Annotated in this window: 49 protein-coding genes, 1 tRNA gene and 1 pseudogene (1 of these 51 cut by a window edge); 37 read left to right on the plus strand and 14 right to left on the minus strand. The window is 69.1% G+C overall.

Annotated elements, in window-relative coordinates; translation table 11 throughout:
- Both ACK4SC_RS07775 and ACK4SC_RS07780 read right to left on the minus strand, forming a co-directional pair.
- Positions 1-269, minus strand: the 5' portion of a protein-coding gene (locus ACK4SC_RS07775; protein WP_409616830.1) for a sigma-70 family RNA polymerase sigma factor. The gene continues 250 nt to the left of window position 1, outside the view; 269 of the gene's 519 nt are visible here — the first part of the coding sequence; it begins with the start codon at positions 267-269; its stop codon lies off the left edge, out of view.
- Between the two features lie 134 nt (positions 270-403).
- Positions 404-2329 carry a phosphoenolpyruvate carboxykinase (GTP) gene (locus ACK4SC_RS07780; protein ID WP_409616832.1) on the minus strand — a complete coding sequence of 642 codons (1926 nt, stop codon included), beginning with the start codon at positions 2327-2329 and terminating at the stop codon, positions 404-406.
- A gap of 119 nt (positions 2330-2448) precedes the next feature.
- Here ACK4SC_RS07780 and ACK4SC_RS07785 point away from each other — a divergent pair, with 119 nt between their 5' ends.
- Positions 2449-3882 carry a helix-turn-helix domain-containing protein gene (locus tag ACK4SC_RS07785; protein ID WP_409616834.1) on the plus strand — a complete coding sequence of 478 codons (1434 nt, stop codon included), beginning with the start codon at positions 2449-2451 and terminating at the stop codon, positions 3880-3882.
- Between the two features lie 15 nt (positions 3883-3897).
- Here the strand turns inward: ACK4SC_RS07785 and ACK4SC_RS07790 are convergent, their stop codons facing one another.
- A complete protein-coding gene (locus ACK4SC_RS07790; RefSeq protein WP_409616836.1) occupies positions 3898-5085 on the minus strand; it encodes a RimK family alpha-L-glutamate ligase in 1188 nt (395 codons plus the stop codon).
- A 25-nt stretch (positions 5086-5110) separates the two neighbouring features.
- Here ACK4SC_RS07790 and ACK4SC_RS07795 point away from each other — a divergent pair, with 25 nt between their 5' ends.
- The gene (locus ACK4SC_RS07795) at positions 5111-5587 is read left to right on the plus strand and encodes an ATP-dependent zinc protease (RefSeq protein WP_409616838.1); all 477 of its coding nucleotides are present in this window, start codon (positions 5111-5113) and stop codon (positions 5585-5587) included.
- 1 nt (position 5588) lies between these two features.
- Here ACK4SC_RS07795 and ACK4SC_RS07800 read toward each other — a convergent pair.
- A tRNA-Arg gene (locus ACK4SC_RS07800) sits at positions 5589-5664 on the minus strand.
- A gap of 44 nt (positions 5665-5708) precedes the next feature.
- The gene (locus ACK4SC_RS07805) at positions 5709-6413 is read right to left on the minus strand and encodes a hypothetical protein (RefSeq protein ID WP_409616840.1); all 705 of its coding nucleotides are present in this window, start codon (positions 6411-6413) and stop codon (positions 5709-5711) included.
- A 64-nt stretch (positions 6414-6477) separates the two neighbouring features.
- Between ACK4SC_RS07805 and ACK4SC_RS07810 the strand changes: the two genes are divergently transcribed.
- Both ACK4SC_RS07810 and ACK4SC_RS07815 read left to right on the plus strand, forming a co-directional pair.
- Positions 6478-8142: an arginine--tRNA ligase gene (locus ACK4SC_RS07810; RefSeq protein WP_409616938.1), complete on the plus strand. Its 1665-nt coding sequence runs from the start codon at positions 6478-6480 to the stop codon at positions 8140-8142.
- A gap of 4 nt (positions 8143-8146) precedes the next feature.
- On the plus strand, positions 8147-8911 hold the full coding sequence (locus ACK4SC_RS07815) for a DUF2993 domain-containing protein (RefSeq protein ID WP_409616842.1): 765 nt from the start codon (positions 8147-8149) through the stop codon (positions 8909-8911).
- On the opposite strand, the gene ACK4SC_RS07820 is transcribed toward ACK4SC_RS07815, so the two are convergent.
- Positions 8908-10269, minus strand: coding sequence for an MBL fold metallo-hydrolase (locus tag ACK4SC_RS07820; protein ID WP_409616844.1), 1362 nt, complete (start codon positions 10267-10269; stop codon positions 8908-8910). The genes ACK4SC_RS07815 and ACK4SC_RS07820 overlap by 4 nt on opposite strands.
- A gap of 178 nt (positions 10270-10447) precedes the next feature.
- Between ACK4SC_RS07820 and lysA the strand changes: the two genes are divergently transcribed.
- The 7 genes from lysA (at position 10448) to prmC (ending at position 19338) form a co-directional block, all read left to right on the plus strand.
- Positions 10448-11893 (plus strand): diaminopimelate decarboxylase, encoded by a 1446-nt coding sequence (gene lysA / locus ACK4SC_RS07825; RefSeq protein WP_409616846.1) that lies wholly within the window; start codon positions 10448-10450, stop codon positions 11891-11893.
- Positions 11890-13209, plus strand: coding sequence for a homoserine dehydrogenase (locus ACK4SC_RS07830; protein WP_409616848.1), 1320 nt, complete (start codon positions 11890-11892; stop codon positions 13207-13209). The genes lysA and ACK4SC_RS07830 overlap by 4 nt, the downstream gene beginning before the upstream one ends.
- 4 nt (positions 13210-13213) lie before the next feature.
- The gene (gene thrC / locus ACK4SC_RS07835; protein ID WP_409616850.1) at positions 13214-14296 is read left to right on the plus strand and encodes a threonine synthase; all 1083 of its coding nucleotides are present in this window, start codon (positions 13214-13216) and stop codon (positions 14294-14296) included.
- A complete protein-coding gene (gene thrB, locus ACK4SC_RS07840; RefSeq protein WP_409616851.1) occupies positions 14293-15234 on the plus strand; it encodes a homoserine kinase in 942 nt (313 codons plus the stop codon). The genes thrC and thrB overlap by 4 nt, the downstream gene beginning before the upstream one ends.
- A 170-nt stretch (positions 15235-15404) precedes the next feature.
- A complete protein-coding gene (rho, locus tag ACK4SC_RS07845) occupies positions 15405-17360 on the plus strand; it encodes a transcription termination factor Rho (RefSeq protein WP_409616853.1) in 1956 nt (651 codons plus the stop codon).
- 5 nt (positions 17361-17365) lie between these two features.
- Entirely contained in the window at positions 17366-18445 is a 1080-nt protein-coding gene (gene prfA, locus ACK4SC_RS07850) for a peptide chain release factor 1 (RefSeq protein ID WP_409616940.1), read from the plus strand.
- Between the two features lie 44 nt (positions 18446-18489).
- Positions 18490-19338 carry a peptide chain release factor N(5)-glutamine methyltransferase gene (gene prmC, locus ACK4SC_RS07855; protein WP_409616942.1) on the plus strand — a complete coding sequence of 283 codons (849 nt, stop codon included), beginning with the start codon at positions 18490-18492 and terminating at the stop codon, positions 19336-19338.
- Positions 19339-19342: 4 nt separating this feature from the next.
- Here prmC and ACK4SC_RS07860 read toward each other — a convergent pair whose 3' ends face one another.
- Positions 19343-19957: an HAD-IA family hydrolase gene (locus ACK4SC_RS07860; RefSeq protein ID WP_409616854.1), complete on the minus strand. Its 615-nt coding sequence runs from the start codon at positions 19955-19957 to the stop codon at positions 19343-19345.
- An 83-nt stretch (positions 19958-20040) separates the two neighbouring features.
- Between ACK4SC_RS07860 and ACK4SC_RS07865 the strand changes: the two genes are divergently transcribed.
- The 13 genes from ACK4SC_RS07865 to ACK4SC_RS07925 all read left to right on the plus strand — a co-directional run bounded on the left by ACK4SC_RS07865 (position 20041) and on the right by ACK4SC_RS07925 (position 30628).
- Positions 20041-20718, plus strand: coding sequence for an L-threonylcarbamoyladenylate synthase (locus ACK4SC_RS07865; RefSeq protein ID WP_409616856.1), 678 nt, complete (start codon positions 20041-20043; stop codon positions 20716-20718).
- The gene (locus ACK4SC_RS07870) at positions 20715-21959 is read left to right on the plus strand and encodes an MraY family glycosyltransferase (protein ID WP_409616858.1); all 1245 of its coding nucleotides are present in this window, start codon (positions 20715-20717) and stop codon (positions 21957-21959) included. The genes ACK4SC_RS07865 and ACK4SC_RS07870 overlap by 4 nt, the downstream gene beginning before the upstream one ends.
- Entirely contained in the window at positions 21956-22414 is a 459-nt protein-coding gene (locus ACK4SC_RS07875) for a hypothetical protein (RefSeq protein WP_409616860.1), read from the plus strand. Before ACK4SC_RS07870 ends, ACK4SC_RS07875 begins: the two co-directional genes overlap by 4 nt.
- Before the next feature lie 63 nt (positions 22415-22477).
- Positions 22478-23317: a F0F1 ATP synthase subunit A gene (gene atpB, locus ACK4SC_RS07880; RefSeq protein ID WP_409616862.1), complete on the plus strand. Its 840-nt coding sequence runs from the start codon at positions 22478-22480 to the stop codon at positions 23315-23317.
- Positions 23318-23370: 53 nt separating this feature from the next.
- Positions 23371-23601, plus strand: a complete 231-nt coding sequence (gene atpE / locus ACK4SC_RS07885; protein WP_100823046.1) for an ATP synthase F0 subunit C — start codon at positions 23371-23373, stop codon at positions 23599-23601.
- 9 nt (positions 23602-23610) lie between these two features.
- On the plus strand, positions 23611-24156 hold the full coding sequence (locus tag ACK4SC_RS07890) for a F0F1 ATP synthase subunit B (protein ID WP_409616864.1): 546 nt from the start codon (positions 23611-23613) through the stop codon (positions 24154-24156).
- Positions 24157-24942, plus strand: a complete 786-nt coding sequence (locus tag ACK4SC_RS07895; RefSeq protein ID WP_409616866.1) for a F0F1 ATP synthase subunit delta — start codon at positions 24157-24159, stop codon at positions 24940-24942.
- Between the two features lie 55 nt (positions 24943-24997).
- On the plus strand, positions 24998-26632 hold the full coding sequence (gene atpA, locus ACK4SC_RS07900; RefSeq protein ID WP_409616867.1) for a F0F1 ATP synthase subunit alpha: 1635 nt from the start codon (positions 24998-25000) through the stop codon (positions 26630-26632).
- 44 nt (positions 26633-26676) lie between these two features.
- Positions 26677-27579 carry a F0F1 ATP synthase subunit gamma gene (locus tag ACK4SC_RS07905; RefSeq protein ID WP_409616868.1) on the plus strand — a complete coding sequence of 301 codons (903 nt, stop codon included), beginning with the start codon at positions 26677-26679 and terminating at the stop codon, positions 27577-27579.
- A 24-nt stretch (positions 27580-27603) separates the two neighbouring features.
- On the plus strand, positions 27604-29067 hold the full coding sequence (atpD, locus tag ACK4SC_RS07910; RefSeq protein WP_409616869.1) for a F0F1 ATP synthase subunit beta: 1464 nt from the start codon (positions 27604-27606) through the stop codon (positions 29065-29067).
- Positions 29068-29069: 2 nt separating this feature from the next.
- On the plus strand, positions 29070-29330 hold the full coding sequence (locus ACK4SC_RS07915; RefSeq protein ID WP_096422053.1) for a F0F1 ATP synthase subunit epsilon: 261 nt from the start codon (positions 29070-29072) through the stop codon (positions 29328-29330).
- A gap of 6 nt (positions 29331-29336) precedes the next feature.
- Complete coding sequence (locus tag ACK4SC_RS07920) at positions 29337-29858, plus strand: AAA family ATPase (RefSeq protein WP_409616870.1); 522 nt, start codon at positions 29337-29339, stop codon at positions 29856-29858.
- Positions 29855-30628, plus strand: a complete 774-nt coding sequence (locus ACK4SC_RS07925) for a YaaA family protein (protein ID WP_409616871.1) — start codon at positions 29855-29857, stop codon at positions 30626-30628. The genes ACK4SC_RS07920 and ACK4SC_RS07925 overlap by 4 nt, the downstream gene beginning before the upstream one ends.
- A gap of 12 nt (positions 30629-30640) precedes the next feature.
- On the opposite strand, the gene ACK4SC_RS07930 is transcribed toward ACK4SC_RS07925, so the two are convergent.
- Positions 30641-31264, minus strand: coding sequence for a DNA-3-methyladenine glycosylase I (locus ACK4SC_RS07930; protein WP_409616872.1), 624 nt, complete (start codon positions 31262-31264; stop codon positions 30641-30643).
- 95 nt (positions 31265-31359) lie between these two features.
- On the opposite strand from ACK4SC_RS07930, the gene ACK4SC_RS07935 reads away from it, so the two are divergent.
- Entirely contained in the window at positions 31360-32325 is a 966-nt protein-coding gene (locus ACK4SC_RS07935; protein ID WP_409616873.1) for an aldo/keto reductase, read from the plus strand.
- Here the strand turns inward: ACK4SC_RS07935 and ACK4SC_RS07940 are convergent.
- The 5 genes from ACK4SC_RS07940 to ACK4SC_RS07960 form a co-directional block, all read right to left on the minus strand.
- Positions 32322-33377 carry a hypothetical protein gene (locus ACK4SC_RS07940; protein ID WP_409616874.1) on the minus strand — a complete coding sequence of 352 codons (1056 nt, stop codon included), beginning with the start codon at positions 33375-33377 and terminating at the stop codon, positions 32322-32324. The two genes, ACK4SC_RS07935 and ACK4SC_RS07940, sit on opposite strands and share 4 nt — an antisense overlap.
- A gap of 27 nt (positions 33378-33404) precedes the next feature.
- On the minus strand, positions 33405-33962 hold the full coding sequence (locus tag ACK4SC_RS07945; protein ID WP_409616875.1) for a TspO/MBR family protein: 558 nt from the start codon (positions 33960-33962) through the stop codon (positions 33405-33407).
- A 98-nt stretch (positions 33963-34060) separates the two neighbouring features.
- Positions 34061-34612 carry a TspO/MBR family protein gene (locus tag ACK4SC_RS07950; RefSeq protein ID WP_409616876.1) on the minus strand — a complete coding sequence of 184 codons (552 nt, stop codon included), beginning with the start codon at positions 34610-34612 and terminating at the stop codon, positions 34061-34063.
- 96 nt (positions 34613-34708) lie between these two features.
- Entirely contained in the window at positions 34709-36199 is a 1491-nt protein-coding gene (locus ACK4SC_RS07955) for an aspartate aminotransferase family protein (RefSeq protein ID WP_409616877.1), read from the minus strand.
- A complete protein-coding gene (locus ACK4SC_RS07960; protein ID WP_409616878.1) occupies positions 36196-36663 on the minus strand; it encodes an Lrp/AsnC family transcriptional regulator in 468 nt (155 codons plus the stop codon). Before ACK4SC_RS07960 ends, ACK4SC_RS07955 begins: the two co-directional genes overlap by 4 nt.
- 124 nt (positions 36664-36787) lie before the next feature.
- Here ACK4SC_RS07960 and ACK4SC_RS07965 point away from each other — a divergent pair, with 124 nt between their 5' ends.
- The 11 genes and pseudogenes from ACK4SC_RS07965 (at position 36788) to ACK4SC_RS08015 (ending at position 55072) form a co-directional block, all read left to right on the plus strand.
- Positions 36788-38227: a gamma-aminobutyraldehyde dehydrogenase gene (locus ACK4SC_RS07965; RefSeq protein WP_409616879.1), complete on the plus strand. Its 1440-nt coding sequence runs from the start codon at positions 36788-36790 to the stop codon at positions 38225-38227.
- A 20-nt stretch (positions 38228-38247) separates the two neighbouring features.
- Complete coding sequence (locus tag ACK4SC_RS07970; protein ID WP_409616880.1) at positions 38248-38817, plus strand: FHA domain-containing protein; 570 nt, start codon at positions 38248-38250, stop codon at positions 38815-38817.
- Complete coding sequence (locus ACK4SC_RS07975) at positions 38814-39605, plus strand: PP2C family protein-serine/threonine phosphatase (RefSeq protein WP_409616881.1); 792 nt, start codon at positions 38814-38816, stop codon at positions 39603-39605. The genes ACK4SC_RS07970 and ACK4SC_RS07975 overlap by 4 nt, the downstream gene beginning before the upstream one ends.
- Before the next feature lie 45 nt (positions 39606-39650).
- A complete protein-coding gene (locus tag ACK4SC_RS07980; protein ID WP_409616882.1) occupies positions 39651-41060 on the plus strand; it encodes a serine/threonine-protein kinase in 1410 nt (469 codons plus the stop codon).
- Positions 41061-41111: 51 nt separating this feature from the next.
- Positions 41112-46994, plus strand: a complete 5883-nt coding sequence (locus tag ACK4SC_RS07985; RefSeq protein WP_409616883.1) for an Ig-like domain-containing protein — start codon at positions 41112-41114, stop codon at positions 46992-46994.
- Positions 46995-47028: 34 nt separating this feature from the next.
- Entirely contained in the window at positions 47029-47997 is a 969-nt protein-coding gene (locus ACK4SC_RS07990; RefSeq protein WP_409616884.1) for an AAA family ATPase, read from the plus strand.
- Complete coding sequence (locus tag ACK4SC_RS07995; protein WP_409616885.1) at positions 47994-49373, plus strand: DUF58 domain-containing protein; 1380 nt, start codon at positions 47994-47996, stop codon at positions 49371-49373. The genes ACK4SC_RS07990 and ACK4SC_RS07995 overlap by 4 nt, the downstream gene beginning before the upstream one ends.
- Positions 49370-51691 (plus strand): transglutaminaseTgpA domain-containing protein, encoded by a 2322-nt coding sequence (locus tag ACK4SC_RS08000; protein WP_409616886.1) that lies wholly within the window; start codon positions 49370-49372, stop codon positions 51689-51691. The genes ACK4SC_RS07995 and ACK4SC_RS08000 overlap by 4 nt, the downstream gene beginning before the upstream one ends.
- Positions 51688-51846 (plus strand): annotated as a pseudogene (locus ACK4SC_RS08005) (double zinc ribbon domain-containing protein); the annotation flags it as partial. The gene ACK4SC_RS08000 and the pseudogene ACK4SC_RS08005, both read left to right, overlap by 4 nt.
- Positions 51847-51906: 60 nt before the next feature.
- Complete coding sequence (locus tag ACK4SC_RS08010; RefSeq protein WP_409616944.1) at positions 51907-52401, plus strand: FHA domain-containing protein; 495 nt, start codon at positions 51907-51909, stop codon at positions 52399-52401.
- Positions 52402-52492: 91 nt separating this feature from the next.
- A complete protein-coding gene (locus tag ACK4SC_RS08015) occupies positions 52493-55072 on the plus strand; it encodes an FtsK/SpoIIIE domain-containing protein (RefSeq protein WP_409616887.1) in 2580 nt (859 codons plus the stop codon).
- On the opposite strand, the gene ald is transcribed toward ACK4SC_RS08015, so the two are convergent.
- Positions 55069-56184 carry an alanine dehydrogenase gene (gene ald / locus ACK4SC_RS08020; RefSeq protein WP_409616888.1) on the minus strand — a complete coding sequence of 372 codons (1116 nt, stop codon included), beginning with the start codon at positions 56182-56184 and terminating at the stop codon, positions 55069-55071. The genes ACK4SC_RS08015 and ald overlap by 4 nt on opposite strands.
- 263 nt (positions 56185-56447) lie before the next feature.
- Between ald and ACK4SC_RS08025 the strand changes: the two genes are divergently transcribed.
- A complete protein-coding gene (locus ACK4SC_RS08025) occupies positions 56448-57653 on the plus strand; it encodes a spermidine/putrescine ABC transporter substrate-binding protein (protein ID WP_409616889.1) in 1206 nt (401 codons plus the stop codon).
- Positions 57654-57671: the final 18 nt, after the last annotated feature.

The following is a 57671-nucleotide window of genomic DNA, read 5'->3' on the forward strand; positions in this document are numbered from 1 at the left end:
ACCAGCAGGTGCGCTCGCTGTCGAAACCGGGTCGCCTTGCGCCCGGCGTCGACGTACGCGCTCGCGATCGCCTTGCGCACGTAGCTTTCCGCCGTCTCGACGTCGAAGCCGTTGCGCAGCCGGCCGAAGGTTTTCTCCAGCGCGGTCTGCACGAGGTCGGCCGCGTCGTCACGATTGCCGCACAGCATGACGGCATAGCGCGTGAGCGCGTCGCCCCGCAGGGCAACGAGCTCGGTGAGAACGGCCTCCCAGCCCGCCGTGCGCGCCACTCGCCTCCCTCCACCGTGCGTGTCGCGTGAGTGTTGCTCTCACCGTGTCAGACGAACGGCAGATCGGAAACGTTGGGGGCGGCCCGCCGCAATGTTCGCGGCGGGCCGCCCCGCATGTTCCGTGTCTCGGTCGACTACGCCGTGGTCGACTCCGTTTCGCGCTTCGCACGGATGCGCGAACGCAGGTGGCTCAGCTGGTGCCGCAGCTCGGCGGGCAGCTTGTCGCCGAAGGTGGCGAAGAAGCGCTCCACGTCGTCGGCCTCCGCCTCGAGTTCGTCGGTGTCCATGTGGAACAGCTCGGCGAGGTCCTCCTCGGGCAGGTCGAGCCCCGCGACGTTCAGCTCTCCGGGGCGGGGGATGCCGCCGAGCGGGGTCTCGTCGACGCACGCTTCGCTCTCGAGGCGGGCGACCATCCACTCGATGACGCGACCGTTCTCGCCGAATCCTGGCCACAGGAACTTTCCGTCGGCGTTCTTGCGGAACCAGTTGACCTGGAACACGCGCGGCACGCGGGCCGAGCGGCGCAGACGCTTGCCAAAGTCGAGCCAGTGGGCGAAGTAGTCGGCCATGTTGTAGCCGGCGAACGGCAGCATCGCGAACGGGTCGCGGCGCAGCTGCCCGACAGTGCCCTCGGCGGCCGCCGTCTGCTCAGACGAGATCGTGGCGCCCATGAAGACACCGTGATCCCAGTCGCGCGCCTCTACCACCAAGGGCGCGAGAGCACGTCGGCGGCCGCCGAAGATAATGGCGTCGATGACGACGCCCTCCGGGTCGTCCCAGGTGTCCGCGATGGACGGCGCCTGGTGAGCGGCCACGGTGAAACGAGAGTTGGGGTGCGCGGCGGGGCGGCCCGAATCGGGTGTCCACTCTTCTCCACGCCAGTCGATGAGACGCGCCGGGGGCGTGTCGGTCAGCCCCTCCCACCAGACGTCGCCGTCCTCGCGAAGCGCCACGTTCGTGAAGATCGTGTTGCCCCACAGCGTGTCGACGGCCGTGCGGTTGGTTGACAGGCCGGTGCCGGGGGCGACGCCGAAGAAGCCCGCCTCGGGGTTGATGGCGCGCAGACGACCGTCTTTCCCGATGTGCAGCCAGGCGATGTCGTCGCCGATCGTCTCGACCGTCCACCCGGGGGTGGTGGGGGTGAGCATCGCGAGGTTGGTCTTGCCGCACGCGCTCGGGAAGGCGGCGGCCATGTGGTAAACCTTGCCGGCCGGTGAGGTCACCTTAATGAGCAGCATGTGCTCGGCCAGCCAGCCCTCGTCGCGCGCCATCGCCGAGGCGATGCGGAGGGCGAAGGCCTTCTTCGCGAGGATGGCGTTGCCGCCGTAAGCCGAGCCGTACGACCAGATTTCGCGTTCTTGCGGGAAGTGCGCGATGTACTTCGTCTCGTTGCACGGCCACGGCACGTCTTGTTGACCCGACTCGAGCGGCGCGCCGACCGAGTGCACGGCGGGAACCCACGAGGCGCCGCGCGCGATCTGCGCGAGGGCGGCCGACCCCATGCGGGTCATGGTGCCCATCGAGACGACGACGTAGGGCGAGTCGGTCAGCTGCACGCCGTAGCGGGTCATCGTCGAGCCGATCGGGCCCATCGCGAACGGCACAACGTAGAGCGTGCGGCCGCGCATGCTGCCCGTGAACAGCGGCTCCAGCTCGGCGCGCATCTGCTCGGGCGCCATCCAGTTGTTCGTGGGGCCGGCGTCCTCTTCGCGCTCGGAGCAGATGAAGGTGCGCTCCTCAACCCGTGCCACGTCGCGCTCGTCAGAGCGGGCGAGGAACGAGTACGGGCGGATGTCGGGGTTCAGCTGCGTGAGGGTGCCGGCGGCGACGAGTTGCTGCAGCAGGGCGTGGCGCTCGCGGGTGCTGCCGTCGACCCAGTGAATCTGGTCGGGCGTCGTGAGGCGAGCGATGCGCTCGACGAAGGCGACGACGTCGGCGGGCCGCTCGGCCTCGAGCAGGGCCGGCGCACTGGATGGAGTAGCTGCGCCGGTGGGCGCCTCCGGGCGAGCGTCGGGGGTCCGGTGCGGGGCCGTCGTGCGCGGGCGGTCGAGCAGCGTCATGAGAACGTCTCCTTCGGTGCGACTGATTCGTGTCGTGTTTCCACTTTCACGGAGGGATGACCACGGTTCGAGCCATATCGCGTGGAAAGAATCCACAATCTTTCGCTAAGGTGAAGCGCATGGGTGATCTTGTGACGCTGGGTCAGCGCATCCGGCACTTCCGGCAGGAGGCCGGCCTCACGCTCGATCAGGTCGGCGAGCAGGTGGGCACCGCGGCCAGTCAGCTCTCGCTCATCGAGAACGGGCGGCGCGAGCCCCGCGTGACCCTGCTCGGCGACATTGCGAAGGCGCTCGGGGTGACAGTTCCCGACCTCCTCGACGAGACGCCGCCGTCGCCGCGCGCGGCGCTCGAGATCGAACTCGATCGCCTGCAGCGCTCGGCGCTCTACGCCCGGCTGGGCCTGCCCGCCGTCCGGCCCGGCAGAACGCTCGGAGACGACGTGCTCGAGGCGCTCGTCGGCCTGCATCGCGAGCTGGTCGACCGCGAGAGGCGCAGCATCGCCACGCCCGAAGAAGCGCGGCGGGCGAACACCGAACTGCGGCACCGCATGCGCGAGAAGAACAACTACCTGCCCGAGCTCGAGGAGCTTGCGGAAGACCTCGTGCGCTCATCCGGCCACGTGAGCGGCGCGATCACGCACCGCGAGGTGGGGCTGATGGCCAAGCGCCTCGGCTTTGAGCTGGTCTACGTCAACGACCTCCCGCGCTCGGCGCGCAGCGTGACCGACCTCGAGAACGGCCGCATTTACCTGCCGCCGGCCTCCATTCCGGGGGGCCACGGGCTGCGGTCGATGGCCCTGCAGGCCATGGCACACCGCATGCTCGGCCACGAGGTGCCCGAGACCTACGCGGACTTCTTGCACCAGCGGCTCGAGATCAACTACTTCGCGGCGGCCTGCCTGATGCCGCTCACGCAGTCGGTCGCCTTCCTGCAGCAGGCGAAAAACGACCGCAACATCGCGGTCGAAGACTTCCGTGACGCGTTCGGTGTCACCCACGAGGCCGCGGCGCTGCGCTTCACGAACCTCGCCACCAGTCACCTCGATTTGCAGTTGCACTTCCTGCGCGTCGGCGACGACGGCGCCGTGTACAAGGCGTACGAGAACGACGGGCTCCGCCTTCCCGTCGACGTGACCGGCTCGACGGAGGGCCAGCCGGTGTGCCGCAAGTGGAGTGCGCGCGTCGCGTTCACCCGCACCAACCGCACCACCGAGTTCTACCAGTACACCGACACCCCCGAGGGCACCTTCTGGGAGTCGACGCAGACCGGCACGGGCACGGGCAGCGAGTTCTCGATCACGGTCGGGGTGCCGTTTGCTCAGGCGAAGTGGTTCCGCGGCCGCGAGACCACCCAGCGTCAGGCGTCGACGTGTCCCGACCCCGCGTGCTGCACGCTGCCCGACAACGAGCTCACCGGCCGCTGGGGCGGAAAGGTGTGGACGAGTGCCCGGCTGCACGCGCACATCCTGTCGCCGCTTCCCAGCGGCACGTTCCCGGGGGTTGACGACCAGGAGGTCTACCGCTTCCTCGAGCAGCACGCGAGCGACGCGTAGGGCGCTGCCGCGCGGTTACGCCTCCAGGCGCGCCTGCTTGGGCAGGCGGCGAACCTTCGCCCGGCGCCGGCGCGTGGGGATCATCGAGCGCATCTCCTCCATCTTGCCGAAGCACAGCAGGCGGTCCTCGGCCTCGAGCACCTGCCCCCGCTTCGGGTTCGGGATCACGCTCGTGCCGCGGTTGATCGTCAAGACGGTGATGTCGCGCTCGAGCAGGCCCGAGTCGCCGAGGCTCTTGCCGACGATGTCGGCGCCCGCGTGCACGTGCAGCTCGGCCACGCCGTAGCCGGTCGACACGCTCAGCCGCTGACGCACGTCGATGTCGGGGAAGGCGACCTCGCCCGAGATGTAGTCGATGATGGCGCCCGCGACATCCAGCTTCGTCGCCGCTTCGATGCCCTGAAGACCGGGGGAGGAGTTGACCTCCATCACGAGAGGGCCCTCGTTGCCCTCGAGCATGTCGACGCCCGCCACCCGAAGGCCCATGATCTGCGCGCTGCGCACGGCGGCGCGCTCGTACTCGGGGCTCAGCTCGACCGCCTCGACGCTGCCGCCGCGGTGCACGTTCGAGCGGAACTCGTCGCCCGCCGCGGTGCGCCGCATGGCCGCGACCACCCGGTCGCCGACGACCAGGGCGCGGATGTCGCGCCCGCGGCTTTCCGAGATGAAGCTCTGAATGAGCACGTTCTGGTTCGTCGAGTGCAACGTCTCGATGATCGCCTCGGCGACCTTCACCTGCGGGGCGAGGATCACCCCGATGCCCTGCGTGCCCTCGAGGAGCTTGATCACGACGGGGGCGCCACCGACGCGCTCGATGGCGGGGCGCACGTCCGCGCGGTTGCGCACAAACGCGGTCGCGGGCATCCCGATGTTGTGGCGCGAGAGAATCTGCGTCGCCCGCAGCTTGTCGCGGGCGTTCATGATGCCGTTGGCCGTGTTCGGCGTGTAGACGTCCATCTGCTCGAACTGCCGCACGACGGCCGTGCCGAAGTAGGTAATCGAGCTGCCGATGCGGGGCAACACCGCGTCGTAGCTTGACAGCGGCTTGCCGCGGAACTGCAGGTCAGGCTCGTCGCTGGACAGGTCGATCGCGAACTTCAGAGTGTTCAGAACCTTCACCTGATGACCGCGATCGAGCGCGGCGGCGCGCAGTCGCTGCGTCGAGTAGGCGTGCGGCGCACGGGAGAGGATGGCGAGTTTCACGATTCCGTCCTGACATGATGGCGAGGTGGCCAGAGCGACCCATTCAAGCATCCCGGCGGGGTGGCGCGAGTGGGTTTCCCTGCCCGACGTGCCCGTGCCGTGGATCAAGGCGAAGCTCGACACCGGCGCCCGCAGCTCGTCGCTGCACGTGTTCGACTGCGAAGAGTTCACGCGAGACGGCGTCGACTGGGTGCGCTTCGATGTGCACCCGTGGCAGGAATCGCGCGACGACGCGGTAACGGTCGAGCTTCCCGTGCACGATCGTCGGCGCGTTCGTTCGTCATCGGGGCACGCCGAAGAGCGCATCGTGGTGCTCATGACCGTCCGGATGCTCGAGCGCACGTTCACCGCGGAGGTCACGCTCACGAACCGCGACGCGATGGGCTTCCGCATGCTGATCGGCCGCCAGGCCCTGCGCCAAGGCTTCGTCGTCGACTCGGCCCGCTCGTACCTCGGCGGCAAAGCACCGAAGCCGGTGCGCCGCGCCAATCGCGGCAAGTAACTGGCGCCCCCGACAGGATTCGAACCTGCGACCCTCAGTACCGGAAACTGATGCTCTATCCCCTGAGCTACGGAGGCGAGAGTCAGCCTAGCGGGTCGCGGGCTCGCCGAGCGCCACGGCGCTACGGCAGGTTGCGCCGGATCGCCTCGAGCAGCGGCGCCACGTCGGCGGGTTCGAGGAACGCGCTCGATTCGGCCGTGATCCAGTAGGGCCCGGTGAAGGCGTCGACGACGCCGAGTCCCGCCTCGGTGCGGTAGTACCCCTCCATGCCGAGGCCGCGCGTCGTCCCGCCGGCGGAGGCCGCGGCCGATTTCACGCGCTGGAGGTTCGCCTGGTCGAAGCGCGCCACGCCGATCGAGTAGGTCTGGGTGCTGGTTTGGTTGAGCCAGCCGCAGGCCGTGCCTGAAAGCTCGATGGCGCGGGCCGGCCCGCTGCCCGCGCGCGCCCGGTATCCGGGGTCGGCGCCGACGTTGGGGTTGTAGTCGTAGACGTCTTGCGGCGTGAGCAGTCGATCGCAGGCGATCGAGAAGCGAATTCCGGTGAGCGCGGCCGGTGTCGCCGTCGCTGAGGGGCGCGGGGTCGCGCCACTCGTGGGGCTGGCGCTCGGCGTCGGCGAGGCGCTCGGGCCGCTGTCTCCCTGATCGGGGGAGGCGCTCGGCGCGGCGCTCCCTCCGGGGGTGGCGCTGGGGCTTGTGCCGGGGCTCGTCGGTGTCGGGATGCTCGCCGACGGTTCCGGCACAGCGCCCGGCCCGCTGGCAGCGCACCCCGCGATGAGCGCGACCGTGAGTGCGACCGCAGCCGCGTGCATCCCCCTGACCCCCGTCATGCCGTCCATTCTGGCGGTGGCGACGGCGCTGGGGGCCGAGGCGCGCCCGATAGGATCGACCACCGTGGAAGCCGCTCAGCTCGCCGAATCCCTGCTCGCCGTCGTCACCTCGGCGATTGAGCGACGCGGAGTGGACGCGGCGGGTGTGACGCTCGACGACATCGCCCTGGAGCGCCCCCGCAATCGCGACCACGGCGACTGGGCAACGAGCGTCGCACTCAAGCTCGCGAAGCGCGTCGGGGTGCCCCCGCGGGAGCTCGCGGCCGACCTGCAGGCCGGTCTTGCCGGCGTCGAGGGTGTCGCGTCGGTCGACATCGCCGGCCCGGGCTTTCTGAACATCCGTCTCGACGCCGCCGCGGCGGGTTCGCTCGTCGTGACGATCCTCGAGCAGGGCGAGCGGTACGGCACCAGCGCGACGCTTGCCGGCCAGTCGATCAACCTCGAGTTCGTGTCGGCCAACCCGACCGGGCCGCTACACATCGGTCACACCCGCTGGGCCGCACTGGGCGACTCGCTCGCCCGAGTGCTGTCGGCCGCGGGCGCGACGGTGACGAGCGAGTTTTACATCAACGACGCCGGAGCCCAGCTCGACGTGTTCGGCGCCTCGGTGCTCGCGGCGGCCCTCGGCGAGCCCGCGCCCGAGAACGCCTACCCCGGGCAGTACATCGCCGACTTCGGCGCCCGCGCCCTGGCGGAGCGCCCCGACCTGGCAACGCTTCCGCGTGACGAGGCGGTCTTGGTCGCACGCGAGCTCGCGTACGCCTGGCAGCTCGGCGAAATTGAATCGTCACTCGCCCAGTTCAACGTGCACTTCGACGTGTGGTTCAGCGAGCGCACCCTTCACGCGGCGGGCCCCGGCGGGGAAGCGAGCCCCATCGATTCGGCCGTCGACCGCCTCCGCGCTCAGGGTCACGTCTTCGACGAGGATGGCGCCGTCTGGGTGCGCACGACCGACTTCGGTGATGACAAAGACCGTGTGATTCGCCGCGCCAACGGTGTGTACACCTATTTCGCCGCCGACGCCGCGTACTACCTGTCGAAGAAGGACCGCGGCTTCGGTCTCACCATCTACCTGCTGGGCGCTGACCATCACGGCTACGTGCACCGTCTGAAGGCGCTCGCGGGAGCCGCGGGCGACAACCCCGACACCGACATCGAGGTGCTCATCGGGCAGCTCGTGTCGATCAACGGCGCGCGCCTGTCGAAGCGGGCCGGCAACATTATCGAGCTTGACGACCTGCGTGCCTGGCTCGGCACCGACGCGCTGCGGTACTCGCTCGCGCGGTATCCCGCAGACTCGCCGCTGACGCTCGACCCCGAGCTGCTGAAAAAGCGCAGCAATGACAACCCGGTGTTCTACGTCCAGTACGCCCACGCCCGAACCCACCAGGTGGCCCGCAATGCCGCCCAGTCCGGGGTCGAGCGGGTCGACTTCGACGCCGCGACGCTCACCGACGAGACCGAGAGCGTGCTGCTCGGGGTGCTCGCCGAGTTTCCGCGCGTGGTCGCGCAGGCGGCCGAGCTGCGTGAGCCGCACCGCGTCGCCCGCTACCTCGAGCAGCTCGCTGCGGCGTATCACAAGTGGTACGACACCTGTCGCGTCGCGCCGCAGGGCGACGAGCCGGTCGATGCCGTGCACCGCGCGCGCCTGCACCTGAGCGACGCTGCCGGCCAGGTGCTGCGTACTGGCCTCGCGCTGATCGGAGTCTCCGCCCCCGAGCGGATGTAGGCGTATGACGCGGCGCTCGCGAGCCCTCATCGTCGGCCTGGTTGCCCTCGTCGTGGTGGGCGTGCTGCTCATCGCCGCCGAACTCGTGGCCCGCTCGATCGTGGCCGACCGGGTCGACGCTGAGCTCCGACACGCGTTCGCTCTCGACGCCGAGCACCCTCTCACCTCCTCGGTCGATGGGCCGCTCGTCGTGCTGCAGCTCGCCCAGGGTCGCCTCGACCGCGTGCGCGCTGAGATTCCCGGGGTTGAGGCGGGCAGCATCCGCGCCGACGTTCGGGTGGTTGCCGAGGGTGTCGCCCTCGACGCGCGGCAGCCGAGCGAGCGCGTCGAGGCGACGGTCCGCATCGCCGAAAGCGACGTGTCCCGCCTGCTCGGTGCGGTGGGGCAAGCCGTCGTACGCGACATCCAGTTGGTCGACAGCGAGGTGGTGCTCGTGACCGGCTTCGACGTCTTCGGCCTCGGATTTGAGCTGGCGGCCGGTGTCGTGCCGTCGATTGAGGGGGGAGTCGTGTCCCTCGAGCCGTCCAGCCTCTCCCTCAACGGTGCCCGCGTCGAGCTCGCCGACCTGCGCGGCCAGTTCGGCGGCGTCATCGACCCCATCGTCGACCCCCTGCTTGCTCCGCGCGACGTGTGCATCGCCGAAGCCCTCCCGGTCGGACTCGACGAGCAGCGCGTCGACGTGCTCGAGCGCGAACTCGTCGTGATCGTCTCGGGCGAGAACGTCGCGCTCGGCGGCGACGACCTCGGTGAGCGAGGCACCTGCCCCTAGAGGGTGATGCCTCCGGCCTGCTCGGCCACGCTCGCGGTAATGCCGAGTTCTCGGCGAATCCGCCCGCGCAGAATGTCGGCGGCGTCCGGTTCGGCGTGCACAACGTGCGCCTGGCCGATGCTGGCCCCGCGCATCCAATCGAGGAGGCCATCGGCGTCGGCGTGGGCCGACATGCTCGACAGCGTGATGACCTGCGCGCGGATGGGGTGCTCGCGACCAAACATGCGCAGGGTGCGCTCGCCGCGTTGCAGCGCCGCCCCGCGCGTGCCACCCGCCTGATACCCGGCGAGGATGATCGCATTGCGTGGATCATCGCCGTACGCCGCGAGATGGTGCAGCACCCGCCCACCGGTGAGCATGCCGCTCGCCGCGACGATGATCATGGGCCCGCCGCGCAGGTTCAGAAGCTTCGAATCATCGACGTCGCGAACCAGGCGTACGTCGCGGTACATGCCCGCCAACTCGGTGCCGTCAATCCGGTGCTCATCCGGGCGGTTTCGGTACAGGATGCTCGCATCGACCGCCATCGGCGAGTTCAGGAACACCGGAACGGCGGGGATCCGCCCGTCGCGCGTCAGGCGATACAGGTGCAGCAGAATCGCCTGGGCGCGCCCGACCGCGAACGCGGGGATGACGACGACGCCTCCGCGCTCGACGATCGGGGAGACCGCCTCCGCCAGCTCCCGGGCGGGGTCCGTGTCGGGGTGCGCGCGGTTGCCGTAGGTGCCCTCCACGAGCAGGTGATCGATCGGACCGAGTTCCGCCAGCGGCGTGGGCGAGCGCATGAGCGCATCGTCAGTGCGACCGATGTCGCCCGACACGTGCAGGGTGCGCCCGTCAACGGCGATCGACAGTTGTGCGGCTCCGAGGATGTGCCCCGCCGGCACGAAGCGCGTGAGGGTGCCCGGCACGACCTCGAGCTCTGAGCCCAGCGGATGCGCGACCAGCCTCGTCAGCGCGCGCTCAGCATCCGCCGCGGTGTAGAGCGGCGCCGGTCGCGCGTGTCGCGAGTACCCCTTTGCCGCGGCGAAGCGCGCCTCCTCCTCCTGGAGGTGAGCAGAGTCGGGGAGTAACAGTCCAAGCAGCTCAGCCGTGCCCTCTGTGACGTGCACGGGCCCCCGAAAGCCGTCGCGAACGAGCGCCGGGAGGTATCCGCTGTGGTCGAGGTGCGCGTGCGTGAGAATGACGGCATCAATCGATTCTGGTGCGACGGGGAAGGCGAGCCGGTTGCGCTCGCGCAACACCTTGTAGCCCTGAAACAGTCCGCAGTCGATCAGCACCCGCCCGCCGTCGGCGTCGAGCACGAAACGCGACCCGGTGACCGTCCCGGCGGCCCCCCAGAATGTCAGCGTCGCCATCCGTGGCCTCCTTGCGTCGGCGGTTCCGGCGGTGGTGTCTCCTCCAGTGTGCTCCGGGGCAGCGGCCGTGGCCAGGGACCTATGGCCCGACCTGGCATACGAGGCTCGGTAGACTCAACGCGGGCCCGGCGATCCCGGTGAGCCCTCACACGCTCCGCATCGACCCCTGAGGTTCTCTGTGTCCGCCCACCCGCTCGCCCCTGACTGGCTGGAGCGCCCCGTCGACGGCAATGCACTCGCGCCGCAGCTGTGGCCCGCGAGTGCGCGCCGCGGCGGCGAGCGCGGCGAGCTCGAGATCGGGGGCGTTCGGGCCAGCCGGTTGGCCGCCGACTACGGCACCCCCCTCTACGTGGTCGACGAGGCGGATGCGCGTGCTCGCGCCCGACGCATCCGCACCGCTCTCGAGGCGGCCACCGCCCGCGTCGGTGCCACGGGCCTCGTCTACTACGCCGGCAAAGCGTTCCTGTCGACCGCGGTTGCGCAGTGGATGGCGGCGGAGGGCCTCAATATCGACACCGCGAGCGGCGGCGAGCTTGCCGTGGCGCTCGCGGCGGGCGTTGACCCGGCACGCATCGGACTGCACGGCAACAACAAGTCTGACCGTGAACTCGACCAGGCGGTGCGCGCCGGCGTCGGAGCGATTGTGCTCGACGCGCTCGAGGAGATTGACCGCGTGGCCGAGGCGGCGAGGAGGCACGGCCGCGTGCAAGCCGTGCGCCTGCGCATCAACTCTGGGGTGCACGCCCATACCCACGAGTACCTCGCCACGGCGCGGGAAGACCAGAAGTTCGGGGTGCCCCTGGCGCAGGCCGAGGCGGCCGTGGCCCGCATCCGCGAGCACGTCGGCGTGCTCGATTTTCTGGGCCTGCACTCCCACATCGGCTCGCAGATTCTCGTCGCCGACGGGTTCCTCGAGGCGGCGCGGCGCTTGCTTGCCGTGCACGCGCGGCTTCTCGCGGGCGGCGCGGTTCCGCAACTCAACCTGGGTGGAGGCTTCGGCATCGCCTACACGGCGGCCGATGAGCCCGCTGACATCGAGGTCCTGCTGGGTCAGCTGGTCGATACGATCGCCGAGGTCTGCGCCGAGCTGCGCATTCCGGTGCCGGCGATCGCGATCGAGCCGGGTCGCAGCATCATTGGCCCTGCCGGAGTCACGCTCTACGAGGTCGGCACGATCAAGGACGTCGAGGTGCAGACCGACACCGGCGAGCTGGCCGTGCGCCGCTACGTCAGCGTTGACGGCGGCATGAGCGACAACGCGCGACCCGCGCTCTACGGCGCCGACTACGCGGTTCGGCTCGCCTCGCGCAGCTCCGACGCTTCCCCCGTGCTCGTGCGAATCGCCGGAAAACACTGCGAGAGCGGCGACATCGTCGTGAACGCCGACTACCTTCCCGGTGACGTGCACCGCGGCGACCTGGTCGCCGTTCCCGCCACCGGTGCGTACTGCTTTTCGCTGTCCAGCAGTTACAACTACTTGACCCGGCCGGCCGTCGTTGCCGTCGCCCGAGGCGAGGCGCGCCTCATCGTGCGGGCCGAATCCGTTGCCGACCTCTTGCGCCGTGATGTCGGCGCCACCGAAGCCACCGAAGTTCTTCGACCGGAAGGATCCCGATACTCGTGATCTCGTACCGCAACCTTCGCGTCGCCGTTCTCGGAGCCGGCAGTGTCGGCTCCCAGGTCGCCGACCAGCTGCTCACTCACGGCCCCGAACTGTCCTCCCGCATCGGTGCGGGCCTCGAGCTCGTCGGCGTCGCGGTACGCGACCTGGACGCGCCGCGCGACACCGCTATTCCTCGCGAGCTCCTCACCACCGACGCGGAGTCACTCGTCGTCGGTGCTGACGTCGTCATCGAGCTCATGGGTGGCCTCGAGCCGGCCCGCACCCTCATCCTCAAGGCGCTGAACGCCGGCGCGGACGTCATCACGGCGAACAAGGCGCTGCTCGCGACCCACGGCCCCGAGCTGTTCGACGCCGCCGCGCAGGTGGGCGCGCAGCTGTACTACGAGGCGGCCGTCGGCGGCGCCATTCCGATCATTCGCCCGCTGCGCGATTCGCTGGCTGGCGACCGTGTCACGCGCATCCTCGGAATCGTCAACGGCACGACGAACTTCATCCTCGACCGCATGGACACGGTCGGCGAAAGCCTGGAGGAGGCGCTCGCCACCGCCACGGACCTCGGTTACGCCGAGGCTGACCCGACCGCCGACATCGAGGGCTATGACGCGGCGCAGAAGGCGGCGATCCTCGCGAGCCTCGCCTTTCACACGCGTGTGCCGCTCGAGGCCGTCCACCGCGAAGGGATCACCGGCGTCAGCCACGAGCAGGTCGTCGCTGCGCGCAAGGCCGGCTACGTCGTGAAGCTGCTGGCGATCTGCGACCGCGTCGAGGGCGAGCACGGGGGAGTGTCTGCCCGCGTGCACCCCGCCCTCGTTCCCGTCGACCACCCGCTTGCCGCGGTGCACGGAGCGAACAATGCCGTCTTCGTCGAGGCCGAAGCCGCCGGGCCGCTGATGTTCTACGGGGCAGGAGCGGGCGGTATTCAGACCGCCTCTGCCGTGCTCGGCGACGTCGTCTCCGCCGCCCGCCGTCATGTTGTCGGAGGCCCGGGCGTGGCCGAATCCCAGCACGCGAACCTGCCCGTGCTGCCGATCAGTGCCGTCACGACGCGGTACCAGATCACCCTCGAGGTGGCCGACCGCGCCGGTGTGCTCGCCGCGATCGCGGGCATCTTCCAGAACCACGGCGTGTCTGTCGAAACCCTCGAGCAGACCGTCATCCCTGCCGGCTCCGGGCACGCGGGCGACCAGCCCGCCGCTACCCTGGTGATCGGCACCCACGAGGCGTCCGAGGCCGACCTGGCCGCGACCGTGGCGTCACTGACCGGCAACGACGTCGTCCACTCTGTGACGAGCGTGCTGCGAGTAGAAGGACTGTAATTTAGTGGCCCACCAGTGGAAGGGCGTGCTGCACGAGTACGCCGACCGACTTGACGTATCCGACGCGACGCCCGTCATCACGCTCGGTGAGGGCGGCACGCCGCTCATCCCCGCCCGATACCTCTCGGAGCGCACCGGCGCGCGCGTGTATGTGAAGTACGAGGGAATGAACCCGACCGGGTCGTTCAAAGACCGCGGGATGACGATGGCGATCTCGAAGGCCGTCGAGCACGGCGCGAAGGCCGTGATTTGCGCCTCGACGGGCAACACCTCCGCGTCGGCGGCCGCCTACGCGACGCACGCCGGAATCGCCGCCGCCGTGCTGGTGCCCGAGGGCAAGATCGCCATGGGCAAGCTCAGCCAGGCTGTCGCCCACAAGGCGCAGATCATCCAGATCGAGGGCAACTTCGACGACTGCCTCGACATCGCGCGCGACCTGGCGAAGAACTACCCGGTGCACCTCGTCAACTCGGTCAACCCCGACCGCATCGAGGGGCAGAAGACCGCAGCGTTCGAGGTTGTCGAGGTGCTCGGCGACGCCCCCGACATCCACATTCTTCCCGTCGGCAACGCCGGTAACTACACGGCGTATCACCGCGGCTACAGCGAAGAGTTGGCGCGCGGCGTCACGACGAAGCTTCCGCGGATGTTCGGTTTCCAGGCCGCGGGCAGCGCCCCCATCGTGCTCGGTGAGCCGGTAAAGAAGCCCGAGACGATCGCGAGCGCGATCCGCATCGGCAACCCCGCCTCGTGGGAACTCGCTCTGACGGCGCGTGACAACAGCGACGGCTACTTCGGCGCTATCGACGACGCGGGCATCCTGGCCGCGCACCGCATGCTGAGCCAAGAGGTCGGAATCTTCGTCGAGCCGGCCAGTGCGATCTCCGTCGCGGGTCTGCTCGAGCGCGCCGAGGCCGGCCAGATTCCCGCGGGTGCCACCGTCGTGCTCACGGTTACCGGGCACGGCCTGAAAGACCCGCAGTGGGCCCTTCGCGGCCCTGACGGTGTCGACGTGCAGCCGACCGTCGTGCCTGTCGACACGGTGGAGGTCGCCTCGGTGCTGGGTCTCGAGAAAGCACCGGCATGACGATCGACCCGCGGCTGGTCGGCCGGCGGGTCAGCGTCCGTGTGCCCGCAACGACGGCGAACCTCGGCCCCGGTTTCGACACGCTCGGGCTTGCGCTGAGTGTCTACGACGAGCTCGAGGTCACGGCCGTCGCCGAGCCGGGCGCCCACGTCGAGGTGCACGGCGTCGGTGAGGGCACCGTGGAGACCGACGAGACCAACCTCGTCGTGCGCTCCATCGCGCACGTTTTTGACCGAGCAGGCGTCGCCCTTCCCGGGCTGCGGCTCGTTGCGCACAACGCCATTCCGCACGGTCGCGGTATGGGATCGTCTGGCGCTGCCATCGTCGGCGGCGTCATGGCGGCCAAGGGGCTGCTCGAGGGGATCGTCGACTTCGATGAGGACGACCTGCTGGCTCGCGCGACCGAACTGGAGGGGCACCCCGACAACGTCGCCCCCGCGCTGTTCGGCGGTCTCACCATCGCGTGGATGGGTGAGCGTGGTCCGCAGCACAAGCGACTGACAGTGCACCGCGGCGTGTCGCCCCTCGTGTGCGTGCCCGAGGCATCGACCATGTCGACCGCGATGGCGCGAACCCTGCAGCCCGAGCAGGTGCCGCACTCCGACGCCATCTTCAACGTGTCGCGTTCCGCACTCTTGATCGCGGCGCTCATTCAGAGCCCCGAGTTGCTCCACACGGCGACCGAAGACCGCCTGCACCAGTCGTACCGCGCCGCGGCCATGCCCGAGACGAACGCGCTCATCCAGGTGCTGCGGCGCGCCGGTTTCGCCGCGGTTGTCTCCGGTGCCGGACCGTCGATCCTGGTGTTGTGCGCTGACCCCGGAGAGCGACTGCGTGCCGCCGAGCTCGTCGAGAAACACCGCGCCACGCCCTGGCAGCTGCACATGCTCGCCGTCGATGTGCTCGGTGCTACAGTGGTGACGCACCCCGCGCAGTAGGTGGCGACGCCACGTCTGGTGCGCATCTTCCGAGCACTCGCTCACCCGTAATCTCCCGCATGCACCCAGCGTGACGCGACGGACACCGTCGACATCGCTGGCTGGCTGGGAGGCGGACCCGTGCATCCCGGGCCATTTCTCGTGCCCGAGTCGAAAGGACCGACACCCCCGTGACCGAATCAACCACCGATCTGTCCGGCCTCAAACTGCCCCAGCTGCAGGAGCTTGCCTCCTCGCTGGGCGTTGCCGGCATCTCCAAGCTCCGCAAGGGCGAACTCGTCGCCGCCATCGAGGCGGCCCGCGCCGGTGCCGGCGCTCCGGCGAGCGAGGCCCCCGCCTCGGAGGCGCCGAGCGCCGACAGCCCCGCCGCCGAGGCGGCCCCGGCGAACGCTGACCCCGCGCCCGATGCGGCGCCCGCCGCCGGTCGTCGCGGCTCGCGACGCGCCACCACCGGGCCGGTGACGGCCTCCGGAGACGCACGTCGCTCGGCTGCCGATCACGTCGCGGGCGGCGACGCGGGCGTCACGGTGGCGCCTGAGTCCGCCGGCACCGAGGCGGACGACTCCGCGGCGCGCTCGAGCGACCAGGGCGACCAGAACGCGCAGAACGACCAGGGTGATCAGGCGTCGGCCGGTGACCAGGCCTCGGAGCAGAAGGCCGAGAATGCCCCGACCGAGCAGCCGCAGAACGAGCGCGCCGGTCGCGGTCGCAACCGTGGCCGCGGTCGCGGGCGCGGCGGAGACAAGAACGACCAGGCCCAGGGTGGTCAGAACGGCCAGGGCGGCGACGCGAAGAAGGATGACCAGCCCGCGCAGGGCGGTCAGCAGGGTGGCCGTGGCCAGAACGCCGGCAACAACGGCCCGCGCGACGATGACCGTGACGACGAGTCGGGGCGGGGCCGCGGGCGCTCCCGCGACCGCAAGCGCGGGCGCGGCCAGAGCGACGACGTGGACCCGGAAATCAGCGACGACGACGTCCTGATTCCCATTGCGGGCATCCTCGATGTGCTCGACAACTACGCCTTCGTGCGCACGACCGGGTACCTTCCCGGCCCGAGCGACGTCTACGTGTCGCTCGGTCAGGTGAAGAAGTACCAGCTGCGCAAGGGCGACGCGGTCGTCGGTGCCATCCGCCAGCCGCGCGAGGGCGAGAACCAGGGGCGCCAGAAGTACAACGCCCTGGTGCGCGTCGACTCGATCAACGGCCAGAGCATCGACGAGGCGCGCTCGCGCGTCGAGTTCAGCGCGCTGACCCCGCTGTACCCGCAGGAGCGGCTGCGTCTCGAAACCTCGCCGACGAAGCTCGCGACCCGAATCATCGACCTCGTTGCGCCGATCGGTAAGGGCCAGCGCGGACTGATCGTGTCGCCGCCGAAGGCGGGCAAGACGCTCGCCCTGCAGGCCATCGCCGGCGCGATCGCCGAGAACAACCCCGAGGTTCACCTCATGGTCGTGCTCGTGGACGAGCGCCCCGAAGAGGTGACCGACATGCAGCGCTCGGTCAAGGGCGAGGTCATCGCGTCGACCTTCGACCGTCCCGCCGAAGACCACACGACCGTCGCCGAGCTGGCGATCGAGCGCGCCAAGCGCCTCGTCGAGCTCGGCCACGACGTCGTCGTGCTGCTCGACTCGATCACCCGCCTCGGCCGCGCGTACAACGTGACGGCCCCCACCAGCGGGCGCGTGCTCTCCGGTGGCGTCGACTCGGCGGCCCTGTACCCGCCGAAGAAGTTCTTCGGCGCCGCTCGCAACATCGAAGACGGCGGCTCACTGACGATCCTCGCGACGGCACTCGTGGAGACCGGGTCGAAGATGGACGAGGTGATCTTCGAGGAGTTCAAGGGCACCGGCAACATGGAGCTGCGCCTGTCGCGCCAGCTGGCCGACAAGCGCATCTTCCCGGCTGTCGACATCTCGGCCTCGGGTACCCGGCGCGAGGAGATGCTGCTCGGCAACGAGGAGGTCGCGGTCACGTGGCGCCTTCGCCGCGCGCTCGCGGGCCACGACCCTCAGCAGTCGCTCGAGATCGTGCTCGGCAAGCTCAAGGAGACGCAGTCGAACGTGGAGTTCCTCGTGCAGATCCAGAAGGCGCTGCCCCAGAACGGCGCGGCCCACAAGGGCGAGTGACCCGCGTGTTCGACAGTGTCGAGGCGCTGATCGCCGAGCACGCCGAGCTGCAAGAGCAGCTGGCCGACCCAGCGGTGCACGCCGACCCCGCGCGATCGAAGAAGCTGAATCGTCGCTACGCCGAGCTGAACCAGATCGTGCACGCGCACGACGTGTGGCAGCAGGCCGGCGACGACCTGGCCGCCGCGCGCGAACTGGCGAAAGACGATGAGGCGTTCGCCGACGAGGTTCCCGCGCTCGAGGAGGCCCTCGCCGAGGCCCAGGAGAAGCTGCGACGCCTGCTGATTCCGCGCGATCCCGACGACGGCCGCGACGTGATCATGGAGATCAAGGGCGGCGAGGGCGGCGAAGAGTCGGCGCTGTTCGCCGCCGACCTGCTGCGCATGTACTCGTACTACGCCGAGTCGCGCGGCTGGAAGGTCGAACTCCTCGACTCGACGACCAGTGACCTCGGCGGCTACAAGAACGTCCAGGTCGCCATCAAGTCGACCTCATCCGACCCCGCCGACGGCGTATGGGCGAGCCTCAAGTACGAGGGGGGCGTGCACCGCGTGCAGCGCGTTCCGGCGACCGAGTCGCAGGGCCGCATCCACACCTCGACGACCGGCGTTCTCGTGTTTCCCGAGGTCGACGAGCCCGAAGAGGTCGACATCAACCAGAACGACCTGAAGATCGACGTCTACCGGTCGTCCGGCCCCGGCGGGCAGAGCGTCAACACGACCGACTCCGCGGTGCGCATCACGCACCTGCCGACCGGAATCGTCGTGGCGATGCAGAACGAGAAGAGCCAGCTGCAGAACCGCGAGGCGGCGATGCGCGTCCTCCGCGCCCGCATCCTCGCCAAGCAGCAGGAAGAGATCGCGGCGGCGCAATCGGATGCTCGCAAGAGCCAGATCCGTGGAATGGACCGCTCGGAGCGGATCCGCACGTACAACTTCCCCGAGAACCGCATCGCCGACCACCGCACGGGCTACAAGGCGTACAACCTCGACGCCGTGATGAACGGAGCGCTCGGCCCGGTGGTCGAGTCGTGCATCCAGGCGGATGAGGAGGCGCGGCTGGCCGCTCTCGGCGACGAGGCGTGACCGGCCACGCGCGCGCATCGGGCCCCGTGAATCCGGCCGCGACGATGGATGCGCTCCTCGCGTGGGCGAGCGACGAACTCGCGGCAGCGGGGGTTCCGTCGCCGCGCAGCGACGCGGCCCTGCTCGTTGGTCACGTTCTCGATCTCGGTCGCGGCGAGGTCGAGGCGAAGGCGCTGATCGCGACCGCCGTCCCCGGCGAGCGCGTGGCCGAGGTCGTCGCGGCGGTTGAGCGTCGCGCGCGGCGCGAACCACTGCAACACATCCTGGGCACGGCCGCCTTTCGCGGTCTGAGCCTGGAGGTGGGTCCCGGCGTGTTCGTGCCGCGCCCCGAGACAGAGATCGTCGCCCAGTACGCGATCGACGCGCTGCGGGCGCGGCCCGTCGCCGAGCCGCGCGCCGTCGACCTGGGCAGCGGAAGCGGTGCCCTGGCTATCGCGCTGGCAACCGAGGTGCCCACGGCACGGGTCTGGGCCGTGGAGAAGACCCCCGAGACGGTGCCGTGGACCCGCCGCAATGTCGATCGCTACGGCGACGGGCGCGTGCGCGTCGTCGTCGCTGACCTGGCCGACGCGCTCACCGAGCTGGAGGGGACGGTCGACGTTGTCGTCTCCAACCCGCCCTATGTTCCCGAGCGGGCGCTGCCGCGCGATCCCGAGGTGCGGCTGTACGACCCGCCGGAGGCGCTGTACTCGGGCGTTGACGGCCTCGACGCTATGCGGGCCGTCGCCGCGACAGCCCACCGCCTGCTCCTGCCGGGCGGCACCCTGGTCGTCGAGCACGGCGAGGAGCAGGGGGCGGCGGTTCGCCGGATCCTCACGGACGCCGGACTTCGCGCCGCCGCGACGCATCCCGATCTGCTCGGTCGCGACCGCGCAACCACGGCCGCGCGCTGACGATTCAGGCGGCGATGCGCTCGGCGAACGTGTCGATCGCGCGCCGCAGGCCCGCCGCGTGCGCGTAGACGTGCCCGGTGATGCCGAGGGACTCCGCTCCGGCCACGTTCTCGGGGCGGTCATCCGTGAAGAACGTGGACGACGCCTCCGCGCCGTAGTGCTCCATCGCGCGGGCGTAGACGGCGGGGTCGGGCTTGCGCGCCCCGAACCGAGCACTGGCGTGGAGGTGATCGCGCCCCATGACCTCGGCCAGCTCCGGCGCCACCTCGTGCAGGTGCTCGTGGATCAGGATCGAGTTGTTCGTGAGCAGGGCGACGCGACCGAATTCGGCGGCGCGACGCACTGCCTCGAGCGCGTCGGGGCGCACGACCGTCGCCTCCGCCCGAATGCGCACCCATTCCTCGCGGGGAATATCGGCACCGATCGCGGCCGACACGACCGCGAGGTACTCATCGGCATCGGCGGGCTCTCCCGCCTCCGCGGCGAACTCCAGCCCATTCAGCCACCAGCGACGCCGCAGCTCGGTCAGGTCGTGACCCGTACGCGCGGTCAGCGCCGCCATGCGCGTGCGCCAGTCGTAGTCGCACAACACATCGTCCATGTCGAACAGGAACAACACGCGGATGTCGCATCCTTTCAGCGGGGGTGAGCGCGCCTCACTCAGGCGGGAGTACCAGTCTGCCCGACTACGATGGGAACACCATGGTGAGCGTGTTTGACTGCAGCGTCGAGGCCGAGCTCCTCGCCGGATTGCGGGCTGCGCGCGGCGCCATTGGCCGCGGCGAACTCGTGGTCATGCCGACCGACACGGTCTACGGCTTGGCGGCCGACGCCTTCCGGCCCGAGGCGGTGCAGAGGCTACTCGAGGCGAAGGAGCGCGACCGTGAGGCGCCGCCTCCGGTTCTCATTCCGGGCATCCCGACGCTGGCCGCTCTGTCCGAGGTCGTGCCCGACGAGATCACGGCGCTCGTGCGCGAGTTCTGGCCGGGCGCCCTGACGGTCGTCGTTGAGGCGCGCGAATCCCTCACGTGGGATCTCGGCGAAACCCGCGGAACCGTGGCTCTGCGCATGCCAGACGACACGATCGCCCTCAACCTGTTGGCCGACACTGGGCCGCTCGCCGTGTCGAGCGCCAATCTGAGCGGCCGACCGGCTGCCCTCACCTGTCACGACGCGCTCGACATGCTCGGCGACCGCGTCGCCGTGTACCTCGACGCCGGCCCGCGGGGCACCGCCCCGGTGAACGGCCGCGACAACGGCTCCACCATCGTCGACGCCACGAGCCTCGGCCTCCCCGAGGGCCGTCTGCGCATTCTGCGACACGGCGTCATTCCCGACGCCGAGATCGCGCGCATCGTCGGCGCGGAGCGCATCGCGTGAGATTCCTGCTGCTCATTGCTCTCATCGCCGCGGCCGTGAGCTTCGTCGGCGCCTGGGCGATCGTGCGCATCAGTCACCGTTTCAAGCTGTATCCGGGCATTCGAGAGCGTGACGTCCACACGCGCCCCACCCCGCGACTCGGGGGCATTGCGATCGTCATCGGCGTCCTGGCCGCCCTCGCCGCGGCATCGCAGATCAGCTGGTTCCGCCCCGTCTTTGCCGATCCGTGGCCCGTGCTCGCCATTGCCGCGGCGGCGCTGATCATGCTTGCGATCGGCGTGGTCGACGACATCCTCGACCTCGACTGGGTGACCAAGTTGGCCGGTCAATTGCTCGTCGGCGGCTTCCTCGCCTGGGCTGGCGTTCAGATCGTGTCCCTCCCGGTCGGCCCGGGGGAGGGCATCACCGTGCTGTCGCCCACCCTGTCGCTGATCATTACGATTCTTGCTGTCGTGCTCGTGATGAATGCCGTGAACTTCATCGACGGCCTCGACGGTCTGGTCGCGGGAGTCACGCTCATTGCCGGCGGGGTCTTCTTCGCCTACAGCTACATCCTGTCCAACCAGACCGGCCAGCTGGTCTTCACCCTGTCCACCATGGTCATGGCGGTGTTGCTCGGCGCGACCCTCGGTTTCCTGCCGTTCAACTGGCACCCGGCGAAAATCTTCATGGGTGACGGGGGAGCGCTCGTCATCGGGATGCTCATGGCCGTGTCCACGGTCACGGTCACCGGCCAAATCGACCCCGCATCAATCGGCGCTGAGCAGCTTCTTCCCGCGTTCATCCCGCTGCTGCTGCCGTTCGCGGTGCTGATTGTGCCGCTGCTCGATTTCGGACTCGCCGTTCTGCGACGTCTGCGCGCCGGCAAGAGCCCGTTCAGCGCCGACCGACTGCACCTGCACCACCGGCTGCTCGATATGGGTCACAGCCACTTCCACGCCGTGCTGATCTTCTACGCCTGGACCGCGGTGGTGGCCGTCGGCACGCTCGCCTTCATGTTCGTCGACTGGCAGATCGCGCTCGCCGGCGTCAGTGCGGGCCTCGTCGTCTGCGCTGTCGTCACCCTTGCGCCGCTGAGCCGCCGCAAGCGCGTCGAGTCGGCCGCTCAGCGCGAACCGCACCCCGACGCCGCCCTGGCGCAGTACGACCCACTCGATGCGGCCGCCCCGCCCATCGACCGTGAACCCGACCCCCGCAACGCCCCCGTCGCCGACACCCCCGAGGAGAACCGCCGGCCATGAACGTCGAAAAGACCCTGAAACTGTCGCTGATCTACGGTGCCGCGATCAGCATCCTGATTGCCATCGTCGGAAGCGTCGTCGGCGCGCTCGTCGCCGACCTGGCGGGCCTGCTGTCGGCGCTCATCGGCGCGGCGGTGGGCTTCCTCTTCGTCGGGATCACGGCGCTCAGCGTGCTGATCGCCGTGCGTACGACGAAGGACGACCCGTCCAGCCCGCTGTTCTTCGTGATCATCATGGGCGCGTGGCTTGTGAAGCTGGTCGGTTTCATCGCGTTCGTGGCCGTATTCCGCGGCGTGGATGCGTTGGACCCGATGGTTCTGTTCGTGGCCCTCGTCGCCGCAGCCGTCGGCAGCGTCGGGGCCGACGTAGTCGCCGTATTGCGCTCTCGTATTCCGTACGCGGACCCCCCGCTTCCCGGCGACTCCGCCGATTCGTCTGACCGGGGTTCGAGTTGATAGGGTTGACCCCGGTCACCCACGCCGATCACCTCGCTTTCTGATCTGACCGACGCCCTGATCTTGGAGACTGCGCTGTCTACTTCTGCCCTCGTCACTGCCTCTCTCCTGCGACCCTTCGCCGGCGAAGACGGCCAGTTCAAAGCCCCCGGGATCGACGAGTTCGTCGGTCTTCCCGCCCTCTTCTTTGAAGGCACCCCCTTCGAGATCAACCGCATCATCATGGTGCGTCTGATCGCGCTGGCGATCATGGTGCTGCTCATGTACCTGGCGCTGCGCAAGTCGCGCCTCGTGCCCAGCCGTGGTCAAGGAGCCGCCGAGATGGCGCTCGACTTCGTGCGCGTGCAGATCGCCGAGCAGATTCTCGGGGAGCGCCTGGGACGCCGCTTCCTTCCGCTTCTGGCATCGCTGTTCTTCGCCATCCTTGCGATGAACATCACCGGAATCGTGCCGTTCGCCAATATCGCGGGCACATCGCTCGTCGGCATGCCACTCACCATGGCGCTCGTGTCCTACGTGGCGTTCATTTACGCCGGTATCCGCGAGGTCGGCGGCTGGCCGTTCATTCGCAACGCGCTCTTCCCCCCGGGTGTGCCGCCCGTGCTGTACCTGCTCCTGGCGCCCGTCGAGCTGATCAACATCTTCATCATGCGGCCGGTATCGCTCGCACTGCGTCTTCTGCTGAACATGATGGTCGGCCACCTGCTGCTCGTGCTGGCGTTCTCGGCCACGAACTTCTTCTTCGTGAGCGTCGCCGGGCCCGCAGCGGCCTTCGGCGCGCTGACGCTCGCCGGCGGCATCGTCATCACGCTGTTCGAGTTGCTTATCGCCGTTCTCCAGGCGTACGTCTTCACCCTGCTTACCGCGGTCTACATCCAGCAGGCTGCGTCCGACCACCACTAACCCCCTGACCGCGCCGCCGCCCGGCGTCGCGACCACACCGGAAGGAAACACACGTGGACTCCACGATCCTCGCTCAGATCACCGGCAACATTGCCACCGTCGGCTACGGTCTCGCCGCCATCGGCCCCGGCATCGGCGTGGGTATCGTCGCCGGCAAGACCGTCGAGGCGATGGCCCGCCAGCCCGAGATGGCTGGTCGCCTGCAGGTGACGATGTTCCTCGGCATCGCGTTCGCCGAGCTCCTCGCCTTCATCGGCGTCGCCACCTTCTTCATCTTCCAGTAAGGCGTGCCCATGCTGTCGAGCTCGACGATCGTGACCGAGGCAGGAGCCGCGCTCTTCCTGCCCCCGGCCTACGACATCATTTGGTCAGCGGTGCCCTTCGCGCTGATCCTCGCGTTCTTCTTCTTCTGGGTCATGCCCCGCTTCCGGAAGATCCTGGACGAGCGCGCGGAGCTCATCGAGGGCGGCATCGCCAAGGCCGAGGCCGCGCAGGCCGAGGCATCGGCGCAGCTGGAGGAGTACAACTCGCTGCTCGCTGACGCTCGCGCTGAGGCTGGCCGCATTCGTGAGCAGGCGCGCGCCGACGGTCAGGCGATTCTCGCCGACCTGAAGCAGCAGGCTCAGGCGGAGGCCGCTCGCATTACGGCCACGGCTCAGCAGCAGATCGAAGCGGAGCGCCAAGCCGCCCTCGTCTCGCTGCGCAGCGAGGTCGGCACGCTGGCGATCCAGTTGGCGGGCAGCGTCATCGGCGAGACCCTCGCCGATGACAAGAAGTCGGCGGCCATCGTCGACCGATTCCTCGCTGACCTCGAAGCCGGCGAGAAGGCGGCGAAGTAGATGGGGTCCGCGACGCGCAGCGCCCGCGAGGCGGCCCGTCAGGCTGTCTCGTCGACGACGGGAACTGACCGGCTCGCTGGCGAGCAACTGCTGGCCGTGGCGCGCGTCATCGACGCGTCGCCCGGGCTGCAGTCCGCGCTCATCGCGGGCGACAGCGCGGCCAGTGCCACGATGCGTGACCGCGTCTTCGCCGAACTACCCGCCCCCGCCCGGTCGATTCTCGACGCGGCGCTGGCGCAGTCCTGGTCGTCGACCCGCGACCTCGTCGCGGGCATCGAAGAGCTCGGGATTCGCGTCATCGCCGCGACGGCTGCCGACGCCGAGAGCGTTGCCCGAGAGCTGCACGCCATCGGTGCGCTCGTGGCGAGCAACGCCGACCTCGAGCTCGCGCTGAGCGGCACCCGGGGCACGCCCGAAACCCGCGGAGCCGTCATCGACTCGCTTCTCGCTGGCAAGGCCAGTGACGAGGCGCGCGCCGTCATCGGCCACCTCGTCCGGGCACCGCGCGGACGCCGCATCGGTGAACTCGTGCGCACGGGAGCCGAGCTCGTCGCCGACGAGTCGGGTCGCGGGCTCGCCACGGTCACCGTGGCTCGACCCCTGACCGACGCGCAGCTCGCTGCCGTCGCCGCAACCGTGCGCGAGCGCTACGGCCGCGAGCACCTCGTGGTGCAGGTCGTCGACCCGTCCGTGGTGGGCGGTGCGCGCATCCAGGTTGGATACGAGGTCATCGACGGCAGCATCGCCGCGCGATTGACCGATCTCACGCTTCAGCTGGCGCGGTAGCGCCGGCTCACCATCCAGCGGCCCGAATGCGGGACGCGACGACGAAGGAAAAGACATGGCAGAACTTTCGATCAGCCCGGATGAGATCCGCGATGCGCTGAAAGATTTCGCGAACTCGTACGAGCCCAGTGCCGTCGCCGCGACCGAGGTAGGGCGCGTCGTCGACGCCGCCGACGGCATTGCCCACGTCGCCGGCCTGCCGAGCGTCATGGCCAACGAGCTCGTCCGCTTCGCGGACGGCACGCAGGGCCTCGCGCTGAACCTCGACGAGAACGAGATCGGTGTCGTCGTGCTCGGCGAGTTCACCGGCATCGTCGAGGGCATGGAGGTGACCCGCACCGGAGAGGTCCTCTCGGTTCCCGTCGGTGACGGGTACCTGGGCCGCGTCGTTGACCCGCTGGGTGCGCCCATCGACGGTCTCGGCGACATCGCCAGCGAGGGCCGCCGCGCCCTCGAGCTGCAGGCGCCGGGCGTCATGCAGCGTAAGAGCGTGCACGAGCCGATGCAGACCGGCATCAAGGCGATCGACGCCATGATCCCGATCGGTCGCGGTCAGCGCCAGCTCATCATCGGCGACCGCCAGACCGGTAAGACCGCCATCGCGATCGACACGATTATCAACCAGAAGTCGAACTGGGAGTCCGGCGACCCGACGAAGCAGGTGCGCTGCATCTACGTCGCGGTTGGTCAGAAGGGCTCGACGATCGCGGCCGTGAAGGGCGCGCTCGAAGAGGCCGGCGCCATGGAGTACACGACGATCGTGGCCGCTCCCGCCTCTGACCCTGCGGGCTTCAAGTACCTCGCTCCGTACACCGGTTCGGCCATCGGCCAGCACTGGATGTACGGCGGCAAGCACGTGCTGATCATCTTCGACGACCTGTCGAAGCAGGCGGAGGCCTACCGCGCCGTCTCGCTGCTGCTGCGTCGTCCGCCGGGCCGCGAGGCGTACCCCGGTGACGTCTTCTACCTGCACTCGCGCCTGCTCGAGCGTTGCGCGAAGCTCTCCGACGACCTGGGTGCGGGGTCGATGACGGGTCTTCCGATCATCGAAACGAAGGCGAACGACGTGTCGGCCTACATTCCGACCAACGTGATCTCGATCACCGACGGCCAGATCTTCCTCCAGTCCGACCTGTTCAACGCGAACCAGCGCCCCGCTGTCGACGTCGGTATCTCGGTGTCCCGCGTCGGTGGTGACGCCCAGGTGAAGAGCATCAAGAAGGTTTCCGGAACCTTGAAGCTCGAGCTGGCGCAGTACCGCTCGCTCGAAGCGTTCGCGATGTTCGCCTCCGACCTCGACGCCGCCAGCCGTCGTCAGCTCGCCCGCGGTGCGCGCCTGACCGAGCTGCTCAAGCAGCCGCAGTACTCGCCGTACCCGGTGGAAGAGCAGGTTGTGTCGATCTGGGCCGGAACGAAGGGCAAGCTCGACACGATCGCCGTCGACGACGTCTTGACGTTCGAGCGCGAGCTGCTCGACCACCTGCGTCGCAACACGTCGATCCTGACGACGCTCGCCGAGACCAACGTTCTTGACGACGCCACCGAGGCCGAGCTCGAGAAGGCGGTCGACAGCTTCGTCGCCGAGTTCGTGGGTGGTGGCGCCGGAGGCGTTCAGGCCGGGCACGAAGAGTTCGACGAGACCGAGGCCGAGGACATCAACCAGGAGAAGATCGTCCGCCGCAAGCGCTGACGAGACCATCCGACGACGTCCACACCGAAGGAAAGACGACTTTCATGGGAGCGCAACTCCGGGTCTACCGGCAGAAGATCCGCTCTGCCCAGACGACCAAGAAGATTACGCGAGCGATGGAGCTCATCTCCGCCTCGCGTATTCAGAAGGCGCAGGCGCGGATGGCGGCCTCGACGCCGTACGCACGCGCGGTGACACGCGCCGTGTCGGCCGTGGCGACGTATTCAAACGTTGACCACGTCCTGACGACGGAACGCGAGAACCCGAAGCGGGCAGCGGTCGTGGTGTTCACCTCCGACCGAGGTCTCGCGGGAGCGTTCAGCTCGCAGGTCATCCGCGAGGCGGCTGAGCTGCGCACGCGGCTCGAGGGCGAGGGTAAAGAGGTGGTTCACTACCTCGTCGGCCGGAAGGCCGTGCAGTACTTCGCCTTCCGGCGCCGCACGGCAGCGAAAGAGTGGACGGGCAACACCGACCAGCCGCAGTTCGAGACCGCGAAGGACATCGGCGACACCCTCGTCGATGCCTTCCTTCTCGGCGGCGAGAACGAGGGGGGCGTCGACGAGATCCACATCGTCTACAACCGCTTCGTGAATCTCGTGTCGCAGACCCCCGAGATCGTGCGCGTCCTGCCGCTCGAGATCGTCGACGGTGTCGACGAGCCCGACGACACCGAGCTCCTGCCGCTCTACGAGTTCGAGCCGGAAGCCGACAACGTTCTCGATGCGCTGTTGCCGGTGTACATCGAGAGCCGCATCTTCAACGCCATGCTGCAGTCCGCCGCGTCCGAGCACGCGGCACGACAGAAGGCGATGAAGTCGGCCAGCGACAACGCCGACAAGCTCATCCTCGACTACACGCGCCTGGCGAACAACGCGCGTCAGGCCGAGATCACCCAGCAGATTTCCGAGATCGTGGGCGGCGCCGACGCCCTGGTATCGGCGAAGTAACCACAAGAAAAGGGAAAAGCACCCATGGCTACCGCAACCACGAAGAAGCAGGCCCAGCCGGCCGCTGTCGCTGGCGTCGGCCGCGTCGCACGCGTCACCGGCCCGGTCGTCGACATCGAGTTCCCGCACGATGCCATCCCCGGCATCTACAACGCGCTCGAGACCGACATCACGATCGGTTCCGAGACCACCACGCTGACCCTCGAGGTCGCGCAGCACCTCGGAGACGACCTCATCCGCGCCATCGCGCTGAAGCCGACCGACGGCCTCGTTCGTGGCCAGGAGGTGCGCGACACCGGTGCCGCCATCTCGGTGCCCGTCGGTGACGTCACCAAGGGCAAGGTCTTCAACGTCATCGGTGAGGTACTGAACGCCGAGCCGGGCGAGACCATCGAGGTGACCGAGCGCTGGCCGATCCACCGCAAGCCCCCGGCGTTCGACCAGCTCGAGTCGAAGACCCAGCTGTTCGAGACGGGCATCAAGGTCATCGACCTGCTGACCCCGTACGTGCAGGGTGGAAAGATCGGCCTCTTCGGAGGTGCCGGCGTCGGCAAGACCGTCCTCATCCAGGAGATGATCCAGCGCGTGGCGCAGGACCACGGTGGTGTGTCCGTGTTCGCCGGCGTTGGTGAGCGCACTCGTGAGGGCAATGACCTCATCCAGGAAATGGAGGAGGCCGGCGTCTTCGACAAGACCGCCCTCGTCTTCGGCCAGATGGACGAGCCCCCGGGCACCCGTCTACGCGTGGCGCTGTCGGCCCTGACGATGGCCGAGTACTTCCGTGACGTGCAGAAGCAGGACGTTCTGCTGTTCATCGACAACATCTTCCGCTTCACGCAGGCCGGTTCGGAGGTGTCGACCCTGCTCGGTCGTATGCCCTCGGCCGTGGGTTACCAGCCGAACCTCGCCGATGAGATGGGTATCCTCCAGGAGCGCATCACCTCGACGCGCGGTCACTCGATCACCTCGCTGCAGGCGATCTACGTGCCCGCCGACGACTACACCGACCCGGCCCCGGCGACCACGTTCGCGCACCTCGACGCGACGACCGAGCTGAGCCGTGAGATCGCGTCGAAGGGCCTCTACCCCGCGGTCGACCCGCTCACCTCGACGAGCCGCATCCTCGACCCGCTCTACATCGGTGAGGACCACTACCGCGTGGCCACCACGGTCAAGCAGATCCTGCAGAAGAACAAGGAACTGCAAGAGATCATCGCGATCCTCGGTGTCGACGAGTTGAGCGAGGAAGACAAGATCACGGTGTCGCGCGCACGCCGTATCCAGCAGTTCCTCTCGCAGAACACCTACATGGCGAAGAAGTTCACCGGTGTCGAGGGCTCCACGGTGCCGCTGAAGGACACGATCGAGTCGTTCGACGCGATTGCCCGCGGTGACTTCGACCACGTGGCCGAGCAGGCCTTCTTCAACGTCGGCTCGATCAGCGACGTCGAAGAGAAGTGGGCCAAGATCCAGGCGGAGAACGAGTAATCGTGGCAGAGCTGTCCGTCAGCGTCGTCGCGGCCGACCGCGAAGTGTGGTCGGGCGCGGCGAAGCAGATCGTCGCGCGCACGACCGAGGGTGAGATTGGTATCCTTCCCGGCCACGAACCCGTCCTCGGGATCCTCGGCGCGGGAGAGGTTCGTATCACCCCCGTGTCGGGTTCGCCCATCATCGCGCGTGCGGAAGACGGCTTCCTCTCGGTCGAGAACGACACCGTGACGGTCGTCGCGGGCTTCGCCGAGATCCAGTAGTTCTTCGTGCTCGTTGCCATGGCCGGCCTCCCCGGCGCGGGGAAGTCGGCCGTGGCCGAGCAGATTGCGGCACGACTGTCGATCCCGGTGGTCTCCGTTGATCCTCTCGAGTCGGCCATCTTGAGCGCCGGCATCGATGCGGGCCAGCCCACGGGGCTCGCCGCCTACCTCGTTGCCGAGCGCATCGCCGAGGCGGTGCTGCGATCTCGGCAGAGTCTCATCGTCGACGCGGTCAACGCGGTGCAGCCGGCGCGTGAGCAGTGGGTGCTGCTCGGCGATCGCTACGGCGTCGAGACGCGCTTCATCGAGGTTGTCTGCAGCGACCGTGACGTGCATCGCGCTCGGCTCGAGCAGCGACGACGCGATCTGGCGCACATTGCCGAGCCCTCCTGGTATGCGGTCGAGCAGTCGCTCGACGAGTACGCCCCCTGGTCGCACCTGGCCGAGCAGCGCCCGCGCCTTCAGCTCGACACGATTCAGCCCCTTCCCGAGCTCGTCGATCGCGCGGTCGCGTTCCTGCGATCGTGACGATCATCCTGCTTCCCCCGTCGGAGACGAAGCGCGACGGGGGCCACCCGCGCAGCGCCGACGAGACGGCCCGGTTTCCCCAGCTGGATGAGCAGCGCGCCGTGGCACGCCAGGCTCTCGCGGCTCTTGTTGCCGGTTCAGACGATGAGGCGATCGCCCGCGCGCTGAAGGTCGGCCACCGCGCTGCCCCCGCCGAGATCGCGCGTGACCGGGCACTCGACGGTGCTCCCGTGATGCCCGCCGTCGACCGCTACACCGGGGTGCTGTACGACGCGCTGGACGCGGGTTCTCTGTCGGAGCCGGCGCGAGACGAACTCGGCCGCTCCGTGGTTGTGCAGTCGGCACTCTGTGGCCTGGTGGGCGCTCTCGAGCCGATACCGGCATACCGCCTCTCCGCGGGCTCCCGCCTTCCCGGCGTGGTCATGACATCGCTGTGGGCGCGGCCGAGCACCGAGGCTCTCGCCGACACGGGGGAGACCCTCGTCGACCTGCGGTCGGCCAGCTATGCGGCGCTCGGCCCCCTGCCTGCGCCCGCTCCGGGCCGCGAAGTCGCGAGTGTCTCCGTCGTGGCGCGCGACGCGGACGGCACGACGCGCGCGCTGAACCACTTCAATAAGCGCGGCAAGGGGCTGTTCGTTCGCGACCTCGTAACCGCCGGACCGGTTCCGCCCACGCTCGACGCGCTGTGCACGCACGCCCGCGACATCGGGTGGGAACTGCGACGCACGGGCGACACGGCACTCGAACTGGTCGTGCCCCACGACCGCTGACGCGATCGCGCGTCAGCCTGCCGAGCGCCAACAACCGGCGACGTGATCGTCGACGACACCGGTTGCCTGCAGCAGGGCATACATGGTCGTGGGGCCCACGAAGCGAAAACCACGGGCCTTCAGGGTCGCCGCGAGGGCGCGCGACGCGTCGGTGTGGGCCGAAATCTCCGCGAGCGTCGCCGGGCGCCGGCGCGCAGAGGGCTCGGGTGCGAATGACCACACAAGCGCGTCGAGACCGTGCGGTTGCTCAGACTGCCACGACACGAGTGCCCGCGCGTTCGCGATGGTCGCCTCAATCTTGCGGCGGTTGCGGATGATCGTGGAATCGTCGAGCAGGCGCTGAACGTCAGCCTCGCCGTACTCCGCGACCACGGCCGGGTCGAAGCCGGCAAATGCCCGCCGAAACGCGTCGCGGCGGCGCAGAATCGTCAGCCACGACAGCCCGGACTGAAAGCCCTCCAGTGCCAGGCGCTCGAACAGCCCCTGGTTGCCGCGGACGGGCACGCCCCACTCGTCGTCGTGATAGCGGCGCAGCTCGTCCACATCGCCGACCCACGCGCACCGCGGCCGCCCGTCAGGACCACGCACGGTCGCGAGATCAGTATCGGGGGAGGGGAGGGTGAGGGAATCGGGCATGCGCGAACGCTACCGGGCGCATGCGACCGTTTCCGAGCATCCGCGTCGAGATGGGGAGGCGGAGCACCTCCTCGACGTTTGGGAGGATGGGGGACATGACGGACATGACCTACCGCACCCTCGGCACCTCAGGCCTGCGGGTCTCGAGCGTCGGACTCGGCTGCAACAACTTTGGCCGACCCGGCACGGCGACCGAAGACGACGAGGGCGCGGCCCGGGTGATGCACGCCGCGATCGATCACGGCATCACGCTGTTCGACACGGCCGACATCTACGGCTACAGCTACGGCCGCAGCGAAGAGATGATGGGGAGGGCGCTCGCGGGTAAGCGCGACCAGATCGTGCTCGCCACCAAGTTCGGCCACACCGACTACGAGAGCCCCATTCCGCACTGGGGTGCACGGGGCTCGCGCCGCTATGTGCGGCTCGCCGTCGAGCAGAGCCTGTCGCGTTTGAAGACCGACTGGATCGATCTCTACCAGCTGCACACCCCTGACCCCCTCACCCCGATCGAGGAAACGCTCGCCGCACTTGACGAGCTCATCGACGAGGGCAAGGTGCGCTACATCGGCCACTCGAACTTTGCGGCGTGGCAGCTGGTCGAGGCTGACCTGGTCGCTCAATGGCGAGGCCACGAACGCTTCATCTCGGCGCAGAACGAGTTCAACCTGCTCACCCGGGAGGCGGAACGCGAACTCCTGCCGGTCGCCGAGGCCTACGGGGTCGGATTCCTGCCGTGGTTCCCGCTGTACAACGGGTTGTTCACCGGCAAATTCAGTCGCTCCGGCGGCCCCGCGGACACCCGCATCATGCGCCAGCGCCCCCACTTGCTCGAGAACGCCCCGTGGGATGCCATCGATGCCTACGCGACCTTCTGCTCCGATCGCGGAATCGGGATGCTCGAGGCGACGATCGGGTGGCTGCTGTCGCGTCCCGCCATGGCGTCCGTCATTGCCGGGGCCACAACCGTCGAGCAGGTCGCGCAGAACGCGTCCGCCGCGGCGGCGTGGGTCCCGACGGCCGACGACCTCGAGGAAATCGATCGGCTGTTTCCGATCTAGCGGTCGGGCTCCGTGTCCTGCGGGGTGACGGAGATGTTGATCGCGCGGTTGAGTTCCGCAGCCTCGGCGTTCAGCGCCTCCAAGTCGGCAACCAGTGCGTTGTACCGGTCGACGGCGTCGTTCAGAGCGTCGCGCGAGGCTTCGAGAGCCTCCTGACGCGCGATGATTTCGGCGCGTTCGGCCGCGAACTGCTCTTCGCTGTCAAAGGCTCCTGGCGTATTGGCGCGCTCGTTGAAGTCGGCGATGTCGGCGGCCAATTCGTCGGATTCGCGCAGAAAGTCGGCGCGATCGTCATCGATGACGGCCGAGAGTTCCGTGAGATCGGCGTTGAGCGCCTCGAGTCTCTGGTCGAGATCGCGGAAGACGGCGTTTGCCTCCGCGTACAGGGCAGTGACGCGCCCACGGTCGTCGAACCACCCCGCATAGTGGTCGCTGAGAACGGACGAGAGTTCGGCCACCTCCGTGCCGAGAATCGCGTAGAGCTCGGGAATCCGCGATCCGGGATCGAGTTCCTCGTACAGCGCAATGCGTTCCACCAGCTCGTGATCGGGGCCGAGAGCGGCGAAGGCCTCCTCGAGCGGGCCAGCAAGCGCATCCTGCTCGGCGGAGGTCATGCGGTCCCAGGCGGCGTGCAGCATCTCATGCGCGGCGACAACCACCTGAAGCCCCTCGAGGTCGGGCGAGCTGATCGGAAAGAGGAAGATGCGCCCCTCGCTCAGCGTGTAGCAGCCGAGCACGCCGATGCCGGGTTCACGGAAGGTGCACACCTCGTCGAACTGCGCTGCGGGGACGACCTCGGGACGGCTGGCGTAGAACAGAAAACGGCCGCGCTCGCTGAGCCCCGCACGATCGGCCAACGCCGCAATCTCGGTCGGTGGTGTGTAACGAGAGACCGTCCAGTGGTCGGCGACGACCCGCGGATTCTGCGTCGCCCAGGCCAGTCCGCCGATGAGCACGAGCTGGACGGCCACCAGAATGAGCGCGAGGGTGAGGGCGATCGCGCGCCCCACCCGGGCGGCGGGCGGAAGGCGTCGGGTCTCGTCGACGGTCACCCGTCCACGGTAACGTGCGCCGCCTGGCTAGAGCGCGAGGACGGCGATCGCCGCGTTGAGCGTCATGGCGTACAGCACCCACGCGAAGGCGGGCAGAAGCATCACGGCGCCCGCCCGGGTCAACTCCCAGAAGCGGAATAGCGTGGCAAGCAGCACAATCGCCGCGAGCACAATCACGACCAGGGCGGCCCACGGTCCGGCGGCCCCCACGACGCCGCCGAGGCCGAAGAACGCGGGAGCCCACACCGCGCCGAGGGCCAGCTGAAGAATGTAGACGGTGAGCGCAGCGGAGCGTTCTTCCGTCTCGGGCGTCTGCCAGACGAGCCACGCGCCGATCGCCATGAGTCCGTAGGTGAGAGCCAGCACGGGAGCGAAGACGTCGTCAGCCGGAGTCCACATCGGCTTGTCTGCCGTGGCGTACCAGCCGGCGGCAGCGTGAGCAGCGACGAGCGCCCCCGTTGCGGCGACGGCCGCGCTGATGACGAGGAAGGCGAGCAGCGTGGCGATCGACCGGGAACGCGAGGGCCGCGGCGTCTCTCGGCCAGCGGTCGCGGTGGTCGCGCCTGGTCGTCCCTGCTCAATCACGCCATGAGCGTAGAAGTCGAGTCTCCACGTCCCCTGCGCGTCGACTCATGAGCAGCCGAAACCGGCCGGCGCAGCCCGCGCGTGCCGTGACCGCAGCGCTAGGGCAGGACGACCGCGTAGGCCACGGTGATGGAGGCCGCGTAGATCACCCAGATGGCGTACGGCGCGGTCAGGATGCTCGCGGTACGGCGCACCTGCCAAAACTCGCTGACCATGACAACCAGGGAGAGCAACAGCGCCATGTGGATGCCGAGCGCGAGCCACGTGGCGAGGGAGCCGATGGCGGGATACAGGGCGAAAAACACGGGCGACCACAGGCTGTTGAGCACCATCTGGACGACGTAGGCCGTCAGCGCGGTCTTCACGCGTCGCCGGCGCCGCTCGCGCCAGATGAGCCACGCCGCCACCGAGATCGCGACATACAGCGCCGACCATACGACGCCGAATGCCCAGTTCGGCGGCACCCAGATCGGGGGAGTGACGTCGGCGTACCAGCCCTGGATGTGGGGCCGGGATACGGCGGAGCCGACGGTGGCGATGACGGCGTTCACGGCGATGAGCCCCGCGAGCATGAGCACGGCGGCGGGGTCCCACACGCGCGGGCGCCGCCGAGTCGCGGGCAGGTGCCGGGGCGCAGCCGTCGTCGTCATCTGCCGAGTATGGCGGAGTTCGTCGCGCGCTGCGAGGGCTGGACACTCGGGCGGGTCGCCGCTAAGGTCGCGGCCGCCCGCCCGAGTCGTCGCCGCTTACAGGCGGTTGGATGCCTCGGTGAGCACCGCGCGCAGGATCGCCTCGATCTCGTCGAACTCCTTCTCGCCGATGGTGAGCGGCGGCGCGAGCTGGATGACGGGGTCGCCGCGGTCGTCGGCGCGGCAGTACAGGCCGGCGTCGAACAACGCCTTGGAGAGGAAACCGCGCAGCAGGCGCTCCGACTCGTCCTCGTTGAAGGTTTCGCGCGTTTCCTTGTTCTTCACGAGCTCGATGCCGAAGAAGTAGCCCTCACCGCGCACGTCGCCGACGATCGGCAGGTCCTTGAGCCGCTCGAGGGCGGCGCGGAACTTCGGCGAGTTCTCGCGAACGTTCTGGAGGATGTTCTCCTCCTCCATGATCGCGAGGTTCTCGAGCGCGACGGCGGCCGAGACGGGGTGCCCCGCGAAGGTGTAGCCGTGGTAGAACGCGGTCTGCCCGTGCTTGAAGGGCTCGTAGATGCGGTCCGAGACGATCATCGCTCCGAGCGGCGAGTAGCCACTGGTGAGGCCCTTCGCGCTCGTGATGATGTCGGGAACGTAGCCGAGAGCGGTGCACGCGAACATCTCGCCGATGCGTCCGTAGGCGCAAATCACCTCGTCGCTGACGAGCAGGACGTCGTACGTGTCGCAGATCTCGCGAACGCGCTGGAAGTATCCCGGAGGCGGCGGGAAGCAGCCGCCCGAGTTCTGTACCGGCTCGAGGAACACCGCGGCGACGGTGTCGGGGCCTTCAAAGAGGATCGCCTCCTCGATGCGGTTCGCCGCCCACTGGCCGAACTCCTCCAGCGACCCGTGGAAGCCCATCTCTTCGGCGCGGTAGTAGTTGGTGTTCGGCACGCGGAACCCGCCGGGGGTGAGCGGCTCGAACATCTCTTTCATGCCGGGAATGCCGGTGATCGCGAGTGCGCCCTGCGGCGTGCCGTGATAGGCGACGGCGCGCGAGATGACCTTGTGCTTCATGGGCTTACCCATGAGCTTGAAGTACTGCTTGGCGAGCTTCCAGGCCGATTCGACCGCTTCGCCACCGCCGGTCGTGAAGAAGACACGGTTGAGGTCGCCGGGGGCGTAGTCGGCGAGCTTGTCAGCGAGTTCGATCGCCGCGGGGTGGGCGTACGACCACAGCGGGAAGAAGGCCAGTTCCTCGGCCTGCTTGCGGGCGGCTTCGGCGAGACGCTCACGCCCGTGACCCACCTGCACGACGAACAGGCCGGAGAGGCCGTCGATGTACTTCTTGCCGTCGGCGTCGTAGACGTGGTGGCCCTCACCGCGCACGATGATGGGCACGCCGTTGCCGGCCTCCATGCCGGACTGACGCGCGAAGTGCATCCAGAGGTGGTCCTTCGCCTTGCGCTGCAGGTCAGCGTGCTCGCTCGCGGCGATGGCACCCGCGAGGACGCCGTCGTCGACGGTGTGCTGCGCGGTGTGCGCGTCGTGGTGGGTGGTGTCGGCCGTGGCGGCCTTCTTTTTGCTGCGCGTGAAGATACTCATCTCGTTCCCCAGTTGTAGAACTGCTTTTGCAGTCGTAGATAGACGAAGGTCTCGGTGCTCGCGACGCCCTCGATGCCGCGGATGCGGGTGTTGAGCAGGCTGATCAGGTCGTCGTCGTTCTCGCAGACAACCTCGGCGAGGATGTCGAAGCTGCCCGCGGTCAATACGACGTAGTCGACCGCGGGAATACTCGCGAGGGTCTCCGCGACCGCGGTCGTGTCGCCCGTCACCCGAACGCCGATCATCGCCTGTCGGTAGAAGCCCAACTGCATGGGGTCGGTGACGGCGACAACCTGCATGACCCCGGCATCGGTGAGCTTCTGCACGCGCTGGCGCACGGCGGCCTCGCTGAGACCGACTGCCTTGCCGATTTCGGCGTACGAGCGTCGGCCGTCGGTCTGCAGCTGTTCGACGATAGCTTTGGAGACGTCGTCGAGCTGGACCGGCTTCGGGCGTGCGGACATGCTCCTGATTCTGACAGCGGTAACGACCTTTGGCAAGCGATTCCGCATCATGTTGGGGATAAATGCGACGGATTCCGTCGTTGACCTCTGGATTCACGCGGCGCGCCCGACTATCGTGGGCCCTATGAGTGAGACGATCCTGCGCCCGATTATCGACGGAGCCGAGGTCGACAGCGTCGCCGACGACGCCATCGCCCTCATCGACCCCGCGACGGAGGAGGTGTACGCGCACGCCCCCATCTCCCCGCAGGTCGAGATCGACCGTGCCTACGCCGCCGCTGAGCGCGCCTTTGCCTCCTGGGGGCGCACGACCCCCGCCGAGCGTCAGCTCGCGCTCTTCCGCCTTGCCGATGCCATGGAGGCGCGCGCTGACGAGTTCGCCGACCTGGAGTCGCAAGACACGGGTAAGCCGCGCGCGTCGCTCGTGGCCGACGAAATCGATCAGTCGGTCGATCAGCTGCGATTCTTCGCCGGCGCCGCCCGCGACCTCGACGGGCGTTCGGCGGGCGAATACCTGGCCGGCCACACCTCGTTCATTCGCCGCGAACCCATAGGCGTCATCGGCCAGGTGACCCCCTGGAACTACCCGCTCAACATGGCGGTCTGGAAAATCGCCCCGGCCATCGCCGCCGGCAACACGGTCGTCCTGAAGCCGTCAGACACGACGCCGCAGTCGACGCTCCTCCTGGCCAGGCTTGCCGCGGAACACCTGCCCGCCGGAGTCCTCAATGTCGTCACGGGCGACCGTTCGACCGGTGCGGCGCTCCTGCAGCACCCGACCCCGCAAATGGTGGCGATCACCGGTTCGGTGCGAGCCGGTATGCAGGTTGCCCGCGCGGCGGCGGACGATCTGAAGCGGGTCCACCTCGAATTGGGCGGCAAGGCGCCGGCCATCGTGTTCCCCGACGCCGACCCGGCTGCCGTGGCGGAGGGGCTCGTGCTGGCCGCGTACTTCAACGCCGGCCAAGACTGCACGGCCGCGACCCGCGTTATCGTGCACGAGTCGATTCACGACGAGGTGGTGGCGGCGCTCGCGGCCCGAGCCCGCAGCCACGCGAAGACGGGCGCGCCGCACGAGGAGGGCATCCTGTATGGCGCCCTCAACAACGCCGACCAGCTCGCCCGCGTATCGGGTGTCGTCGACCGACTCCCCGCGCACGCCGACATTGTCACCGGCGGTGCCCGGCAGGGCGACCGGGGCTACTTCTACGAGGCGACCATCGTCACGGGCATGCAGCAGGACGACGAGGCGGTGCAGGAGGAGATCTTCGGGCCGGTCCTCACGGTGCAGACCTTCCGCACCGAGGAGGAGGCGCTCGCCCTGGCGAACGGCGTGCGGTACGCCCTGGCGGCGTCCGTGTGGACCGACCACCACGCCAGGGCCATGCGCTTCAGCCGCGACCTTGACTTCGGCTGCGTGTGGATCAACACACACATTCCGTTCGTCAGCGACATGCCACACGGTGGCTTCAAGCACTCCGGTTACGGCAAGGACCTCTCGCACTACGGCTTCGAGGACTACACGCGGATCAAGCACGTGATGAGTTTCCTCGGCGAGGACTGATCTCGGGGTACCGTGACGGGGTGCGCGCCGACGACCCCGAGAACAGTGACCGGCGCGACATCGATGACACGGTTATCCGGCTCGTCGAGCCGTCTGTGTCGACGGCCGAGCGTCCGGTCAGCGTTGCTGTCGATGAGGTGTTGCGCTCGCTGCCGGGCGTTCGTGCCGTGCGACACGCGGCCGATGACGACGCTGACTCCGACGGGCCTGCCGAATCGGACGTCGCCCACTGGATGCTCGTCGTGCGCGGCACGACCACGGTCGTGCCTCTCGATCGTCCGGTCATCGTCGGTCGCGCCCCCGCGGGCTCTCGCGTGCCGTCCGGGGCGGATCCCCGTCGTCTCGTGGTGCCCCCTGACCGAGTCGGGGTCTCATCGACCCACGCGCGCATCGAGCAGCTCGGCCACACCCTCGTCGTGAGCGACCTCGGATCAACGAACGGTCTGCACGTACACTGGGCATCCGGGCCTCCCCGAAGGCTCCGACCAGGCGAGTCCTGTGCGGTCCTGCCCGACAGCGCCGTCGACCTTGGCGACGGCATCGTTCTTGAATTCCGTCCGAACCCGTCCGCCCCCCAGGAGTCGCCGTGACCGCCATCGGCCGCAGCACCGTGCGCCACATCGTCGGCTTGCCGGCGCGCACGGGCGCCATCGAGCTCGCGTGGCACGGGGTGACTCATGTCGGCTACCGCCGGGCCCACAACGAAGACAGCTACCTCGCCGATGTGCCGCTGTTCGCCGTCGCCGACGGCATGGGTGGCCACCTGCACGGTGATCGCGCGAGCGACGCGGTGGTGCGGCGACTGCAGGCCGCGGCGACCGGCGACTTCGTCGGCCGCGACGAGATTTCCGATGCGCTGCACCGCGCGACGTGGGACATCCACGACCTGGACGACGAGCAGCGGGGCATCGGCACGACCGTGACGGGAGCGGCGCTGAGCTGTGATGACGACGGTGCACGCTTCACCGTGTTCAACGTCGGCGACTCGCGCGTCTACGCCTTTGCGCGTAACGACCTGCGCCAGGTGACGGTTGATCACTCGCTGGTGCAAGAACTGGTCACCGCCGGCGAGCTCGCTGCAGAAGACGCCGAGGCTCACCCGGAAGCGAACGTCATTACTCGGGCTGTCGGGTTCTCGCTGGAGCCCGAGATCGATTTCGTGGACCTGCCCCTGGAAACCGGGATGCGCATCCTGATCTGCTCCGATGGGCTCACCAAGGAGGTTCCACACGAGCGGCTGCGGCTGCACCTCGCCGCGCGTCTGAGCGCCCGCGAGACGGCGAACGCCCTCCTTGATGCCGCGCTGGCGCAGGGCGGGCGCGACAACATCACGCTGATTGTGATCGACGTGGTGCGCGCTCCTGCCGCGGCGAACTGAGAGCACCTCCTACACTTATCGAAATCACACCGGGAGGGGGGTCTCGTGGTGCACCGTCGGCCGTCAACGCCCCCGATCCTGCCCGGATTCACGCACGTGCGTTTGCTCGGCACCGGCGGCTTTGCCGACGTCTTCCTCTACGAGCAGAACATGCCGCGCCGCCAGGTGGCCGTCAAGGTCATGCTCGCCGACGTCGTCACCGAAAGCGTTCGGCGCATGTTCCAGGTCGAGGCGAATCTGATGGCGCAGCTGTCGTCGCACCCGGGAATCCTCACCGTGTATCAGGCGAGCATCTCGGCCGACGGCCGGCCGTACCTCGTCATGGAGCTGTGCAGCGCGCAGTTGGCCGATCGATTCCGAAAAGAGCGCATCCCGGTCGCGGAGGTGCTGCGTATCGGCGTGCAGATCGGCAGTGCGATTGAAACGGCTCACCAGAGCGGCGTGCTGCACCGCGACATTAAGCCGTCAAACATCTTGACGACCCTGTTCGGCCACCCGGTGCTGAGCGACTTTGGCATCGCCGCAAGCCTCGGGGCTGCTCCCGATGCCGGTGACACCGTCGGCATGTCAGTGCCGTGGTCGGCACCCGAGGTGCTGCTCGACGAGACGACCGGAACCGTGGCCAGTGAGATCTGGTCGCTCGCGGCCACTCTGTATTCCCTCGTTGCGGGGCGCTCGCCATTCGAGCAGCCAGGCGGGTCGAACGAGACCAGCGATCTGATCGCCCGCATCACCCGATCCCGGCTTCCCGCCATCGGTCGGGACGATGTGCCTGATTCGCTCGAGGCCGTGCTCCGCCGCGGCATGAGCAAGGACCCCGTCAAACGGCAACAGAGCGCGATGGAGCTCGTCCGAGACCTGCAACGCATCGAGGCCGAGCTCGGGCTCGCGCCCACCCACGCCGATGTCGCGCTCGATGACTGGGCGCGCGCGATCAGCGGCGATACCGGCGAGCAGACGGTTGTCCGCGCCCAGTCGCCGCGCACACCATCGCCCGGGAAGCCCCGCCGGCGTCGCCGCCGCCCCGTCGAGCTCGAGAACACCGTGGCATCCTCCGGAGCGGGTACGGAGACGCGGCGGCGCACGACGATGTCACGTCGATCCAACATCATCGCCACCGCGCTCATCCTTGTGGCACTCGTTGTCGTCGGGCTGGGCGCAACCGCCACCTGGCTCGCCGTGAACAATGAGGACGGAACGCTGCCGCGGGTCAGCGACGTCCGAGCGGAGGTCGCGGGCCCCGAAGTGACCTTCTCGTGGGACGACCCCGGGCTCATCGACGGAGACAGCTACCACGTGCGGCTCGACAACGGCACGCCCGCTCTGCAGCGGCGAGCGGAATTCGCCGTCGTTGCCGAGCCCGGCCAGCGCGTGTGCATCGTCGTGCGCGTCGCGCGCGAGGGGCGCATCGGGCCCGCGAGTGCCGAGCGGTGCGCTCAAACGGACGGGGCCTGAGCCGTGGTTCTCGCCGCTACCCGACAGACCGCTCGCCGCCGATCGGCCTGGATGAGCGCGGTCAGCGGCACGCTGATCGCGGCGGTCGTCTCGACGGTCGCGATCCTCTACGACGGCTTCGAGGCCCAGCGCGCCGACCTCAACGACGGGGCACTGTGGGTCGCTAGCGGGGAGCGTCAGGCGGTGGCGCGCGCCAATGTGCAGATCGCCGCGCTCGACGCGCTCGTCGAGACCGAAGGGGCTGACCTGCGCGTGCGGCATCACGGTTCCGATGTCGTGGTGATCGACCAGCAGAACGCCTCGGCTGAGGTGCTCGACGTCGCCCGCGCGCAGGTCGATTTCTCTGTTCCGTTGCCACCCACCGACGCCGATGTGCAATTCCTTGGCGACACGGTGATCGTGCACACCGCGTCGACGGGTGACCTGTGGACCGTTCCCTGGGTGCTGTTCGACGACTTCGATGCGACCCGCGCCGCGCCGCTGTCGTTCGGGCCGGGCTCGCGCGTGGCCACCACGGAACGCTTTGGCGTGCTGGTCGCCGCCCCATCCACCGGTGACGTGTATCGACTCGCGCCGGATCGCCTCGATCGCGTTGCGGAGACCTGGCAGGTTCCCGTCTCCGACGGCGCAGAGCTCGCGGTGTCGATCGCCGCCGATACGTGGTGGGCCTACGACCCAGAATCGCGCACGCTGTTTCGCGACGGAGAGCCCATCGATCTCACCGCCGTCGTGGGTGACAGTGACGTGGCGCTGGCACAGCCGAGCGACCACGCCCGGGAACTCATCGTGGCCTACGACGCGGGAGCCATCGCGATTGATGCCGGTGGGGCCGTGCGACCCTTGGTCAGCGACCGTGCCGGAGCGCCGATCGCTCCGGTAGTGATCGATGACTGCGTCGTGATCGCGTGGATGGACGGGTCGGCGTGGCGATCGTGTGCCACGCCCGCATCCGTCTCGCTCCCCGGACTGGCGCCGACGAGCACGCTCGAATTCGTGGTGCGAGAGCGGCGGGTCGTGCTCAATGACCGCGCCTCCGGTGCCGTCTGGGATGTGCTCGGCACGGGGGCCCTGATTGACAACTGGGATGACCTGCTCGCGCAGGAGCAGGACGAGCGCGAAGAGGTCATCGATGCGCTCGATGTTCCCCCGGAGACCGAACGCGTTCAGCAGCCCCCCACCGCCGTCGACGACGAGTTCGGCGCTCGGCCCGGACGCTCGACCGTCCTGCCGGTGCTCCTCAACGACAGTGATCCGAACGGGGACGTCCTCGTGGTCAGCGAGGTCACCGAGCTCGACCCGGAGGTGGGGCGGCTTGACATCGTCGACAGCGCACAGAAGATCCAGCTGACCCTGCCGGATGACGCGTCCGGAGTGGTGAGTTTCGGGTACACCATCACCGACGGGCGCGGCGGCTCTGACTCGGCGACGGTGGTGGTGACCGTGCGCCAGCCCTTCGAGAACGGGGCACCCTTCCAGGTTCGGCCCGCGCGCACCACGGTGGCCGAGGGGGGCAGAGTCTCGGCGAATGTGCTCGGTGAGTGGGTCGACCCCGACGGTGACCCGATCTTCCTCGAAGAGGCGACGATCGCATCCCCCGACCAGGTCGCGGCCCGGCCCGATGGGCGCGTGACCGTCGCCGAACGCGGCGGCCAGGGAGACTTGCGATCCGTGCAGCTGCGCGTCTCCGACGGCACGTTGACCGGAACCGGAGAGCTCGCCGTCACCGTGCGGCCGGCCGGGCAGGTGCCCATCATTGCGGAACCCTTCGCGGTGCAGGCGTTCGCCGGCCAAGAGGTGCGGATCGAGCCGCTGCGCTCGGTGCGCGGGGGGACCGGACCGATTCGCTTGATTTCGGTACCCGAGCGCTCCGGAGCAACGGTCACGCCGCGGCTGGAACGCGGCTTCTTCCGATTCGTCTCCGACGAGGTGCGCACCCACTACGTCGAATACGTCGTGAGCGACGGCGACCAAACCGCCACCGGCCTCGTCCGCGTCGACGTGTCGGCACCCCCGGATCTCGCGGCGCCCATCACGGTTCCGAAGACGGCCTACGTGCGGTCACTGAGCAGCGCGACGGTCGCCGTGGCCACGACCGACATCGACCCCGCGGGCGGAGTGCTCGTCGTGACCGGCGTGACAGACGTGCCAAGCGGCAGCGGCATCCGCGCGGAGGTCATTGATCAGCGCGATGTGCGCATCTCTCTCACGCGACCGCTTTCTGGCCCCGTCGCCGTGACCTACCGAGTCTCGAACGGCTTCGCGGACGCGGTGGGCACGATCACCGTGATCGAGATTCCGCGCCCCGACACCCTGCAGCCTCCGATCGCCAATGACGACGCCGTGACCGTGCGCGTGGGCGATGCGGTGACTATTCCCGTGCTCGACAACGACGAGCATCCCGATGATGAGCCGATCACCCTCAATCCGCAGCTGGTGCGCGGGCTGGAGGGGGACGACGGGTTGCTGTTCGTGAGCGGCGACCGGCTGCGCTACCTCGCTCCTGACCGGCCGGGCGACTTCACCGCCGTGTACGAGGTGCTGGGACCGCTGGGTATCGAGCGCGCGCAGGCGACCGTGCGCATCAGCGTGCGTGAGGTGGATGAGGCGACCAACGCCCCACCGGTGCCGCGCACCATCACGGCGCGGGTCATCGCGGGGGAGACCGTGCGCATCCGTATCCCGGTGGGCGACATGGACCCGGACGGCGATTCGGTGCAGGTTGTCGGGCAGGAGACCGCGCCCTCGCGCGGTGTGGTCGTGGAAACCGGAATCGACTACTTCGACTACCAGGCGGGGGAGTACGCGGCGGGCACGGATGAATTCCGCTACACCGTCGTCGACTCGCTGGGCGCCCGGGCCTCCGGCACGGTTCGCGTCGGCATCAGTCCGCGGCTCGACGGCGCCCGTAACCCCGTCGCCAACGATGATCAGGTCACCGTGCGACCGGGCGGAACGGTGCTCGTGCCGGTCTTGGAGAACGACTCCGACCCCGACGGCGGGGTGCTGCGGGTGGCCGCTGTCGAACCGACCGACCAGCGCACGCTCGCCGAGATCGTCGACAGTCGATACGTGCGACTCACGCCGCCGTCGGCCGTCGGCTCATACGGCGCGATCTACACGATCGAAAATGAGTTCGGCGGAGCGTCACAGGCCTTCGTCACGGTCAACGTCGTCGCCGACGCGCCGCTGCTGGCCCCGACCGCGCGCGACGTCGTGCTGTCGCTGTCCGACATTCTCGACCGGGAAACCGTCGATGTCGACGTGCTCGCCCGTGCCTTCTTCGCCGAGGGCGACGTCGGCTCGCTCGGCGTGCGGCTCGTACCGGGATTCGAGCAGGCGGGAACCGTCTTGCCCGACCGACGCATTCGCGTGGCGGTGCAGGAACGTCGGCAAATCATTCCGTTCTCGCTCATCCACCCCGCCGACCCCTCGGTCACGGGTACGGCGTTCATCTGGGTCCCCGGAACCGCCGACGCCCTTCCGCAGCTCGACCGACGTGCCCCGCGCATCCGTGTTGTCAGCGAGCAGACCATCACGATCCCCATCAACGACTACGTGATTGCTGTCGGCGGCCGCCAGGTGCAGCTCACCGACGCCGCCACTGTTCGGGCGACAAACTCCGACGGTTCGGCGCTCGTCGTCGACGCGCAAACACTGCGGTTCCGCTCAAGCGACCTGTACTTCGGCCCGGCGTCGCTGTCGTTCGAGGTCACCGACGGCACGTCACCGACGGATCCGGACGGCCGCGTGGCGACGATCGTGCTGCCCATCGAGGTCGCACCGCGTGAGAACCAGCCTCCCGTGCTCGTGGGCGCCGCGATTGAGCTGGAGCCCGGAGGTCAGCGCGAGCTCGACCTCGTGCGCGTCACGTCATACCCCTATCCCGACGACCTCGACGAGCTCAGCTATCGCCTCACCCAGTCGCTGCCGGAGGGACTCAGCGTCGACATCGTCGGTCAGCGCGCCGTGGTGAGCGTCGCTCCGGGGGTTCCGCGCGGAACACGCCTCGGCGCCACGGTCGGCGTGCGCGATGCCGCGGCCGACGGCACGCCGGGTCGCATCGACGTGCTGGTCGTGCCGTCGACGCGACCGCTTGCCCGCCCGGCAGACGATGGGGCGATCGCCCCCCGCGGGCAGACAACGACCGTTGATGTCCTCGCCAATGACGCGGCGACGAACCCCTTCCCGTCGGTGCCCCTCCGCGTCGTCGCCATTCGCGGACTCGACAACGTCCGCATCCCGGCGGGAGTGAGCATTCAGCCCACCGCGGATGGTCAGCGCGTGCAGGTGACCGTCGCCTCGACGGCCGCACCCGGCGATACCGTGCTCGAGTATCAAGTTGCCGACGCCACCGATGATCCCGAGCGGTACGTGTGGGGGAGCGTGCGCATTTCGGTTCAGGATGTGCCGGATCCGGTCACGGGCCTGCGCGTCCAGGAGTTCGCCGATCGCTCGCTCGTGATCGCCTGGCAGCCGGGCGGGTCGAACAACTCTCCCATTCAGCGTTTCGACGCCGTCGTCACGCGACTGTCCGATGGTGCCGTGACGGCGACGGTCGCGTGCTCCGCGTCCCCGTGCACCGTTCCGACGCCGGGCAATGGGCCGGCCAACCGCGTTCGCATCGCCGTCACCGCCATCAACGCGCAAGGGGCGAGCGCTCCCACCGTTCTTGCCGAGCCCGTGTGGTCCGACCTCGTGCCCCCCGCACCCGATTCCCTCACGCGAACGCCACTGGACAGGGGGATGCGCTTGGGCTGGTCGAAGCCCGCACAACCCGCCTCCGCCTCCCCGATTCAGCGCTATATCGTGACGGTCGGCCCCGTCACCCGCGAGGTCACGGTATCCGCCGGCGACCCGGTTGGCACGACCTACTGGCTCAACGTGGTCGACACCGGGGCACTGCAGAACGGCACGAGCTACTCCATTACGGTGAGCGCGCGCAACGACGCCTTCGGTCCGCTCACGAACTGGAACACCGCGGAAACCTCCGGAACTCCCGCCGGAGCTCCCCTCGTGCTCGGTACGCCGTCAGCCGAACAGTTGGGAAACCCGCAGAGCCCGGCCGACGGTCAAAGCGTCCGGGTGGACTGGAACGGTGTCTTCGCCTCGAACGGTCGACCGATCGACCGGTTCTACATCTGGCACACCGACGGCAGCGAGTCCCCTCCCGCCTGTCAGGTCACGGGCGTCGAGGAGGGAAACCCGTCGCTCTCACCACCGCCCGGAACAACGCGTGTCGCGGGCGACGTGACGCAGCACACGATCCCCGGCCTCGCGGGGGACCGCACGTACCGTGTTGTCGTCTACGCGCACAACGGTCAGGGGTGCACGCAGAGCCCCGAGACGACGGCGCGCACGGTCGCCCAGCCCGGACGGGTCACCGCCATCACCACCGCCGGTGGTGTCGAGGTCGCCCCTGGCCGGTGGGAGACCCGCATCACCGGCGTGACGACCTCCGTACCCGGCGAGCCGATCCCGTTTGTCCAGTACCGCTACGTGGGGGAGGGCGTGAGCACGGCTCCCTCCACCCCGGCGGCCCTGCCGCTGACCCCGCAAGACGGTGTGCGGCACTACGGCCGTGAACTCGGTGTCGACGTTCGCGTGTGTCGCGATGTCGGCGCCCTCAACTGCGGCCCGTGGTCGAGCACCTTCTCGATCCCCGTCGCCGTCCGCATCGACGTCCAGCCCACGTTCGTCGTCACCGACGGTCCCGCACCCGAGCGCAGGGCGACCATCACCTGGACCCCGATCGATACGGCCAACCGACCCGCCTACACGAGCGTCGACTATCTCTGCCGCGCCCAGCCCGACGACGAGCCGATCTCGTTCGAGTCCGGGTCGTGTGAGATCGCCGCGCCCCCGTCTTCCGACCCTCGCCTCGAGGTCACCGTTAGCGTGGGAGGCACCAGCTACACCCGGATCTACCGACCGTGACCCACCAGCTTCGACCTCGACAAAGGATGCCGCGATGACGATGACCCCCGAACAGGCCGCGTGGTTCTCAGGCCTTGCCGAGCGGATCGTGTCGAACGTTGAGTCGGTTCTGCTCGGCAAGTCGTACGTCGTTCGTCTCGGGCTCACGGCCATGCTGAGCGAGGGGCACTTGCTGCTCGAAGACGTGCCGGGAACCGGAAAGACCTCGCTGGCAAGGGCGCTCGCCGAGAGTATTCGCGGCACCACGCAGCGCGTGCAGTTCACCCCCGACCTGCTGCCCGGCGACATCACGGGCATCACGGTCTACGACCAGCGCAGCGGCGAATTCTCCTTCCACCCCGGCCCGGTGTTCGCCACCGTCGTGCTCGCCGACGAGATCAACCGTGCGAGCCCCAAGACCCAGTCGGCCCTTCTGGAGGTCATGGAGGAGGGCCACGTCACGGTCGACGGAACCTCGCACCGCGTCGACGCGCCGTTCCTCGTCATCGCCACCCAGAATCCGATCGAGCAGGCGGGCACCTATCGTCTCCCCGAGGCGCAGCTCGACCGTTTCGTGATCCGCACGGCGATCGGCTACCCCGACCACGCCTCGACCGTTCGCATCCTGTCGGGCGCTGGCGGGCCGCGCGCCACCGTGCTGGAGCCGGTCATCGACCTCGACACCGTGCGCAGCATGATCGACGTCGCGCGCACCGTGCACGTCGACCCGGTGATCAGCGACTACGTTGCACGGCTCGTGGAAGCGACGAGGGCGCACGCCGATGTGCGGCTCGGTGCCAGCGTGCGCGGCGCGCTGGCGCTCGTGCGCTGTGCCAAGACGTTCGCCGCGCTGGATGGCCGGCACTACGTCATTCCCGATGACGTGAAGTCGCTGGCCGAGCCGGTTCTCGCCCACCGCCTCGTGCTCGATCCCGAAGCGGAGTTCGACGGTGTCACTCAGGCGTCGGTCATCGCGCAGGTCGTGCTCGAAACAGCTCCGCCGAGCGATCGGGTCGCCGTGTGACCGACGGCTCGACGTCGCGGTCGACACTCTCGCGAGACGCGACGGGCACCTCAGGCGGCACGACCGTCACGACGGCGCGTACCCGGCTGGTTGGCGCGCGCACTGGCTGGTCGGCGGATGCGCTGGTCACGGTCGTGCGATTGGCTCGCGCCGTCGGGCAGGCCGGCACCCGCGCCGCCCGTGCGGCATCGTCGGTCGTCACCCCGCTCGGCTGGACGGTCATCGCCGTCACGCCTGTGCTGCTGGCGGCCGGATATGTCTGGGGCTGGACGGAACTCGTGCTCGCCGGGGCCGTGGGCGCCGCCATCACGATCGTGGCGGTCGGGTATCTCGTCGGCCGCATCCGCCTGCACTTCGCGCTGGAGCCCCCTCCCGTTCGCGTCGCGGTGGGGGATGCGGCGCAGGCGAGACTCGTCGTGACGAACCCGACGTCCCGTCGGTCGTTCGGGACGGTCGTGGATTTGCCGGTTGGCGAACGCATCGTCCCCATCGCGGTTCCGGGTACCGGGTCGGGCGATCGCGTGGCGCTGTCGGTCGCGCTGCCCACCGACCGCCGGGGTCGGCTTACCGTCGGGCCCGTCAAGACGGTACGGGCCGATCCGGTCGGCCTCGTGCGCCGCGAATACCACTGGGCCGACGCTTCCGAGTTCATCATCCACCCCACGACCATCGACGTCCCGTCGACCTCGAGCGGGCTCTTTCGCGACCTGGAGGGTCAGCCGACCCGCGACCTCACGGTCAGTGACCTCGCCTTCCACGCGCTGCGGGAGTACGTCCCCGGCGACGATCGCCGTCACATCCACTGGAAGTCGTCGGCGAAAACCGGCACATTCATGGTGCGCCAGTTCGAGCAGACGCGTCGAAGCCGGATGCTCCTTGCCCTCAGCATCGCGAGCGTCGACTTCGGCTCCGACGCCGAGTTCGAGCTCGCGGTGAGCGCCGCCGGCAGTCTCGGGGCCCGCGCCATCCGCGACGCCCGCGACGTCGACGTGATCGTGAGCGAGATCACCCCCGAGTTCGCCAAGCGGGCGGTCGTCGCCGTGCGACCGCTGCCGACGCTCACCCCCAATCGTTTGCTCGACGAGCTCGCGGTCGTCGAGCACGGACCCGCCGCCCTCGGCGTCGTCGACGTCGCCCGCCTGGCCTCCAGTGCCGTTCCGGGAATCTCGGTCGCGATCCTCATCGTCGGCTCGACCGTCGCGCCGCGGCGTCTGCGGGCCGCGGCTGCAGCGTTCCCCGCATCGGTCGAGGTGCTTGCCGTGCAGTGCGATCCCGACACGGTGCCCGGGCGGCGCACCCTGGGTGCGCTCACCGTGCTCACGGTGGGTTCGCTTAGCGATCTTCGGCGGGCCATCCGCGGGGGTGAGCTCGAATGAGCTCCTCCGGCCGTCCCGCGCGCCGTTCGCTTCCCCGCCCGGCGGTGCTCGCGAGCATCCTGCTGTTCACGATCGCCGCGTGGGCCGTTGTCGCCGTCGCCTGGTGGCCGGTGTATCGAGACCCCGGATTCCTCGTGGTCGCGGCCGTCGCGATCCCCCTTGGCTGCGCGCTCGCGGTGGTCGCGAGCGCCCTGCGGTGGCCGGCCTGGGGGCTCATGATTGCCGTGGCCGCTGCGCTCGTCGTGGTGGGCGTTCCGCTCGCCGTGCCGTCGCGTGCTCTCTACGGCGTGCTGCCCGAGCCGGAGGGCCTGCTCGAGCTGCTTTCGGCAGTCGCGCTGGGCTGGACCCGGCTGGTGACGATCGACCTCCCCGTCGGTACGTACCAGTCGCTGCTGGTTCCCGCCCTCGTCAGCCTGGTCGCTGGAAGCGCCGCCACCGTCGCGGTCGCCCTGCGCGCCCGGTATGCGCTGGCCGCTGTCGCCATTCCCGCCGTGGCATATCCGGTGGTGCTCGCCTTCGGCCCCGATCGCGCCGTCTGGCCAATCGCCACCACCCTGGCGCTGCTCCTCGTGCTTCTGTTGTGGCTCGCCGTGTGGAGACGGCACCGCCGAACCGACGCGCTCGCCGGCAGCGCCGATCGGGGCCGCGGGGGAGCCGTGCGGCAATTCGGCGCCGCGGTTCTCGTGGTGCTCCTGGCCGGAGGAGCAGGGGTTGCCCTCATCGCGCTCCTGCCCCCGCCGGACGAACGCACCGTCCTGCGCACCATCGTCGAGCAGCCATTCGACCCGTTCGCCACCCCGAGCCCGCTCGCGGCCTACCGGGCCTCATTTCAGCCGGAGCGCGCTGACGACATCGTCGTGATCGCCGAGGGTCTGCCCGACGGTGAGCGCGTGCGCATCGCCGTGCTCGACAGCTATGACGGCGTCGTCTTTGCCGTCGGCAGCGACAGCGTCGACAGTGCATCCGGTCGATTCGTGCGGGTTCCCGCTCGACGCGACATCGACCCCGGGGCGCGCGTTGTGCCGGTGGAGTTCACCCTGGGACGGGCATTTGGGCCGTGGCTGCCGTCGACCGGACAACTGGTCGACATCACGGTGCGCGGTGAGGATGCGCCAGCCGTGCGCGATCGCGTCGTCTACAACGCGGTGACCGACAGTGCCGTGCTGGTGGGCGGTGCTCCGTCGGGGCTGCGGTATCGCATCGAATCGGTGCCGCTGTTCGATGAGGCGGGGGAACTCACGGGCCTCACTCCGGGTGCGGCAGCGGTGCCCGCCATCGTCAACGTGCCCGATGAGCTGCGAGATTGGCTGAGCCCCACGGTGCAGTCCGTCGAGGGCGCGGGCGCTCGGCTTGCGGCCATCGTCGACCGCCTCACCACCGACGGCTATCTGTCGCACGGCGTCGACGAGGACGAAGCACCGAGCCGTCCCGGGCACTCCATCGACCGTCTCGACGAGCTGGTCTCCTCGACGCCGATGGTGGGAGACGCCGAGCAGTACGCCGCTCTCGCTGCCCTCGCCGCGCGTGAGCTGGGCTTTCCGTCGCGCGTGGTGTTGGGCTTTGTCGAGGGTGTGCGCGATGAGCGCGGCGCTGTTCCCGCCGACCCGGCAGCCTTCCGCGACCGCGACCTGACCGCCTGGATCGAAGTATCGACGGCCGAGCGTGGGTGGGTTCCGATCGACGTGGTGCCTCCGCGTCGCGAGGTTCCGCCCCCCGACTCGGATGAGACGACGCCGATCACCCGGCCGCAACCGGCCGTGCAGCCGCCGCTCGAAGACGCCCCGCCGCCGGACGAGCAGGCTCCGCCCGACGTCGACCTTGACGAGCGCGACGACGAGGTCGGGCTTGACCCACTGCTGCTGCTCGCGCTGCAGATCGGGGCCGCCTTGCTCGGGCTCATCATGCTTGCTCTCACACCCGTGCTGGCGATCCTCGCCGTCAAGGCGCGTCGTCGTCGCCGCCGCCGTCGCGCGCGCGACCCGGCCACGCGCATCCTTGCTGGCTGGATGCAGGTCGTCGATGACGTGGTCGATCGCGGCGTCACCGTGCCGCCCACCGGAACGAGGCGAGAGCGGGCAGCCGCCATCGGGGCGCCCTCGGTCGTCGTGCTCGCGCGGGTCGCCGACCGCGCCGTGTACGCCCCCGACGAGCCAAGCCCCGAGGACGCGACCAAGGTGTGGGGAGCCGTCGACGCCGTGCGGCGAACCTTCCAGGACTCCGCGACACGGCGTGAACGGATGCGCGCCGCCGTGTCGACGCGCTCGCTGCGCCGATATCCTGTCGACAGCCGACGACGGCAACGAAAGGAACGCGGATGACCTGCGAGCACTGCGGGGCGTCACTGCCTGCGGTCGCACAATTCTGCGGTCGCTGCGGACGCTCGGTGGGGGCAATCGCGCCGCCCGCGCAGCCCGCACAGCCCGCACCGTGCCCCGTGTGCGGCACGGTCGCGTTCCCCGGCGATCGGTTCTGCGGTGAGTGCGGGACGGCGCTTGACGCGGCCATCGCAGCACCTCCGTCCGAGCCGGCGCCCGTGCCCGCCTCTGAGCCCGAACTGGCGCCCGCACCTGTACCCGAGCCGGAGCCCGAACCTGCACCTGCGCCGGAGCCCGAGCCGGCACCCGCGCCGGAGTTCGACCGCGAGTGGCAACCGGAGCCGGAGCCGGGCGTCGAGGAAGCCTCCTCGCCCGAACCGGCCGAGGAGGTGCGGTTCGTGCTGCAGTTCAGCACCGGCGAAAGCGTCTCCGTGGTGGGAAGCGGGTTGCTCGGTCGTAACCCCCGCCCGGAGCCGGGGGAGGCGATCGATCACATCGTCATCGTCAGCGACCCGACGCGCTCGGTGTCGAAGACGCATCTGGAGTTCGGCCATGACGACGGGCTGTTCTGGGTGACCGATCGACACTCCGGAAACGGAACGGTGCTGCGCGAGCCGGGGCAGCTACCCCGATACTGCGAGCCCGGACGCAGGTACCACATCGCCCGCGGCACGCGCGTCGACATGGGCGACCAGTTCATGATCCTCGGCTGACCGCTCCTCCCCAGCGGGCCCCCGCGTCCCTCCGTGCGCCGCGCGGCGTACGGGCGCGTCTCTCGTGCCGGTGCTGTGGTGGGGTGCACGCGTGGTCATCACGTTTCCCGAGCCCCCGCGGGCATCCCCGCGCGCGCCGTTTCCGCTCATCGCCGTCATGGCACCGCTTGTCGCCGCGGTGGTCATCGGCGCGATCATCCGCTCGCCGTACGTGCTGGTGTTCGCCGCGCTCAGCCCCATCATCGCGATTGCGAGTGCGTGGGAGTCGCGCAGAGCAGCCCGCCGTCAGGCTCGTGACGAAGACCGGCGCTTCGCGGCCGAGTGCGCGGCGACCGAGCACGCCATCGTGCTCGCTCATCGCGCCGAGACCGCGACCGCCTTCGCGCCAGGCGATGACGACGCGCACGTCATCGTGGGTGCCGCGCCGGGCGAGAGTTCGATCGCGGGCACCCCGCCCACGGTGGATGCGCACCCCGATTCCGCGGTTCGGGAGCGGCTGCGATCGCTGACGGCGGCAGCCGCGCGAAACCCTCGGCTGCCTGTTCGGGTGCCGCCGGGGCCGATCGAGATTCGGGGACACGGTGTGGTGGCCGAGCGGCTCCGCGAGCGCGTTGCGACGCACACGGCACCAGACGTCGACGCGCGCGCGGAGGCGAGAACAGTGATCACCGTGACCGGTTTGGCCGCCCTCGACATCGTCTACCCCGATGGCACGACGCGGCGCGCCGACGCCGTCGTGCCATTTCGCGCCGACGACGCACGGAGACAGGCGCGCGCTCAGGTCGCCGCGGTGCCCGACCACTGCGACTGGTCGGAGGTCTCACGGGGTGTGAGCGAGCCGGGGTTGGCCGTCGGGATGGGAGCGGGCGGCCCCGTTACTCTCGACCTCATCGCTGACGGCCCGCACGCGCTCGTGGGCGGGGCGACCGGCAGTGGCAAGAGCGAGTTCTTGCGGGCGCTGGCGCTGTCCGCCGCAGCCGATGCGGGATCCTGGTCGGTGCTGTACGTCGACTTCAAGGGCGGTGCGACCTTTCACGACCTCGCCGAGTTGCCATCCACGGTCGGACTCATTACCGATCTCGATGCCACGCTCGCCGGGCGAGCGCTCACGAGTCTTCGCGCCGAGATCGAGCGTCGCGAGCGCATCGTCGCCCGTGAACGGGTTCGCGACGTCGCGCAGCTCTCTGCGCACCTTCCTCGGCTCCTCGTCATCGTCGACGAGTACGCGGCGCTCGTCTCCACACACCCCGCCCTGCAGACCGTGTTCTCCGACCTGTCCGCGCGCGGACGATCGCTCGGCATTCACCTCGTGCTGTGCACGCAGCGACCGAGCGGGGTGGTGAACGACACGGTAGCCGTCAACTGCGCGATTCGCGTACTGTTTCGCACCTCAGACGCCTCCGACGCGCGGGCGCTGCTGGGTGCCGACGCCCCGGCGGTGGCTGCCGCGCCGCGGGGGAGGGCGATCGTGCGCACCAGCGACCGAGTATTCGCCTGTCAGGTGAGCCTCATCGCGCCCTCCGATGTCGCGGCGGTCGCTGCCGCCGCGACAGACCGACCCCACGGCGACCCGCCCTGGGCACCCGTGCTGCCGGCACACCTCCCGAGCAACCACCTCGAGGTTCGTGACGCCCGGCGCGTCGCCCGCGAGCACGGTGCGCTTCTCGTGGGTCTCGTCGACGACGTCTCGGCGCAGCGCTGGAGCGCCGCGCTCTGGGATCCGGGACGGGACGGCGCCCTCGCGATCGTGGGCTGCCCGGGCAGCGGCCGCACCAATGCCCTCGCGCACCTGGCGGCCGAGGCCCGCGACCAGGGCTGGACCGTCATTCGTCTGCCCGCGCACCTCCCCGACGCCCACCAGCTGCTCGCCGAAGTCGTCCGCTCGGGCGGGTCGGGCGCCGAGGAGCGGCGCCTGCTGGTCGTCGATGACGCGCTCGACCTTCTCGAATTCGACGCGTCCGACCAGACAGCGGGGCTGCTCGCACTGCTCGACGCCGCCATTCGCGTGCTGCACCGCGGCGGTGGAGGTGTCGCCGCCGCCGTCGGAACGGCCTCGCGCGCAGCGCGCCTGCTGGCCGGACGTTTCGGGGCACGGCTTCAGCTGCGGGCGCTGGATGCGGACGATCACCTTGCCGCCGGCGCTCCGCGCGGTGCGTACAACGACCGCGCGCCAGCCGGTCGAGGATGGTGGCGCGGAGGCGTCGTGCAGGTTGTGCAGGCCGAGGATCCGCTGCCACAAGCCAGCTGCCCGCGCGTGCGCACCGTTGGTGCGGAGCCGGTGATCGCTGTGATCGCGGCCAACCCGGCGGCCGCAACTCGAGCGCTCACGGCATCGAGCCACGGGCCCGTGCGGCTCGTCACTCTCCCTGAGTTCGTCACGGCGGGCTCCGGCGGCGATGAGGGCGCCGGTGTCATCGCGTGCGTGGGTCACCCCGATGACTGGCAACGCGACTGGGCGGCGTTGGCCCACGCGCGCCGCTCTGCGCTCATCGCGGTCGATGGCTGCGACGCGGGCGACCTCCGCGCGGTGATCGCGGCGCGCATCCAGCCCCCGCCCATCGGGCCGCGAGAGCTCTGGGTTATCGAGCCAGGGCAGGGGAGCGCCCCCGAGGTACACCGTGCGCGCTGGGCGGCACAAGCCCCGGGGGCGGCAGACGCCGTGAATGCCTAGGCGAGAACCTCGGCGAGCGCGACCGACGCGATGCCGTGCGCCTCGCCGACGGCCGCGTTTGTCGCGTGGCCGTCGTGGGTGTTCAGCCCGAGGGCGAGGGCGGGATCCGCCGACAGCGCCGCACGCCAGCCGTTGTTCGCGATCGCCCGCACATACGGCAGCGTGGCGTTCGTCAACGCGTAGGTCGACGTCGCCGGCACGGCGCCCGGCATGTTGGCCACGCAGTAGAAGATGCTGCCGTGCACCGAGAACGTGGGGTCGGCGTGCGTCGTCGGCCGCGTGTCCGCGAAGCAGCCGCCCTGGTCGACCGCGATGTCGACGAGCACGCTTCCGGGCTTCATGCGCGACACGAGTTCGTTGCTCACGAGCTTCGGGGCCTTCGCGCCCGGCACGAGCACCGAGCCGATCACGAGGTCGGCGGCGACCACGGCCTTGTCGATTTCGTAGCCGTTCGAGGCGATGGTCTTCACGCGGCCCGCATAGAGGGCGTCGAGTTCGCGTAGACGCTGGAGGTTCGTGTCGAGGACCGTCACATCCGCGCCCAGGCCGACGGCCATCGCCACCGCGCTGGTGCCCGCGACACCGCCGCCCAAGACGACGACGTTTGCGGGGTGCGTGCCCGGCACACCAGGAACCAGCAGCCCCTGACCGCCGTTCGGACGCATCATCGCGCCGGCGCCGACGATGGGGGCCAGGCGCCCCGCCACCTCGCTCATCGGGGCGAGCAGCGGCAGCGCGCGCGACGGAAGCTGGACCGTCTCGTACGCGATCGCGGTGACCCGAGCATCCAGCAAAGCGCGCGTCAGCGCCTCTTCGGCCGCCAGGTGAAGGTAGGTGAACAGCACGAGGTCATCGCGGAAGTAGCCGTACTCGGACGCGATGGGTTCCTTGACCTTGAGCAACAACTCGGCCTCGCCCCAGGCTGTCGCGGCGTCGGGGACGATGCGCGCGCCCTGCGCCACGTACGCCTCGTCGGGGATCGATGACCCCTCTCCGGCGCCGGCCTGGACGAGCACCTCGTGCCCGTTGGCGACCAGATCGTGCACGCCGGAGGGCGTGATGGCCACGCGGAACTCGTTGTTCTTGACCTCGGCTGGAACGGCGATTCTCATCGGAACTCCTTGTTGGGAACGTGTCGGCGCGCGTCTGCCGTGGTCGCGCCACGCTGCGCTGCGCTGCGGCACCACTGTAGCGCCGATCCACGATGGATTCCGCACTCTTTTTCGCCCGGATGTGCTGATTTCGTGAAATTTATGTTTCAGAATGGATGAATTGAGTGCTGTGGGGTGCGGTACGCGTAGTCCGTGTGTCAGTATCGAAAGCACCACAGCCGCCAGGACAGTGACGTACCTGACCGACCATAAGGAGCAGCGCCATGAATCGTCCGCTTCCCGAAGACCCGATGGTCCGCAGCCTGATCGCGCACGCACGTCGCGCGCAGATGACCCGTCGCACGATGCTCGCCGGAACCGGTGCATCGGCAACGGCTCTCGCCCTCGCCGCGTGCGCGGGCGGCGGCAGCGAGCTGGAACCTGCAGAAGACCGCTCCGCGTCGGACCCGACCCTCAACTGGGCCAACTGGCCGTTCTACATTGACGAGGACGACGACGGTAACTTCCCAACGCTCGAGGCCTTCCAGGAGCAGTTCGGCATCACGGTGAACTACAACGTCACCGTTGACGACAACAACTCGTACTTCGCCACGGTGCGCGACCAGTTGGCGCTCGGGCAGGACATCGGGGCCGACACGGTCTGCCTCACCGACTGGATGGTGAGCCGCTGGATTCAGCTCGGCTACACCCAGGAGCTGAACTACGACAACATCCCGAACGCTGCGAACCTCTCGGAAGACCTGCGCAACCCCGAGTTCGACCCGGGTCGCCGCTTCTCGCTGCCCTGGCAGGGCGGCTTCGCCGGCATTGCCTGGAACACCGAGCAGGTTGACGAGCTGCGCTCGGTCGACGACCTGTGGCAGCCCTCGCTGCGTGGTCGCGTCGGCGTTCTGTCGGAGATGCGCGACACGATCGGCCTCATCATGCTCAACAACGGCGTCGACATCTCGGGCGACTTCAGCGCCGACGAGTTCAACGCCGCCCTCGACATCTTCCGCGAGCAGGTCACCGGTGGCCAGATCCGCAACGTCCGCGGTAACGCCTACACGGAAGACCTCGTGAACGAAGACACCCTGGCAGCCATCGCCTGGTCGGGCGACATCACGCTGCTGAACTTCGAGGCCGGCTACGAGAAGTGGAAGTTCGTGATTCCGGAGGCGGGCGGCACCCTGTGGGCCGACAACTTCCTGATCCCGATCGGCTCGCCGCGCAAGACGAACGCCGAGACGCTCATCAACTACTACTACGAGCCCGAGGTTGCCGCCGAGGTGGCCGCGTGGGTGAACTACATCACCCCGGTTGAGGGTGCTCGCGAGGCGATGGAGGCGATCGACCCCGAACTCGCCGACAACGAGCTCATCTTCCCGAGCGACGCCACGCTCGAGAACACGCGCATCTTCCGCGGCCTCAGCGGGCAGGAAGAGAACGAATTCCAGGCAGCATTCCAGTCGGTGCTGCTGGGCGCCTAGCCCACGAACCACCCCGAT

Origin of the sequence: Microcella sp., from assembly GCF_046293215.1 — a bacterium.
Lineage (GTDB): Bacteria > Actinomycetota > Actinomycetes > Actinomycetales > Microbacteriaceae > Microcella.

What these genes read in the sequence shown, in the direction of transcription:
- ACK4SC_RS07780 (WP_409616832.1), bottom strand. Translation starts at nt 2,329, where the DNA reads ATGACGCTGCTCGACCGCCCGCGCACGACGGCCCCGCACCGGACCCCC.
- ACK4SC_RS07785 (WP_409616834.1), top strand. Translation starts at nt 2,449, where the DNA reads ATGGGTGATCTTGTGACGCTGGGTCAGCGCATCCGGCACTTCCGGCAG.
- ACK4SC_RS07805 (WP_409616840.1), bottom strand. Translation starts at nt 6,413, where the DNA reads ATGACGGGGGTCAGGGGGATGCACGCGGCTGCGGTCGCACTCACGGTC.
- ACK4SC_RS07815 (WP_409616842.1), top strand. Translation starts at nt 8,147, where the DNA reads ATGACGCGGCGCTCGCGAGCCCTCATCGTCGGCCTGGTTGCCCTCGTC.
- ACK4SC_RS07820 (WP_409616844.1), bottom strand. Translation starts at nt 10,269, where the DNA reads ATGGCGACGCTGACATTCTGGGGGGCCGCCGGGACGGTCACCGGGTCG.
- thrB (WP_409616851.1), top strand. Translation starts at nt 14,293, where the DNA reads ATGACGATCGACCCGCGGCTGGTCGGCCGGCGGGTCAGCGTCCGTGTG.
- prmC (WP_409616942.1), top strand. Translation starts at nt 18,490, where the DNA reads ATGGATGCGCTCCTCGCGTGGGCGAGCGACGAACTCGCGGCAGCGGGG.
- ACK4SC_RS07865 (WP_409616856.1), top strand. Translation starts at nt 20,041, where the DNA reads ATGGTGAGCGTGTTTGACTGCAGCGTCGAGGCCGAGCTCCTCGCCGGA.
- ACK4SC_RS07875 (WP_409616860.1), top strand. Translation starts at nt 21,956, where the DNA reads ATGAACGTCGAAAAGACCCTGAAACTGTCGCTGATCTACGGTGCCGCG.
- ACK4SC_RS07890 (WP_409616864.1), top strand. Translation starts at nt 23,611, where the DNA reads ATGCTGTCGAGCTCGACGATCGTGACCGAGGCAGGAGCCGCGCTCTTC.
- ACK4SC_RS07895 (WP_409616866.1), top strand. Translation starts at nt 24,157, where the DNA reads ATGGGGTCCGCGACGCGCAGCGCCCGCGAGGCGGCCCGTCAGGCTGTC.
- atpA (WP_409616867.1), top strand. Translation starts at nt 24,998, where the DNA reads ATGGCAGAACTTTCGATCAGCCCGGATGAGATCCGCGATGCGCTGAAA.
- ACK4SC_RS07905 (WP_409616868.1), top strand. Translation starts at nt 26,677, where the DNA reads ATGGGAGCGCAACTCCGGGTCTACCGGCAGAAGATCCGCTCTGCCCAG.
- atpD (WP_409616869.1), top strand. Translation starts at nt 27,604, where the DNA reads ATGGCTACCGCAACCACGAAGAAGCAGGCCCAGCCGGCCGCTGTCGCT.
- ACK4SC_RS07930 (WP_409616872.1), bottom strand. Translation starts at nt 31,264, where the DNA reads ATGCCCGATTCCCTCACCCTCCCCTCCCCCGATACTGATCTCGCGACC.
- ACK4SC_RS07935 (WP_409616873.1), top strand. Translation starts at nt 31,360, where the DNA reads ATGACGGACATGACCTACCGCACCCTCGGCACCTCAGGCCTGCGGGTC.
- ACK4SC_RS07950 (WP_409616876.1), bottom strand. Translation starts at nt 34,612, where the DNA reads ATGACGACGACGGCTGCGCCCCGGCACCTGCCCGCGACTCGGCGGCGC.
- ACK4SC_RS07955 (WP_409616877.1), bottom strand. Translation starts at nt 36,199, where the DNA reads ATGAGTATCTTCACGCGCAGCAAAAAGAAGGCCGCCACGGCCGACACC.
- ACK4SC_RS07960 (WP_409616878.1), bottom strand. Translation starts at nt 36,663, where the DNA reads ATGTCCGCACGCCCGAAGCCGGTCCAGCTCGACGACGTCTCCAAAGCT.
- ACK4SC_RS07965 (WP_409616879.1), top strand. Translation starts at nt 36,788, where the DNA reads ATGAGTGAGACGATCCTGCGCCCGATTATCGACGGAGCCGAGGTCGAC.
- ACK4SC_RS07985 (WP_409616883.1), top strand. Translation starts at nt 41,112, where the DNA reads ATGAGCGCGGTCAGCGGCACGCTGATCGCGGCGGTCGTCTCGACGGTC.
- ACK4SC_RS07990 (WP_409616884.1), top strand. Translation starts at nt 47,029, where the DNA reads ATGACGATGACCCCCGAACAGGCCGCGTGGTTCTCAGGCCTTGCCGAG.
- ACK4SC_RS08000 (WP_409616886.1), top strand. Translation starts at nt 49,370, where the DNA reads ATGAGCTCCTCCGGCCGTCCCGCGCGCCGTTCGCTTCCCCGCCCGGCG.
- ald (WP_409616888.1), bottom strand. Translation starts at nt 56,184, where the DNA reads ATGAGAATCGCCGTTCCAGCCGAGGTCAAGAACAACGAGTTCCGCGTG.
- ACK4SC_RS08025 (WP_409616889.1), top strand. Translation starts at nt 56,448, where the DNA reads ATGAATCGTCCGCTTCCCGAAGACCCGATGGTCCGCAGCCTGATCGCG.